The 57,671-nt window shown below is 39.2% G+C and carries 51 protein-coding genes (1 of these 51 running past the window's edge); 30 read left to right on the plus strand and 21 right to left on the minus strand.

All coding sequences use genetic code 11. The features are described 5' to 3' along the window. From pgi to ACXAG7_RS10775, 6 genes are all read left to right on the plus strand, one after another. Positions 1–803, plus strand: the 3' portion of a protein-coding gene (gene pgi / locus ACXAG7_RS10750) for a glucose-6-phosphate isomerase (RefSeq protein ID WP_408045538.1). The gene continues 781 nt to the left of window position 1, outside the view; 803 of the gene's 1,584 nt are visible here — the last part of the coding sequence; the start codon falls outside the window, past its left edge; its stop codon occupies positions 801–803. A gap of 102 nt (positions 804–905) precedes the next feature. After that, on the plus strand, positions 906–3,560 hold the full coding sequence (locus ACXAG7_RS10755) for a TonB-dependent receptor (protein ID WP_476666803.1): 2,655 nt from the start codon (positions 906–908) through the stop codon (positions 3,558–3,560). Between the two features lie 171 nt (positions 3,561–3,731). Continuing rightward, entirely contained in the window at positions 3,732–4,184 is a 453-nt protein-coding gene (locus ACXAG7_RS10760) for a hypothetical protein (RefSeq protein WP_476666804.1), read from the plus strand. A gap of 104 nt (positions 4,185–4,288) precedes the next feature. Then, positions 4,289–4,711 carry a hypothetical protein gene (locus ACXAG7_RS10765; RefSeq protein WP_408045697.1) on the plus strand — a complete coding sequence of 141 codons (423 nt, stop codon included), beginning with the start codon at positions 4,289–4,291 and terminating at the stop codon, positions 4,709–4,711. Between the two features lie 105 nt (positions 4,712–4,816). Further along, positions 4,817–5,548: a lysophospholipid acyltransferase family protein gene (locus ACXAG7_RS10770; protein WP_408045536.1), complete on the plus strand. Its 732-nt coding sequence runs from the start codon at positions 4,817–4,819 to the stop codon at positions 5,546–5,548. A 41-nt stretch (positions 5,549–5,589) separates the two neighbouring features. Next, positions 5,590–6,570, plus strand: a complete 981-nt coding sequence (locus tag ACXAG7_RS10775) for an acyl-ACP desaturase (protein WP_408045535.1) — start codon at positions 5,590–5,592, stop codon at positions 6,568–6,570. Positions 6,571–6,632: 62 nt separating this feature from the next. On the opposite strand, the gene ACXAG7_RS10780 is transcribed toward ACXAG7_RS10775, so the two are convergent. The 3 genes from ACXAG7_RS10780 to ACXAG7_RS10790 form a co-directional block, all read right to left on the minus strand. Further along, entirely contained in the window at positions 6,633–6,929 is a 297-nt protein-coding gene (locus ACXAG7_RS10780) for a hypothetical protein (RefSeq protein WP_476666805.1), read from the minus strand. Positions 6,930–6,935: 6 nt separating this feature from the next. Then, positions 6,936–7,619: a hypothetical protein gene (locus tag ACXAG7_RS10785; protein ID WP_476666806.1), complete on the minus strand. Its 684-nt coding sequence runs from the start codon at positions 7,617–7,619 to the stop codon at positions 6,936–6,938. Positions 7,620–8,423: 804 nt separating this feature from the next. Beyond that, positions 8,424–9,212, minus strand: a complete 789-nt coding sequence (locus ACXAG7_RS10790) for an amidohydrolase (RefSeq protein ID WP_408045532.1) — start codon at positions 9,210–9,212, stop codon at positions 8,424–8,426. 161 nt (positions 9,213–9,373) lie between these two features. Here ACXAG7_RS10790 and ACXAG7_RS10795 point away from each other — a divergent pair, with 161 nt between their 5' ends. Then, complete coding sequence (locus ACXAG7_RS10795; protein ID WP_476666807.1) at positions 9,374–12,127, plus strand: PD-(D/E)XK nuclease family protein; 2,754 nt, start codon at positions 9,374–9,376, stop codon at positions 12,125–12,127. Here ACXAG7_RS10795 and ACXAG7_RS10800 read toward each other — a convergent pair. Together ACXAG7_RS10800 and ACXAG7_RS10805 are read right to left on the minus strand one after the other, a co-directional pair. Beyond that, positions 12,124–12,654 (minus strand): N-acetyltransferase family protein, encoded by a 531-nt coding sequence (locus tag ACXAG7_RS10800; RefSeq protein ID WP_476666808.1) that lies wholly within the window; start codon positions 12,652–12,654, stop codon positions 12,124–12,126. The genes ACXAG7_RS10795 and ACXAG7_RS10800 overlap by 4 nt on opposite strands. Before the next feature lie 13 nt (positions 12,655–12,667). Further along, positions 12,668–13,093 carry a molybdenum cofactor biosynthesis protein MoaE gene (locus ACXAG7_RS10805; RefSeq protein ID WP_408045529.1) on the minus strand — a complete coding sequence of 142 codons (426 nt, stop codon included), beginning with the start codon at positions 13,091–13,093 and terminating at the stop codon, positions 12,668–12,670. 95 nt (positions 13,094–13,188) lie between these two features. On the opposite strand from ACXAG7_RS10805, the gene ACXAG7_RS10810 reads away from it, so the two are divergent. The 3 genes from ACXAG7_RS10810 to ACXAG7_RS10820 all read left to right on the plus strand — a co-directional run bounded on the left by ACXAG7_RS10810 (position 13,189) and on the right by ACXAG7_RS10820 (position 15,804). Next, complete coding sequence (locus ACXAG7_RS10810) at positions 13,189–13,491, plus strand: YciI family protein (RefSeq protein ID WP_408045528.1); 303 nt, start codon at positions 13,189–13,191, stop codon at positions 13,489–13,491. Between the two features lie 25 nt (positions 13,492–13,516). Beyond that, positions 13,517–14,704, plus strand: coding sequence for a phosphoglycerate kinase (locus tag ACXAG7_RS10815; protein WP_476666809.1), 1,188 nt, complete (start codon positions 13,517–13,519; stop codon positions 14,702–14,704). 62 nt (positions 14,705–14,766) lie between these two features. Further along, positions 14,767–15,804: an NADP(H)-dependent aldo-keto reductase gene (locus ACXAG7_RS10820; protein WP_476666810.1), complete on the plus strand. Its 1,038-nt coding sequence runs from the start codon at positions 14,767–14,769 to the stop codon at positions 15,802–15,804. Positions 15,805–15,845: 41 nt separating this feature from the next. On the opposite strand, the gene ACXAG7_RS10825 is transcribed toward ACXAG7_RS10820, so the two are convergent. Next, positions 15,846–16,151, minus strand: a complete 306-nt coding sequence (locus ACXAG7_RS10825; RefSeq protein ID WP_408045525.1) for a DUF6370 family protein — start codon at positions 16,149–16,151, stop codon at positions 15,846–15,848. Between the two features lie 2 nt (positions 16,152–16,153). After that, positions 16,154–17,122 carry a tryptophan--tRNA ligase gene (gene trpS / locus ACXAG7_RS10830; RefSeq protein ID WP_476666811.1) on the minus strand — a complete coding sequence of 323 codons (969 nt, stop codon included), beginning with the start codon at positions 17,120–17,122 and terminating at the stop codon, positions 16,154–16,156. 112 nt (positions 17,123–17,234) lie between these two features. Here trpS and ACXAG7_RS10835 point away from each other — a divergent pair, with 112 nt between their 5' ends. From ACXAG7_RS10835 to ACXAG7_RS10850, 4 genes are all read left to right on the plus strand, one after another. Next, the gene (locus tag ACXAG7_RS10835; RefSeq protein WP_408045523.1) at positions 17,235–18,026 is read left to right on the plus strand and encodes a lysophospholipid acyltransferase family protein; all 792 of its coding nucleotides are present in this window, start codon (positions 17,235–17,237) and stop codon (positions 18,024–18,026) included. A gap of 241 nt (positions 18,027–18,267) precedes the next feature. Continuing rightward, positions 18,268–18,984 carry a LytR/AlgR family response regulator transcription factor gene (locus tag ACXAG7_RS10840; protein WP_408045522.1) on the plus strand — a complete coding sequence of 239 codons (717 nt, stop codon included), beginning with the start codon at positions 18,268–18,270 and terminating at the stop codon, positions 18,982–18,984. Continuing rightward, positions 18,984–20,321 carry a sensor histidine kinase gene (locus ACXAG7_RS10845; protein ID WP_476666812.1) on the plus strand — a complete coding sequence of 446 codons (1,338 nt, stop codon included), beginning with the start codon at positions 18,984–18,986 and terminating at the stop codon, positions 20,319–20,321. The genes ACXAG7_RS10840 and ACXAG7_RS10845 overlap by 1 nt, the downstream gene beginning before the upstream one ends. A gap of 325 nt (positions 20,322–20,646) precedes the next feature. Then, positions 20,647–23,790, plus strand: coding sequence for a M43 family zinc metalloprotease (locus ACXAG7_RS10850; protein WP_476666813.1), 3,144 nt, complete (start codon positions 20,647–20,649; stop codon positions 23,788–23,790). Positions 23,791–23,844: 54 nt separating this feature from the next. Here the strand turns inward: ACXAG7_RS10850 and ACXAG7_RS10855 are convergent, their stop codons facing one another. Then, complete coding sequence (locus ACXAG7_RS10855) at positions 23,845–24,318, minus strand: CYTH domain-containing protein (protein ID WP_476666814.1); 474 nt, start codon at positions 24,316–24,318, stop codon at positions 23,845–23,847. A gap of 70 nt (positions 24,319–24,388) precedes the next feature. Between ACXAG7_RS10855 and porZ the strand changes: the two genes are divergently transcribed. From porZ to ACXAG7_RS10875, 4 genes are read left to right on the plus strand one after another with little or no spacing between them, the layout of a single operon-like run. Continuing rightward, entirely contained in the window at positions 24,389–26,722 is a 2,334-nt protein-coding gene (porZ, locus tag ACXAG7_RS10860; RefSeq protein WP_476666815.1) for a type IX secretion system anionic LPS delivery protein PorZ, read from the plus strand. Further along, positions 26,722–27,444: a DNA repair protein RecO gene (gene recO, locus ACXAG7_RS10865; protein ID WP_408045517.1), complete on the plus strand. Its 723-nt coding sequence runs from the start codon at positions 26,722–26,724 to the stop codon at positions 27,442–27,444. Before porZ ends, recO begins: the two co-directional genes overlap by 1 nt. A 2-nt stretch (positions 27,445–27,446) precedes the next feature. Then, positions 27,447–29,909 carry a TonB-dependent receptor gene (locus tag ACXAG7_RS10870; RefSeq protein ID WP_408045516.1) on the plus strand — a complete coding sequence of 821 codons (2,463 nt, stop codon included), beginning with the start codon at positions 27,447–27,449 and terminating at the stop codon, positions 29,907–29,909. A 5-nt stretch (positions 29,910–29,914) separates the two neighbouring features. Next, positions 29,915–30,184 (plus strand): DUF3817 domain-containing protein, encoded by a 270-nt coding sequence (locus ACXAG7_RS10875; protein ID WP_159628392.1) that lies wholly within the window; start codon positions 29,915–29,917, stop codon positions 30,182–30,184. 2 nt (positions 30,185–30,186) lie between these two features. Here the strand turns inward: ACXAG7_RS10875 and ACXAG7_RS10880 are convergent, their stop codons facing one another. From ACXAG7_RS10880 to ACXAG7_RS10895, 4 genes are all read right to left on the minus strand, one after another. Beyond that, positions 30,187–30,429 (minus strand): MoaD/ThiS family protein, encoded by a 243-nt coding sequence (locus ACXAG7_RS10880; protein WP_408045515.1) that lies wholly within the window; start codon positions 30,427–30,429, stop codon positions 30,187–30,189. Positions 30,430–30,450: 21 nt separating this feature from the next. Further along, on the minus strand, positions 30,451–31,503 hold the full coding sequence (glpQ, locus tag ACXAG7_RS10885; RefSeq protein ID WP_476666816.1) for a glycerophosphodiester phosphodiesterase: 1,053 nt from the start codon (positions 31,501–31,503) through the stop codon (positions 30,451–30,453). Continuing rightward, positions 31,475–33,373, minus strand: a complete 1,899-nt coding sequence (locus ACXAG7_RS10890; protein WP_408045513.1) for an amidophosphoribosyltransferase — start codon at positions 33,371–33,373, stop codon at positions 31,475–31,477. Before ACXAG7_RS10890 ends, glpQ begins: the two co-directional genes overlap by 29 nt. Positions 33,374–33,456: 83 nt before the next feature. Further along, positions 33,457–34,383 carry a PfkB family carbohydrate kinase gene (locus tag ACXAG7_RS10895; RefSeq protein ID WP_408045512.1) on the minus strand — a complete coding sequence of 309 codons (927 nt, stop codon included), beginning with the start codon at positions 34,381–34,383 and terminating at the stop codon, positions 33,457–33,459. A 176-nt stretch (positions 34,384–34,559) separates the two neighbouring features. On the opposite strand from ACXAG7_RS10895, the gene ACXAG7_RS10900 reads away from it, so the two are divergent. The 9 genes from ACXAG7_RS10900 to ACXAG7_RS10940 all read left to right on the plus strand — a co-directional run bounded on the left by ACXAG7_RS10900 (position 34,560) and on the right by ACXAG7_RS10940 (position 41,651). Further along, positions 34,560–34,979, plus strand: coding sequence for a SufE family protein (locus ACXAG7_RS10900; RefSeq protein WP_408045511.1), 420 nt, complete (start codon positions 34,560–34,562; stop codon positions 34,977–34,979). A gap of 40 nt (positions 34,980–35,019) precedes the next feature. Beyond that, the gene (locus ACXAG7_RS10905) at positions 35,020–35,340 is read left to right on the plus strand and encodes a DUF59 domain-containing protein (RefSeq protein ID WP_408045510.1); all 321 of its coding nucleotides are present in this window, start codon (positions 35,020–35,022) and stop codon (positions 35,338–35,340) included. A 9-nt stretch (positions 35,341–35,349) separates the two neighbouring features. Continuing rightward, entirely contained in the window at positions 35,350–35,859 is a 510-nt protein-coding gene (locus tag ACXAG7_RS10910) for a DUF2480 family protein (protein ID WP_408045509.1), read from the plus strand. A 15-nt stretch (positions 35,860–35,874) separates the two neighbouring features. Next, positions 35,875–36,768: a DUF3078 domain-containing protein gene (locus ACXAG7_RS10915; RefSeq protein ID WP_476666817.1), complete on the plus strand. Its 894-nt coding sequence runs from the start codon at positions 35,875–35,877 to the stop codon at positions 36,766–36,768. 77 nt (positions 36,769–36,845) lie between these two features. Beyond that, positions 36,846–37,673, plus strand: coding sequence for a DUF3078 domain-containing protein (locus tag ACXAG7_RS10920; RefSeq protein ID WP_408045507.1), 828 nt, complete (start codon positions 36,846–36,848; stop codon positions 37,671–37,673). A gap of 159 nt (positions 37,674–37,832) precedes the next feature. Continuing rightward, positions 37,833–38,759, plus strand: a complete 927-nt coding sequence (locus ACXAG7_RS10925) for a hypothetical protein (protein ID WP_408045506.1) — start codon at positions 37,833–37,835, stop codon at positions 38,757–38,759. Between the two features lie 134 nt (positions 38,760–38,893). Continuing rightward, positions 38,894–39,649, plus strand: coding sequence for an SDR family NAD(P)-dependent oxidoreductase (locus tag ACXAG7_RS10930; protein ID WP_408045505.1), 756 nt, complete (start codon positions 38,894–38,896; stop codon positions 39,647–39,649). Then, on the plus strand, positions 39,642–40,508 hold the full coding sequence (locus tag ACXAG7_RS10935; RefSeq protein ID WP_476666818.1) for an aldo/keto reductase: 867 nt from the start codon (positions 39,642–39,644) through the stop codon (positions 40,506–40,508). Before ACXAG7_RS10930 ends, ACXAG7_RS10935 begins: the two co-directional genes overlap by 8 nt. Positions 40,509–40,511: 3 nt before the next feature. After that, positions 40,512–41,651, plus strand: coding sequence for a DUF5929 domain-containing protein (locus ACXAG7_RS10940; RefSeq protein ID WP_476666819.1), 1,140 nt, complete (start codon positions 40,512–40,514; stop codon positions 41,649–41,651). 34 nt (positions 41,652–41,685) lie between these two features. Here ACXAG7_RS10940 and ACXAG7_RS10945 read toward each other — a convergent pair whose 3' ends face one another. The 6 genes from ACXAG7_RS10945 to ACXAG7_RS10970 form a co-directional block, all read right to left on the minus strand. Continuing rightward, on the minus strand, positions 41,686–42,237 hold the full coding sequence (locus ACXAG7_RS10945) for a YbhB/YbcL family Raf kinase inhibitor-like protein (RefSeq protein ID WP_476666820.1): 552 nt from the start codon (positions 42,235–42,237) through the stop codon (positions 41,686–41,688). A gap of 84 nt (positions 42,238–42,321) precedes the next feature. Continuing rightward, entirely contained in the window at positions 42,322–43,149 is an 828-nt protein-coding gene (locus tag ACXAG7_RS10950) for a helix-turn-helix transcriptional regulator (RefSeq protein WP_476666821.1), read from the minus strand. Positions 43,150–43,360: 211 nt separating this feature from the next. Continuing rightward, complete coding sequence (locus ACXAG7_RS10955; protein ID WP_476666822.1) at positions 43,361–44,122, minus strand: cyclase family protein; 762 nt, start codon at positions 44,120–44,122, stop codon at positions 43,361–43,363. A gap of 77 nt (positions 44,123–44,199) precedes the next feature. Next, on the minus strand, positions 44,200–46,518 hold the full coding sequence (locus ACXAG7_RS10960; RefSeq protein ID WP_476666823.1) for a GH92 family glycosyl hydrolase: 2,319 nt from the start codon (positions 46,516–46,518) through the stop codon (positions 44,200–44,202). Positions 46,519–46,672: 154 nt separating this feature from the next. Further along, complete coding sequence (locus tag ACXAG7_RS10965) at positions 46,673–47,368, minus strand: hypothetical protein (RefSeq protein ID WP_476666824.1); 696 nt, start codon at positions 47,366–47,368, stop codon at positions 46,673–46,675. An 11-nt stretch (positions 47,369–47,379) separates the two neighbouring features. Continuing rightward, entirely contained in the window at positions 47,380–48,321 is a 942-nt protein-coding gene (locus tag ACXAG7_RS10970) for an OmpA family protein (RefSeq protein WP_476666825.1), read from the minus strand. Between the two features lie 179 nt (positions 48,322–48,500). Here ACXAG7_RS10970 and ACXAG7_RS10975 point away from each other — a divergent pair, with 179 nt between their 5' ends. Further along, on the plus strand, positions 48,501–48,893 hold the full coding sequence (locus tag ACXAG7_RS10975) for an ankyrin repeat domain-containing protein (RefSeq protein ID WP_408045496.1): 393 nt from the start codon (positions 48,501–48,503) through the stop codon (positions 48,891–48,893). A gap of 80 nt (positions 48,894–48,973) precedes the next feature. Then, positions 48,974–50,059, plus strand: a complete 1,086-nt coding sequence (locus ACXAG7_RS10980; RefSeq protein WP_408045495.1) for a CNNM domain-containing protein — start codon at positions 48,974–48,976, stop codon at positions 50,057–50,059. Between the two features lie 55 nt (positions 50,060–50,114). Here ACXAG7_RS10980 and ACXAG7_RS10985 read toward each other — a convergent pair whose 3' ends face one another. The 3 genes from ACXAG7_RS10985 to ACXAG7_RS10995 all read right to left on the minus strand — a co-directional run bounded on the left by ACXAG7_RS10985 (position 50,115) and on the right by ACXAG7_RS10995 (position 56,580). Beyond that, positions 50,115–50,768, minus strand: coding sequence for an ATP-binding cassette domain-containing protein (locus ACXAG7_RS10985; protein ID WP_408045494.1), 654 nt, complete (start codon positions 50,766–50,768; stop codon positions 50,115–50,117). A gap of 606 nt (positions 50,769–51,374) precedes the next feature. Continuing rightward, positions 51,375–53,837 (minus strand): DUF5686 and carboxypeptidase regulatory-like domain-containing protein, encoded by a 2,463-nt coding sequence (locus ACXAG7_RS10990; RefSeq protein WP_408045493.1) that lies wholly within the window; start codon positions 53,835–53,837, stop codon positions 51,375–51,377. 133 nt (positions 53,838–53,970) lie between these two features. Then, positions 53,971–56,580: an AsmA-like C-terminal region-containing protein gene (locus tag ACXAG7_RS10995; protein WP_408045492.1), complete on the minus strand. Its 2,610-nt coding sequence runs from the start codon at positions 56,578–56,580 to the stop codon at positions 53,971–53,973. Between the two features lie 123 nt (positions 56,581–56,703). On the opposite strand from ACXAG7_RS10995, the gene queG reads away from it, so the two are divergent. Beyond that, entirely contained in the window at positions 56,704–57,639 is a 936-nt protein-coding gene (gene queG, locus ACXAG7_RS11000) for a tRNA epoxyqueuosine(34) reductase QueG (RefSeq protein WP_408045491.1), read from the plus strand. Positions 57,640–57,671 lie beyond the last annotated feature (32 nt).

Below are 57,671 nucleotides of genomic sequence, written 5' to 3' on the forward strand. Positions count from 1 at the left end.
TCCCGATGTGGGATTGGGTTGGTGGTCGCTTTTCACTTTGGTCAGGAGTTGGTTTATCCATCGCATTAGCTTTGGGCTTTGATCAATTCAGGGCCTTGTTAGACGGTGCTGAAAAAATGGATCAGCACTTTAGAAATACCGAGTTCTCAAACAATATTCCTGTCTTGATGGGACTTATTGGTTTGTGGTACACTAATTTTTACGATTGTGAATCGGAGGCTATTTTGAGCTATTCTCATTACTTATCAAAGTTCCCTGAATACTTACAGCAGGCTTCTATGGAGAGTAATGGTAAAGGTGTTGATCGCAATGGGAACCCCGTAACCTATCAAACAGGGAGTATTGTTTGGGGAGGTGTCGGAACCAACATGCAACATTCATTCATGCAATTGTTACACCAGGGAACTAAGATGATTCCTGCTGATTTTATTGGATATAAAGAATCTTTATATAAAGAAGAGGAGCATCACAGCAAGCTAATGGCTAACTTTTATGCTCAACCTCAGGCGCTTGCCTTTGGAAAAACCCGTGAAGATGTTCATTTGGAACTCAAAGTAAAAGGTGAGTTGGATCAATTAAGTACGCTTTTACCCTTCAAAACCTTCACAGGAAACCGTCCGTCGAACATAATTCTCTTCGAAAAATTGACGCCCGAAACACTCGGAATGTTAATTTCTATGTATGAACAAAAAGTGTTTGTCCAAGGAATTTTATGGAATATTTATTCTTTTGACCAATTTGGAGTGGAATTAGGTAAAGAATTGGCTAAAAAAATACTGGAATCGCAAAAAATTACAAATTAGCAAACTTAAAGGAATGTTAAAAAACTTAACATTAAGTTAATATTGGGAATCTCTAAAAATTGGAATTTTGCTCCAGCTATTTAATAACAATTAGATTAGACAATGAGAAATTTTAAAAATGTATTACTGTTAGCCTTGTTCTTTGTGACAGCAACAGTTTTAGGACAAACTAAAATCACGGGTACTGTGGTTGACGAAATGGGAGAACCATTACCGGGAGCCAACGTAGTATCTAAAGGTACTTCTAATGGTACTTCTACTGATTTTGAGGGAAAGTTTATGTTAAACGTAAAATCAAACTCAGGAGTAGTTGTGATTTCATTTGTTGGTTACGAATCAAAAGAAGTAGCTTTTACTTCAGCTGATTTAGGAACTATCGAATTAGAGCCTTCTAATATTTTAGGGGAGGTTGTAGTTCAAGGAGTAATTGACGTTGTAAAAGACAGACAAACTCCTGTTGCTGCTTCTACGATTAAGGCAGCTATTATTGAAGAGAAATTAGGATCTCAGGAATTCCCAGAAGTTTTAAGATCTACTCCTTCAGTATATGCTACTAAATCAGGAGGAGGTTTCGGTGATGCTCGTATCAACATCCGTGGTTTCGATCAAAGAAACACTGCGGTTATGATCAACGGTATGCCGGTTAACGATATGGAGAACGGATGGGTATACTGGTCTAACTGGGCTGGTTTATCTGATGTAACTTCTGCTATGCAAGTGCAGAGAGGTTTAGGTTCTTCTAAGTTAGCGATCTCTTCAGTTGGAGGTACTATTAACGTAATTACTAAAACTTCTGAGCAAAGAGAAGGTGGTAGTGTATCTGCTGGATTTGGTAATGACGGTTACATGAAGTTCAAAGCTTCTTACGCTACTGGAAAAATGGATAACGGATTATCTACTTCTGTATTATTCAGTAGAACACAAGGAGATGGATATGTTGACGGAACTAAATTTTTAGGACACAACTACTTCATCGCTTTCGGATACGAAATCAATGATGATCACTCTTTAGAGTTTACTTTTACAGGTGCTCCACAATGGCACCACCAAAGAACTTGGGGAGAGTCTATTTCGACTTACCAAAAGTTCGGATCTAACGATGAGCCAAACATCAAGTACAACAGTGCTTGGGGATATTTAAACGGAGAAGAGTTCTCTTTCAGAAGAAACTTCTACCACAAGCCAGTAATGTCGTTAAACTACGATTGGCAAATCAACGAGTCATCTAAGTTATCGTCTATCATTTACGCGTCTTGGGGACGTGGAGGTGGAACAGGTCCTATTGGAAATGTTAACGGAACTAGAGATTTTAGCTCTACTTTAAGAGACCAAAACGGAATCGTTCGTTTCGACGATATCGTAAAGTGGAACTCTGGAGGAAGTGTACCTGATTTCGGAGCTGACAGAACAAGCACTATCAACGACAGAAGTAACGGTTTAACAAGAAGAGCTTCTATGAACTCTCACAACTGGTACGGAATGATCGCTAACTTCCACAACGATGCTAACGAAAACTTAAGCTGGGATTTAGGAGTTGATTTAAGAACTTACAAAGGAATTCACTACAGAGTAGTTAATGATTTATTAGGAGCTACTGGATATGTAGATAACAGAGATAAGAACAATCCTAACAGAAACATCACGCAATTTGTTGAGGCTTCACCTAGCTTTAACCCATGGCAAAACATTTCTGAGCAAGAAAAAATCGAGTACTACAATGACGGTGACGTAAACTGGATCGGTGTATTCGGTCAAGTTGAGTACAAGAACGACGATATTTCTGCTTTCCTTCAAGGGGGTGCTTCTCGTCAGGCTTTCCAAAGAGTTGACTACTTTAACTTAGCTCCTGCTGATCAAAAGTCAGGATTCAAGAGCTTGTTAGGTGGAAACATCAAGGGAGGTATCAACTGGAACATCAATGAGCAACACAATGTATTTGCAAATACAGGTTACTACTCTAAGCAACCATTATTTGACGCTGTGTACACGAGCTTCGTTAACAACAACGTAAACCCATTCTTAACAAACGAGAAGATTTTCGGAGTTGAAGCAGGATACGGTTTCAAACATGAAAACTACAACGTAAAAGTTAACTTATATAGAACTTCTTGGAAAGACAGATTCTTAAGAGCTAACGGAAGTGCTAGAAATAACTTCGTACAAGTAAACGGAGTAGAGCAAGTACACATGGGAGTTGAAGTTGAGGCTTTAGCTAACTTTGGTCCATTAACTGTTGAAGGTATGTTCTCTTACGGTGACTTCCAATACAAAGGAAACGCTATCGGAACTGAGTACGATCAAGATAACACCTTAGTAAAAGCTGATATTCCTTTCTATTTAGACGGTGTTAAAGTAGGTGATGCTGCTCAAACTACTGCAAGATTAGGATTCACTTATAAAGTAACTGAAGGATTGAAATTTGACTTAAGTCAGTTCTATGCTTCTAGATTATATTCTAGAATCAACCCAACTGATTTTACTACAATCGCTGCTAACCAAAGAGGTTCATTAGAATTACCAGGACACGCATTAATCGATGCTGGTGTTTCTTACAAGTGGAACTTAGGAGGTAGAAAATCAATCAACTTCAGATTCAACGTTAACAACTTAGCGAACGAAACATATATTTCTGACGGATTTACCAACCAACACGTAGATGCTAGTACTACTTCTACTTGGAGAGGTATAGATACTCGTAACAGAGTGTACTTCGGATTCGGAAGAACTTGGAATGGTTCTGTGAAGTTTAACTTCTAAGAATACTACCAATTACCATCTAAAAACCACCCAATCGGGTGGTTTTTTTTATACTTGTAGCGAATACTTGACGGAGCTTGTAACTGTTAGAGAAACCTTAAACAGTTGTTAATAAAATTAACATATCGTAAATTTTCAGTAGATTTGTGCGCATAAAATTTTAGCAGAATTATGATAAAGAACATTCGATCATTGAGTTTGTTTTTGGTGTGTTTGTGCACCATTACCCCCCTAGCCAATGTTTCTGCTGCCAATACTTCTGCGGAAGTAGCTTTAAAGGCGGTGGTATCTTATTCATTGAATGCACCTAATTTTTCTTTTCCCCTAAGTAATTCAATACATACGATTCGTCAAGAAGAGGAAGCTAGTTATACGCTGACTGATGAAGATTACGCAATGGTTGGAAATGGAGGATTTAGTAATTTCGATATTCGTGAAGGATATGATGAGGAGACCATTACAGCACGATTGGCAAAAATCAGTACGATTTTATTAAAGAGGTTCCCGCAGTACAAATCGGGACAAAAAGTCGCTGTCACCTACAATGTGTGGATGCCAGGTGATGATGTTATGGTTATGAACGTAGTTCATGACGGAGAAAAGTACGTATTGCAAAAGCAATAATAACGGACATAAAAACGATTACAAGAGCCATCTAATGTATTTAGGTGGTTTTTTTGTGGTTAAAATTCAGTAAATTTGCGATAACAAAAACGACAGACATGATTATGAAAACTATCCACTCGTATTGGGCTTATATAGTGCTAGCACTTTTAACTTTTACCGTAATTAACGCCGTTATTGGTATGGTTAAAAAGAAGGAGTTCACACATAAAGAATTCCGATTGGGATTACTCACCTTGATCACAAGTCATATTCAACTTTTGATAGGTTTAGGTTGGTATTTTATGTCTCCTTGGTACAAGGCTTTAAAGTCAAATGGAGGAGAAGTAATGAAGGATGCTGGTGCGCGTTTATTGGCACTCGAACATCCTATAGCGATGATTGCAGCGATTGTTTTTATTACTATCGGGTGGTCTAAGCACAAAAAGCAGGTAAAAAGTGAATCAAAGTTTAAAACCTTTAGCATTTTCTACGGAATAGCTTTGTTATTAGTTTTAACAAGAATTCCTTGGAGTAATTGGTTTTAACGTAATTATATAGTCCCGCATCCGCGGGATTTTTTATTTTTGTGTTTTTAGTTTTTAAAAGTCTCCAATAGACTTTTTGATATTCATTTTAAATTAAAAGTATTCGTGAAAATTATCAGTCATATTCTGTCTCCTATATTCGCTTTAGTATTTTTTATACTCTTGTTGATTTTTCATCCATTGCAGTGGATAGGGTTAAAAGTTTTTGGAGGAAAGGGACATCAGCGCGTCGTTAACATAATGAATTGGTTTCTGAATAAGTCTCTATTAATTTTGGGGATTCGCGTGAAGGTGAATAATGAGCACACATTGCCAAAAGATGCGACTTTGATTTTCGTTTCTAACCATCAATCGATGTTTGATATTCCGCCGATTATTTGGTATTTCCGCAAGCATTGGCCAAAATTCGTTTCTAAAAAGGAGTTAGGGAAAGGAATCCCTAGTATTTCATTTAATTTAAAACACGGGGGTGCTGCCCTTATTGATAGAAAAGATGGTAAGCAGGCTTTGGCTGAGCTTGGAAAGTTTGCCAAAAGGATTAATAAAAATACCTGGTCTGCAGTGATCTTCCCGGAAGGAACGCGAAGTAGAAAAGGAGCTCCAAAGCCTTTTGCGGCTAATGGGTTAAAGATGATTGTAAAATACAATCCTGAAGCGTACATTGTACCCTTGTCTATTAATAACTCATGGAAGGTTTTCCGATACGGAAAATATCCTTTAGGGGTAGGGAGTCCTATTACCATTGATACACATGCGCCTATTAAGGTTTCGAGCAAGCCGTTTAACGAATTGTTAGCAACGGTAGAAGAAACTGTGAAATCAGGGGTGCATGCTTAATGAGAACAAACAACAATAAATTATAAAACCCCTTAAATACTATGTCTATACAGAACATTAGAAAGGAAGTAATGCAAACGCTGGAAAAAAATATTGACAGTTTTGTAGACAAATTTTTGATTCCTATTGAGAAGATTTGGCAGCCAACAGATTTTTTGCCAAACTCACAGCAGGACAATTTCATTGAAGAGGTTCAGGAAATTAGAGAGATCTCAAAAGAGTTGGACGACGACTTTTGGGTGGTACTCGTCGGAGATACGATTACGGAAGAGGCGTTGCCTACCTATGAGTCTTGGTTATTAGACTTGGACGGTGTCACGCAGCAACCAGATAACGGTTGGGCGAAATGGGTTCGCGCTTGGACAGCAGAAGAAAATCGTCACGGTGACGTACTTAACAAATACTTGTATTTGTCGGGAAGAGTGAATATGCGCGAGGTAGAAATTACTACGCAACACTTAATTTCTGACGGTTTTGATATCGGTACTGCTACGGATCCTTATAAAAACTTTGTGTATACTTCTTTTCAGGAATTAGCTACGTACATATCACATTTAAACGTGGCGAAGATTGCAAAGAAAAAAGGACACAAGGCATTGGCTAAGATGTCGAGAATTATTGCTGGAGATGAGATGCGTCATCACTTAGCATATTCGGAGTTTGTAAAAGAGATTTTTGCAATTGACCCCAGTGAAATGATGTTGGCTTTCCAGCATATGATGAAACATAAAATTGTGATGCCTGCGATGCATTTACGCGAATCTTTCGGTGAGAAGGGGAGTTTGTTTGACGATTTTTCTACCGTAGCACAGCGCATAGGTGTATATACAGGTTTTGACTATGTTGATATACTCAAAAAGTTAAATGAAACTTGGGAAATTGATAAAATAGGAAATTTATCGCCAGAGGCTGAGAAGGCACGAGATTATTTGATGAAGCTACCAGAGCGCATGTATCGAATTACAGAGCGTATTGTGGTTCCTAATACCAAATTTAATTTTAAGTGGATGATTCCTGCTTAAAATTCAAAATATCGACACTATAAAAATGCCCTTTGTTAAATTCAAAGGGCATTTTTTTGGAATTAGCCTTTCCTATAGAAATCAAGGAGCATAGTTGAAGAAAAGCAAAGAATAAACAGGTTGTTATTATTGCGTTCAATTAAATAGATAAGTAAACAGCTATCATTGATGTGTTCTTTGTATGTCTCCAGTTCATCGAAAAGACTATTGGATATTGCCCGTTGTTCTTGAATTTCAGTAAGTACATCATTTGTGGTGTCCACAAATATTTTCAATTCATAAGGCGCCCATTTTTCTGCAAGCTGATGAACAATTTCAAAATAGCTGGCTTTTGCCAATTGGGTCCAAACAATTTCCATGATTCGTTAACTTATGCGGTGTAATACTTCATCCCAGACTTCATCGTGATTGAAAGTCTTGTGCTGGGCAATTTGTACAAAAGCGATGTCTATAAGTATTTTCTCGCGTTCATTTTGATTGGTAGTTTTTGATAATTTCATGGTGATGGAATTTAGGTACTGATTCGTTACTGCTTTCTTTACGATAGGATGATGGCAAAGAAGATTTTTAAGTTTTGTAGGAGGGCCTTGTGGATGTTGAATGGGCAATGGCGGGGCTAGGGTAGCGAATGGCGATACCAATTGTTTTCCGTTGCCTTGCATTTCCTTTCTCAAACGAGACACTTGTCGTTTCTGCGGGTTAGTGATTACGTATATTAAATGAGTAAAACTCCCCGATTGCTGTTTGGTATGGAGTGAATCTTTATTGAAAAGTAGGCGCATATTCCGAGTGCTACGAATAATCTTATGTAAGGTTTTTATTGTAAGCACTCCAGTATCTCCGGGGGAAGGATTATAGATAAAAGCTTCTTTTGTATTAACTAAGCTATTCAAATACTGGACTACCGGTTGGCAATACTCCAGTTTGCGGTTTGTTATGAGCTCGTTTAGCAGGTGTTTTTTAGCATCTAGCTCTTTAGTAGTAGCTAATTTCTTGTTACTGCTTTTACTACGCAGTATGTTTCGTGTTTTTTTTAGCATTTTTTTCATAGCACTTTTTTTAATTAATTGTTCAGGGTTAGTTTACCCATCACCTAGGTGTATTCTTTGCGCTGATGTACATTAGATACCACAGCTCAAATCACTCGTAATAGTCTCTTTCCCCGTAATTGTTTTTTTTGTAAGAGATTCATTTGTCACTTTTCCCAGCTACTGTTTTTTGCAATGGATTTATTAGTTTCTTTCCCCGTAATTGTTTTTTCTGTAGGAGATTCATTTGTCACTTTTCCCAGCTACTGTTTTTTGTAGCGGATTTATTTGTCTCCTTTCCCGTAATTGTTTTTTGTAGGAGATTCATTTGTCACTTTTCCCAGCTACTGTTTTTTGTAGCGGATTTATTTGTCTCCTTTCCCGTAATTGATTTTTTGTAGGAGATTCATTTGTCACTTCTCCCAGCTACTGTTTTTTGTAACGTATTCATTGGTCACTTTTCCCTGCAACTGTTTTTGCAACGGATTTATTTGTCACTTTTCCCTGCAACTGTTTTTGCAACGGATTTATTTGTCACTTTTCTCAGCAACTGTTTTTTGCAGCGGTAGGGTGAAGATAGAAGAAGATAGGGTAAAGTCAAATAGGGGTGTTTAGAATGGGGTTTTTGGTGTAACTGGTGGGTAGTTAGTGGTTTAGTGAAGGATAGCTAGAGGTGGTTTTGAAGGGGTTAAAGAACAGTAAGGATATAAAAAAATGAACTTCTTTCTGAAACAGAAGCTCATTCCATGATAAAGATAGAAGTCCAGGAAGTAAAAAATCGAAGCTCCTATTAAGGCTGGTTTTAACAACGTAAAATGAAGGTGCTTACGTCAAAGTGAAGGCATCTCTATCTGCTAAGAAATTCAACTTTTTTCTCAGTTCATCTTGGCTGTTTTTATCCAAGGCAACCAATAGGGTGGTTGCGGTTCCTGAATTATCGTAAGCGAGCTGATCGCCTAGGGCATTGTAGCAGGCAGAATTTCCTGAATAATCAAAATTATTACCATCGAGGCCTATGCGATTGACACCTATGGTATAACTGAGGTTTTCTATTGCTCTGGCTTTTAATAGGCTATCCCATGCTTGCACACGAACGGTAGGCCAACTCGCTACATAGAGCAAAAGATCGTAATGTTCGGTATTTCTTGACCAAACGGGAAACCTTAGATCATAGCAAATAAGCGGACAAATGCGCCAGCCTTTGTACTTTATAACTTTACGTTCATTCCCTGCGGTATACACTTTTTCTTCGCCTGCAAGTGTAAAGGAATGCTTCTTATCGTAATACGCAACCTCTCCATTGGGGTATACAAACAACAGGCGATTGTGATAGCTAGGCTCTGTACTACCTTCTTTAATCACGATGCTGCCGGTGATGGCTGCATTTTTTTCTTTCGCTTGGGTTTTCATCCATGCTAAGGTAGTTCCGTCCATGGTTTCGGCAACGCTGGCTGGCTGCATGCTAAAACCGGTACTGAACATTTCGGGGAGCACAATTAAATCGGTATTCGAAGGGAGTGCTGCAATTTTCTCGGCTAAGAGCAACCGATTTTTCTCGGGATTTTCCCAGGCAATATCCGTTTGGATAAGAGCAGCTTGCAAAGTCGTATTCATCTTTATTCTTTTTGGTAACTCCCTCAAAATTACACAACTTTTTTCAGTCTGTCCCACTGAAGGTAACGATAATTTGGAGCTAAAAATCAAGGTGTTTTTCAGGGACTTAGAAAACATGGGTATTAAATAAAAATTGTACTTTGCTTTATTAAATAGGAATCATGCAGTCGTTTATTTCAGAAACTTTGGAAATCATTGTTCAAAAAGAGCAATCTTTTGAAAATGTAGAACTTATATTGCCTTCACAGCGTGCGGGAGTATTTGTAAAAGAGCTACTAAAACATAAAATTTCAGCAGGATTTCTACCTAAAATTCGAAATATAGGTGACTTTATTGAAGAAGTTTCTGAAATGCAGAAAGTCGATTCTATTCAACTGCTTTTTCATCTGTACGGACTGTACAAGGAAGTCGAAGAACAGCCCGATAACTTCGCGGCCTTTTCAACCTGGGCATTTACCGTTGTTCAGGACTTTAATGAAATTGATCAGCACCTAATTGACCCGAAAAAAATATTCGAATACCTCTACGATGTGCACCGCATTCAGCAGTGGAACTTATCAGAAGAAACTCAAGAAACAGAATTGTTGAAAAATCACCTAGCTTTTATGGAAAAGCTATATCAGATTTACCAAAAATTTTACTCATTTTTGTTGGAGCGAGGTATAGGTTATCAGGGAGTTATTTACAGAGAGTCAGTCAAGAAAATTGCAGATTTTATACAAAAAAAGAAGGACACTCGTTATTATTTTATCGGGTTCAATGCCCTGAATGCTGCTGAGGAAACCTTATTCCAAGCCATGTTAGAAGCGGGAGTTGCAGAAGTGTATTGGGATATAGATGAAAGTTTTTACGAAAGCACTCATCAAGCCGGAAGTTTTTTGAGAAAATACGCAACCCGATGGCCATACTACAAGCAGCATGAGATAGCGAATGTAGTTTCTAACTTTAAAAAAGAGAAACACATAGAAGTCATTGGGGCCTCTAAAAATATTACCCAAATAAAGTATGCAGGAGAATTGTTATCAAAGCTTCCGAACTTTAATAATACGGCGCTGGTATTGGCTGATGAGAGTTTGCTTCCCATCACCTTGAATTCGTTGCCAGAGGCAGTTAAGGCAGTCAATATTACCATGGGATATCCGTTGAAAGACGTTCCTACTACGGCCTTAATTTTTTCCTTGTTTCGTTTGTACTTAAATCAAGATAAACTGCAAAAGGGAAAAAAGGACATGTTTTATTACAAGGATGTAATTTCTGTGCTCAAGCATCCTGCAATTTACAAGTTGTTATACGTTTCTGATACCAATATTTCAGAGCAGTTTACCGAGCAAATTGTGGCGACAAACACTACTTTTGTCAGTTATACCAAAATCGTTTCGTTTTTCGCAGAATTGGAAGGTAACTCTAAAAATACTCTGCTGAGTTTGTTTCGTCCTTTTAGTAATATTCAGGAGTTTCTCAACCGAATCATTCAAATGCTAGAAGTGCTGAAAGACGGTGCCAATGAACTGGAAAAAGAGTACTTATTCCGATTTTACACCGCTTTTGTTCAGCTTCAAAATCTTCACGATTCCTTCCAATATATTCAAGACCTTAAAACCTTACAGCAGTTTTTTCGTCAGCTCATTCAATCGGAAAGTTTGTCGTTTCAGGGAGAGCCATTACAGGGCTTGCAATTAATGGGGGTGTTAGAAACGAGGGTGTTGGATTTTGAAAATGTTATTATCACGTCTGTAAATGAGGGAATATTACCCGGAAATCACCAACAGAATTCCTTTATTCCCTACGATATCAAGGTGTCTTTTGGATTGCCTACCTACAAAGAGAAGGATGCGTTGTTTTCTTATCACTTTTTTAGACTCTTACAGCGAGCCAAAAATATTTACCTTCTTTACAATACGGAACACGATGTATTTGGAAGTGGGGAAAAGAGTCGTTTTATTACGCAACTGCAATTGATGCGAGGCGATATACGTGAAAAAAGCGTCAGTCCTAAAATTCACAATACGACCCCAATTGTAAAGGAAGTTCAGAAGAATGCTGCCGTCTTAGAAAAACTGCAACAGTTGGCGAACAAAGGGATTTCTCCTTCGGCTTTGACAAACTTCCTGTACAATCCGATGGCCTTTTACAAACAAAAGGTTTTAAAAATCAAAGAATTTGACGATGTTGAAGAAACGGTTGCAGCAAATACGATGGGGACTGTGGTTCACGATACTTTAGAAGCTTTGTACAAACCTTTTGAAGGAAAGTTCATCACCGTTGAAAATATCGCAGAAATGCAACAAAAAACCAAGGCTTTGGTCGTTCATTATTTTGGGGAGCACTTTAAAAATGGCGATATCACTACAGGGAAGAATAGGTTGATTTTTGAAGTTGCCAATCGCTTTGTCGTAAATTTCTTGACGCGTGAAAAACAACTGCTGTCTGACCCTGCCAATGCCTTAAAAATAATAGCAACGGAGCAAACACTCAGTACAGAGATTGTGGTGGAAGGGCTCGATTTTCCAGTAAAAATACACGGACAGGTAGATAGGATTGATGAACTAAACGGGGTGCTCAGAATTATCGATTACAAATCGGGAAAGGTAGATGCCTTAAACTTAAAAGTAGTGGACACTGAGGATTATCGTGAATTAAAGCACCACAAAGCCATTCAGGTAATGTTGTATACTTTTTTGTATACACAACACGTACAACACGACTTTAAAAAACCGGTCGAAGCAGGTATTTATTCGTTTAAAAACTTACAAAAGGGATTCTTGAAAATGAACTTTTCATCCAATTACCGCAGTCCTGATCACGCTGTTACTCAAGAGCGTTTGGATGATTTTTTAGTTGAGTTAAAAGGATATATTCGAGAGATTTTTCAGATGGATCTTCCGTTTGTTGAACCGGATGATCTAAAGTACTAAAGTGCCAAACTTACAATTACCCATGTTTGGGTGCCGTGAGGGTAGCGCAATACTTCTTCAAAACCGATGGCTTTGTGCGCATTTAACGACCGTTGGTTGCTGCTGTCAATTTCGGTGATGATAAGGTCGTATTCCTGTTGAAAGTTGGTTTGCATGGTTTGGTAAAGCTTTCTAAAAACACCTTGACCTCGGTACTCTTTATGAATGCAAACCTGCCCCATTACCATATAACGAGCAGTTCTATAAGCACTTTGGTCTATGTGATCAAACATGGGTTTTAATACTGCAATATCATTTCTAAAAGAAGCAGACATAGACAGAGCGTAGCCAATTACTTTTCCTCGATCAACGGCAATGCAGTGAGGGTGTATTTTATGCATGGCTTCTAATTGTTCAAAGCTGTGCTGAACGGTAACGAATCCTTGCTGTAACTTAGTCTCCTCATTTAATTGCTTGGGGAGGTTTTCGGTTTGCAGTGCTTGAATTTCGAGTAATTCCTGTGCGGTTTCGGTTTTTTTGTAAAGCATAGTTTTCAACGTATTAGGGGTGGGCATTTACCCAAATTTCTCCGTCTTCAAAAAATTCTTTTTTCCAAATAGGAACGGTTTCTTTGAGTGTGTCGATAGCGTATTGACAGGCGTCAAAAGCGGCTTTTCTATGCGGAGAGGAAACGGTGATAACAACCGGAATAGCTCCTACCTGTAACAGTCCTTCTGCGTGATGTATGGCGATTTTTTTAATGGGAAACTGCGACAAGGCCTGCTGGGCTATTTTTTCCATCTCTTTTAAAGCCATAGGCTTGTAAGTGCTGAACTCTAGTTGAGTAACCGATTTGTTTTGCGTGGCATTTCGCACGGTTCCAACGAATACGGCGATGCCCCCGCAGGTAGGATCGTCAACAAAGTCGTAGCAGGGCTGAAGTGCTAATGGATCAGCCGAAATGAGTATTGAATACTGTTCCGTCATAGTTTAACAAATATATAAGTTTTGTTGCGATGTCGGTACTGTGGAAAGTGGTTTTAAATAAGTACATTTGTTGGAGTGACGCATAACAGAAAACTATGTTTATAATCAATCTCACGTATAAGGTTGCTTTAGGTCAGGTAGAGCAGCATTTAGAAGCTCATATAGACTTTTTAAACAGCCAGTATCAAAGAGGTACTTTTTTAGCCTCTGGACGGAAAGTACCGAGAGATGGCGGCATTATCTTAGCCCGAGCCGAGAGCAAAGAAGCAATAGAAGCCGTGGTGCAACAAGATCCGTTTGTTAGCCTTGGTATTGCGGCTTATACCATCGTGGAGTTCGAGCCTTCGAAAACTTCAAAGGAACTGGAGGTCCTTTTAGAGCAAAAAATTAATAAATAATCAGACGAAAACAATAACACAACATATGAAAACACTAAACGACTATAATTTCAACAATCAAAAAGCATTGATAAGGGTAGATTTTAACGTGCCGTTAAATACTGATTTCGAAGTTACAGATGCAACGAGGATTCAAGCAGCAAAGCCTACTATCATCAAAATATTGGAAGACGGTGGTAGTTGTATTTTAATGTCTCATTTGGGGCGTCCTAAAGGAGTGGAAGATCAATACTCACTGCGTCATATTGTTGATAAAGTAACGGAAGTTTTAGGAGTGAAGGTTACCTTCGTAGCAGATTGTATCGGTGATGAAGTGGCTACAGCTGTAGCGAAGTTACAACCGGGTGAGATTTTACTGTTGGAAAACTTGCGTTTTTACGGAGAGGAAAAGTCAGGAGATGTCGGTTTTGCTGAAAAGTTAGCCGCTTGGGGTGATGTATATGTAAACGATGCTTTTGGTACAGCACACAGGGCACATGCTTCTACTGCAGTGATTGCTCAGTTTTTTCCAGAACACAAATGCTTTGGTAGCTTATTAGCTCAAGAAATCGACAGTATTGATAAAGTATTAAATAATTCAGAAAAACCGGTAACAGCGATTTTGGGAGGGGCTAAAGTTTCTTCGAAAATTGGTATTGTCGAAAATATTTTAGAAAAAGTAGATCACATCATTATTGGAGGTGGAATGACGTTCACCTTTATTAAGGCCTTAGGAGGTGCTATAGGAAACTCTTTGGTAGAAGATGATAAGCTAGATCTAGCACTGGAAATTTTAGAGAAGGCAAAGGCCAATAATACCGAAATTCACTTGCCAGTAGATGCACTTATTGCAGATGCTTTTGCAAATGATGCCAATACGCAACTCGTTGCGACGAATGAAATTCCCGAAGGATGGATGGGCTTAGATGTAGGACCAGAAACTACCAAGAAGTTCGCCGAAGTCATTGCGAATTCGAAAACTATTTTGTGGAATGGACCGCTTGGTGTATTTGAAATGGAAAACTTTTCAAAAGGAACAATCTCCTTAGGAGAAGCGATTGCTACGGCTACGGCTAACGGAGCGTTCTCGTTAGTTGGAGGAGGTGATTCTGTGGCAGCTGTAAAGCAATTTGGTTTTGCGGATAAGGTGAGTTATGTATCTACTGGAGGTGGTGCAATGTTGGAGAGCTTGGAAGGAAAAACCTTACCGGGAATTGAAGCCATTATCGGTTAAGAGCATCACTTTGAGTTACGTGATCTTTGATAGGAATTAAATACAAATCTGATAATAAACTTATGAAATATACAACACTTCCCAATACCGATGTCAAAGTATCTAAAATATGTTTAGGTACCATGACTTGGGGAAATCAAAATACGGAAGCAGAAGGACATGAACAAATGGATTATGCCTTAGCGCAGGGGGTTAACTTTTTTGATACAGCAGAACTCTATGCGGTACCGGCTACTCCAGAAACCTATGGAGCCACTGAAAAAATTATCGGAACCTGGTTTAAAAAAACAGGGAATCGCGACAAAGTAGTACTGGCTTCAAAAATTGCTGGGGCAGGAGCGTATACGGCGCATATTCGAAAGGATGGGTTTAGTAAACGAGCCATTACAGAAGCTATTGAAGGAAGTTTACAACGCTTGCAAACAGATTATATAGACCTATACCAATTGCACTGGCCAGAACGCGGTGTAAATTGTTTTGGTGTACGTGATTATCCCTATGCCTCTGCTAGTGCAGAAGCGGAAAATCACTTGGAGATTTTGGAAACCTTGAACGATTTTGTAAAACAGGGAAAAATTAAGCACATTGGCTTGTCAAATGAAACCCCTTGGGGAACGATGAAGTACTTGCAAACGTCTGAGCAACATCAGTTACCAAGACCTGTTACTATTCAAAATTCGTACTCTCTAATTCATCGATCGTATGAATACGGTATGTCTGAAGTGTCTTTGCGTGAAAATGTAGGATTGTTGGCGTATTCACCATTGGCTTTTGGAGTACTCTCAGGAAAGTATGTAGGAGGGAAAACTCCTGAAGGGGCCCGTGTTACCTTATTTCCTAGATTTAATCGTTACTCATCGGCACAATCAGAAAAAGCGGTAATTGCTTATCAAGAAATTGCTGAAAAGCACGGATTGACACTAGCACAGTTAGCCTTGGCCTATGTAAACCAGTTGCCGTTTGTTACCAGTAATATCATTGGGGCAACCAAAATGGACCAACTCAAAGAAAATATTAACTCGATCCATATAGAGTTATCAGATGAGGTATTGTCAGAAATTGAACAAGTGCATCAGATGATGCCCAATCCGGCACCTTAAAAATTTAAAAAACCGATGAAATCTTCATCGGTTTTTTGTTTTTATTCTTTTAATTCAAAGTCGGTTACTTCAAAAATTCTATCCTTGAGATTGCCTCGAACAGTTGCAGTTCTGATGCTGTTGCAAAAGCCTTTGTCAGGGTCGTGAGCATCTCCGAAATCATCGATATGAACTCCTTTTACAAAATAGGCTTTTCCCTCAAAGCGAATGGCTAAATCACATCCTTTTTGGGTTTTTAAACCAAATTGACATTGACCACATGAGGCCTCTACAGTTTGCCTAGTATTGGGGGTACTGCACTGGTAACTCAGTAGTCCGAGCAAAACAGCTAGGATTCCATTTTTCATGGTTAGTATCCTATTTTCGAACGCAATCGCTGCAATACCTCTTTGGCAACTGTACGCGCTTTTTCTGCACCTACTGCCAGCGCTTTATCCAATTCTTCACGGTTTTCCATGTAGTAATTGTACTGAGCACGCTCTTTTGCAAACTTCTCGATCACTAATTCGTACAATGCCTTTTTAGCATGTCCATATCCGTAGTTTCCTCCTTCGTAATTTGCTCTCATTTCCGCAATCTGCTCTTCATTCGCAAGCAGTTTGTACAAAGCAAAAACATTGTCAGTATCCGGATCTTTCGGCTCTTCTAACGGAGTACTGTCCGTTTGAATTCCATTAATCTGTTTTTTTAATTTCTTGTCTGGCAAGAAAATATTGATGTAGTTATTTCTCGATTTACTCATCTTTTCACCATCTGTTCCAGGAATTAACTGGGTGTCTTCATTAATTTTAGCCTGTGGTGGAACGAGCGTATCACCTATGATATTATTGATTCTATTAGCGACATCTCTGGTGATTTCCAAGTGCTGTAACTGGTCTTTCCCTACCGGAACTACCTCTGCATCGTATAATAAAATATCGGCAGCCATTAGCATTGGATAGGTAAACAATCCTGCATTTACATCAGCAAGGCGATCTGCTTTGTCTTTAAAGCTATGTGCTAAAGTCAAGCGTTGAAATGGAAAATAACAGCTCAAATACCACGATAGCTCTGTAACTTCTGGAATATCACTTTGTCTGTAAAAAATGGTCTTTTCGATATCAATCCCGCAAGCAAGCCAGGCTGCAGCAACACTGTACGTGTTTTCACGTAGCTCTGCTCCATCTTTAATCTGCGTTAAAGAATGCATGTCCGCAATAAAGATAAAAGATTCATTACTAGAGTCATTTGCCATTTGAATAGCGGGTAAAATAGCTCCCAATAAATTCCCTAAATGCGGCGTTCCTGTACTTTGTACTCCTGTTAAAATTCTTGCCATTGGATATTTTTCTAAATAAAATTATGGATTAAACGTTCTTGTAAAAGTTTACAAGACGAGCAAAAATAAGGTTTAAATTTTTCAAACAAAAGAAATTACTACATTCGCAGGTATGAAGTTTTTAAAAATTCCGTTTTTACTTATTTGGCGCATTTGGTTTTATGTACTCATGTTTAGTACCATTTTACTGATGTTGCCTTTTTTACTGATTTTAACTTCTCACGAGAAGTATTATCCCGTGTTTTGGAAAATGATCAGAGCTTGGGCCTACGTGCTGGTATACGGAATGGGATTTCGATTGAAAATATCAAAAGAACAAGAAATACTGAGAAATCAGAGTTATATGTTTATCGCGAATCACGCTTCTCTGCTAGACCCGTGGGTAATGATCATTTTAAGTAAAAATCCCATTGTTTTTGTGGGAAAAAAAGAACTGGTAAAGATTCCGATTTTCGGGTTTTTCTACAAAAAAGTAGTCATTATGGTCGACCGTGATTCTGGTAAGAGTAGAAAGCGCGTATACGAAATGGCTAAAAAGAAACTGCGAGGTGGAACGAGTATTGGAATCTTTCCGGAAGGATTGGTGCCTACTGAAAATATTGCCCTTGCCCCCTTTAAAAACGGAGCTTTTAGTTTGGCTATTGAGCATCAAATACCTATCGTACCTCAGGTGTATTATGATTGTAAACGCTATTTTTCATGGGATTTTTTTAAAGGAGGTCCTGGAACCTTTCGCGTAAAGCAATTTCAGTTTATTCCTACAAAAGGACTGAGCATGGACGATAAGAAACAATTGAAAGAACAGTGTTACTCCTTGGTTAGTAGTGAGTTGTTGTCGGATAAAAAATACATGGAAGACACCAATCGAGAAGGAAATGATAAGGAATTTGCGTCACCGCTATAACCTTGGAAACTCGTGAATCTGTTTCACTTGGAATTATCGCAAAAAGGAATGACTACCGAATCGAGGCGGTTATAAAAAAATTAGTATATTTAAAACATAACTAACTACTTCAACATAATGGGTTTGCCTGTATTCAAACCCCGTACGGTCAGGTAAAATATACGTGACCGGCATCGTATTATAATAGTGTTAAAACCCCTATCTCAATCCCTACACATTGTAATATTGATAACACACGCGTATGATTAAAATTATCTTAATAGATGATGAAAAAGATGCTCTTGAAGCATTGGAGTGGAAAATTAAGAAATGTAAACACGTCGATGAATTAGCGATAGTCAAATGCAGTTCGCCAGTTGTAGCGATAGATCTGATTAACGAATACCATCCAGATATTGTTTTTTTGGATATTCACATGGTTGAAATGGACGGATTTACGTTTTTAGAGAGGTTTCCTAAGAGGTCGTTTGAAGTAGTGTTTACTACTGCTCACGACGAGTACGGTATTGCCGCTGTAAAGGCAGAGGCCCTTGATTATTTGTTAAAACCTATCGATTTAGATGAGTTACAACTGACCTTTTTAAAAATAGACCGCTATTTGACTCAAAAGTACCAAGGAGAAAAACTCGTTGTCGATCGTATTAATATTGCCGCTGATGGAAAGGTGTATTTGGTGGCAAAAGAATCTGTGATGTACCTGCAGGCGGATAAGAGTTATACGACGATTTTTTTGAAATCAGGGAAAAAGATTATTGCCACGAAAACACTGAAGGAGATTCAAAAACGCTTTGATTATCCAGAATTTTTTAGAGTGCATAATTCCTATGTGATCAACCTGAATTACGTTACGGAATACAACAAAGGACATAGTGAACTTACCTTAAGTGATGGTACTATTGTAAGCGTAAGTAGGAGAAAGAAGAATGAACTCATAGAGAAACTCCACCTAGACAAATAATGCTTTTAGATATAAATTCAGCTTTCTATTCTTGGATACGAGGCGGTATGTTGGTACTGTTTATCTACCATTTTATGTTTTATTTACAAAACAAAGGAAGGTTACATAAGTATTATAGTGGATACCTGTTTTGTTTGGTAGTGTATCTCGTCCGAGACGCTTTCCCTCAGGAATCTGTGCAGTTGAGCTATCAGTATATCAGTTTTTCTATTCAGTATGTGGGGTATGTGTTTTTTATTCATTTTTGCCGCGAGCTGACAAAGAGCTATGAGTATTTCCCAACCTTAGATTACGGAGTGACACTCTTGTCAAAGCTGTTGTTAGCGATTGCAATGGCCCTGGTAGGGGTACAGTATTTCTACGGATATGAGGTGCAGAAACAAGTTGTTGCCTATACTGTGCCTTTTGCAACAGCCTGTGCTTTTTATGTTTTTTATCTACTTTCAAAGGTGAGTCGTGACCAAGTGTATTACCTGCTATTTGGTTCCATGTTCTTTTTAATTTTTGCGAATATCAGCTCAGTGAAAATGATTTATGGAGAGTATTTTCTCCTCGGATTTAAGGTGCATCGCATGTTTTACTATTTTTTAGGAGCTATGGTTCAAAGCTTGATCTTTGCCTTGCTAATCGGAAATAATTTTCGTGAAATTTTAAAGAAAAAGCAGGAGGCCGAATTGCAGTTGCTACGTCAAGAAAATCAGATTTCTAAGCTGAAAATCATCGCCTTAAAAAGCCAGATGAATCCTCATTTTTTGTTTAACTCTCTCAATTCTATCAATAATTTTGTAATTCAAAATAAGGTGGAAGAGGCGTCCAATTTTATTACTAAATTTTCTGCTTTGGTACGCAAGGTATTGCAATCCACTAATGAAGATGCAATTAGTTTGGCCGATGAGTTGACGGTAGTAGCCATGTATGTAAAGCTCGAACAAATGCGGTTGAAAAATAGTTTTACGTATGAAACCGTTGTAGATACCACAGTAGAGCTAGAGTCCTTGCAAGTGGTTCCGTTATTTTTACAACCTTTTATTGAAAATGCAATTTGGCACGGGCTCAGTTTACAGGCTGGTAAGAAAAGTGTGGTGATTAAAATTCAACAACGTGGTGTTTGGGTGAGCATACAGATTCTCGATAATGGAATTGGCCTGAATAAAGGTAGGCAGAATACTACGAAAACCAAAAAATCATACGGTATCGCCATCGTACGAGAGCGCATGGAACTTATGTATAATAAGGACATTGTGATTCAGTTAAGAGATCGTATGGAAGACGGGGAACAAGGTACCGAGGTATTGCTCGTATTCCCCGTGAAACTGCGGGAACTCGAAATACTGTAGCTTTTATCCACCAGTTATTGTTGCTTCATTGTCTTTGGTTGACGTTTTACTTCCACTTATTTATTCCTAAAAATTACAGCTCTTTTGTTTTGTACCTTAGTTAAACGAAAAGAAAGGGATTGTGATTTTAGGGGGATTCACAATTTTGATAGAGAAGAACTGTGGTTAGGCAGTTCTTCTTTTTAGTTAAATAATTAAATTAAATTTAAAGAAAAAGTTAATAAAATATAAATTGATAATTTATTGATTGTATTGGTTAGGATTATATTAATAATAAGGGGCTTTAGTTTTTAGTTTTGAATAACCAATTATAAATCAACAAATTATGAGACTAAACACTATTTTTTTACCCTTCTTATGCTTACTAGTCTTTGCAAACCTGTCCGCAGTGGCCCAAGATTGCCACGTAACGCGGGAGAATGAAAAAGTATTTTCAAAGCACCCAGAATCGAAACGCGCTTTTGAGGAATTTAATGCCTTTACCGAACGATTTATTGAAAAACATCGGAATAGCTTACGGCAAAAGGCAGCAGCTAGTTATACCATCCCAGTCGTATTTCACGTTTATGGTAGCACACAGCACGGTCAAACCGTGACCTACGATAAAATTAAGGTAGCACTCGAAAAATTAAATGACGATTTCAATGGTAGAAACGACGATTTTAATACCATTGACCCCGTGTTTGACGGTCGAAAATCGACCTTGAGCATAAATTTTGCGTTGGCTAAAATTGATCCTAATGGTGGTAGTACCAATGGAGTAGTTTTCTATCCAGAAAAAGCTGGATATGGAAACGGAGGTGGTTACGACGACCAGATTGCTGCGGATGCTTGGGACAATTACAAATATATGAATGTGTATATCATGGGCGATTTGTACGCCGACGGAAAGGCGACGAATTCAGGAGTCGCTTGGTATCCGAATACCTCAATGTCGAATAACAATACCGCGAGAGTTGTGTATAACGGTCGCTATTTACACGGCAATACGAATAAGGAATTTGCATCGGTATTAACCCATGAATTTGGACATTGGTTGAATTTGATTCATACCTTTGAAGGCGGATGTAACGATCCTAATGGAGATTATGTATCCGACACTCCCAAGGAAGATTCAAATTCTGGTGATGACGGATGTACCGTGGGAGCCAGTGATTGTGGTAATTTAATCAATTACGAGAATTATATGGGCTATGATTCTGCGGCAGGCTGCGCAAAAATGTATACCCAAGGACAGGTAAATAGAATGCTGGCAGCTCTAGAGCATCCGGCGAGAAAACCACTTTGGCAAGCGGCAAACTTAGTAGCTACGGGGGTGAATTTAAACAAAGGAAGCTTGGTGGTTTCGGATAAGTTATTGGAAGAAGCTCTTGCCAATGACGGATCATTAGAAGCCAAAACCCCTTCCGTTTCTCTGACGGGAGCTACCTTTGCCCAAAGTTCAGGAAACATGACTTTAGGGACGCATTTTGAGGCTAATTTACCCCAAGGAGTGACAGCGCAAATCTCAGTACTCAGTGCTACAGAAGTTAAAGTGAGCTTCGCTGGAAAGGCGGTAAATCACGCGAAAAGCGATAACATGGCCGCTTCTATAAAATTTAAAGATGCCGCGATTAGTGGGGGAATTGCTAGTCTAAATACCGATAAGATAAGTTTTTCATTTTCATTTTATGACCCGTATAAAGTAGTGTATTTTGACAATCCAGATTATACTGCCAATGCAGGGAAAACCTGGACTTTTTTCCGCTTGCACGAATCAAGTGTCAACAGTTACGGAACGTTTTTCGAGAACAATGCCTTAAAATTAGAAACCTATAAAAAAGCACTGGTCTGCCAAACCGGAACGCGAAATCCTACACCAATTGCAGCCAATACAGTTATCGACAGTCAGAGTTCGTGGGTAGCAGGAGGTGCTTATCCAGATTTACACGTAATCAGAGATGCATCGTATACAGCTTGGGATGGTAAAACTGCCTATATAGGATTTCAATTACAACTCTATCCAGGAAAAGTAAATTACGGATGGTTTCGAGTACAAGTGAATGCTGATGGTTCTTCGTATACCTTATTGGATTACGCTTATAGCACAGAACCTTTTGGAGCTATTAAAGCAGGGAGTAAAACCTGGGATGGGACTCCGGTGCCAACCTGTGATGACGGTATTCAAAATGGCGATGAAACCGGAGTTGATTGCGGTGGTTCGTGTGCACCATGTACGCCAACACTTACCTATTGTTCTTCGAAAGGAAATAGCACTAATGACGAGTTCATCAGTAAAGTTCAGGTAAATTCGTATAGCAATACGTCTACAGGGAGCAGTGGTGGCTATGGTGATTATACAGCGACTAGTATGGTGAATTTACCACAAGGGCAAGAAGCTAGTATTACCGTTACTCCTAGTTGGAGATCAACTGTGTATTCGGAAGGCTATAGTGTTTGGATAGATTACAATCAGGATGGAGATTTTGAAGATGCGGGAGAGCAAGTATGGTCTAAAGCAGCAACGAAGGATACATCGGTTACTGGGAGTTTCACCGTCCCAACTACAGCTACTTTAGGAGCGACGAGACTTCGTGTCAGTATGAAGTATAACGGAGTACCTACAGCCTGTGAGAATTTCAACTACGGAGAAGTAGAGGATTACAAAATAACCATTACGGAAGCTGCAGCTCCTAGCTGTAATGACGGCATTCAAAATGGAGATGAAACCGGAATCGATTGTGGAGGATCATGTGCTCCGTGTACGGGTAATTCAGGAGTAGTATATGTAGACGTGGCTGATTTTACAGTAAGTGCCAGCGATACCTGGAAGTTTTTTAGAATTGAAGCTGGAGACAACAAAGATTACGGTGCTTGGTACTCTAGTAACTCAGTACGATTGGTAACCTATAACAAGCAAGTAGTTTGTGAAGGGAGTTCTAACCAGGCAAGCTACCTCGCTGAAGGCAGTACTGTAGGAGCTGCAAGTAATTTTGTAGCGGAATCACACAGTTATATCGTTAGCAATAGTAGTTATACAAATTGGAATGGTAAAACCGGATTTATTGGATTCCAATTCACTGTAAATAACGCAACCCATTACGGGTGGTTTCACGTACAAGTAGCATCGAATGGCTTGTCGTATACTGTTTTAGATTACGCGTATCAGACGCTTGCAAATACACCTATTGTCACGGTTAACAAAGGAGTGACAGGACCTGTTAATCGCCAGGATGCTTTGGGAGAAGTACGCATTTTTCCAAATCCATTTTCGTCATCAACAACACTGGACTTATCCAGTATTCAAGGTGAAGCAGCTGTGCAAATTCAGGTATTTGATATGCTCGGAAAACAGCTTTATACCAAAACGGTACCCGCAAAAACTCAAGCAGTACAACTAACAGAAACTGCCTTGCCTAAGAGTGGGATATACTTGCTTAAAATTAAGTCTAGGGATTTCTTGAAAACAATTAGCGTACTAAAAAAATAACGCAGAAGTTTACAAGGGTTTTTGATCTGCTTGAAGCTCTTCAAGCAGATTTTTTTAGTCCCATTTTTGAAAGGGATGACCGCTGAGGTTTGAATTGTAGTACTTTTCAATACCTGTGACTTCTAAACCTAGCCATTCAGGCTTTTCAAAGTGCTCTGTTTCTGTTTGGAGTTCTACCTCTGCCACCACCAAACCTTCATTCATACCCAAAAAAACATCCACTTCATAGGTGTGTTTGCCTACGGGGATTAAATAGCGGTATTTTTCAATGATAAAATCTTCGCAGAGTAGTAATAAGGCCTCTGCTTCTTGCAAGGGAATAGGACGTTCCCATTCAAAACGGGTAGTTCCTTCAGCGTTTGAGGTCCCTTTTACGGTCAAAAAACCTTCGGTATTTTTGATGCGTACTCTGACAACGCGTTCTTTATCGGAATTTAAAAAGCCTTGTTTGATGTAGTTTTTTTTCGATGCTATGTCTCGAAAAACCATCGAGTTGACTAAAAATTTGCGTTCAATCTCAACTGCCATAAAAAATCAAAATCAATTTTGTACGAATGTACTACAATTTATCGTTATTAGTAATATCTTTGATTTTGATATGAAGAAAGTATTGTTGTTTTTCTCCGTTTTGTTCAGTGTTTTTGCCACGGCTCAAACGGATTATAGTGATCGTTGGGAAGATTTGTTTTCCTATACCAATGTAAAGGATTTTATCAAATCGGGAGAGGTGTTTTACGCAGTGACGGACAATGCCGTATTTTCTTATAATACACGGACGAAAGCGATAGCTAAAATATCGTCAGTACAAGGGCTCTCAGGAGGTACGACCTCCGCAATTTACTACAGTGAGTCCACTAAAAAATTGGTGATAGGTTACGAAGATGGATTATTAGAAGTGATTGATGAACGCGGTCGTATCACTACCTCACCTGAAATAACGAACTTCAACCAAACAGGAGAAAAGAGTATCAACCACATTTATGAATACAATAATAGGTTGTATTTGTCAACTTCCTTTGCTATCGTAGTGTACGATTTAAACAAGTTGGAATTCGGTGATACCTATTTTATCGGAGCGGGTTCTACAGTTGAAAAGGTAAATGAAATAGCCGTCTTTGATAATCGTTTTTACGCGGCAACAGCTCGTGGAGTCTATTTGGCCAATGTAAACAACCCTAACTTGATTGATGCCACTAGTTGGAGTTTGCGGTTTTTAGGTGATTATACAGGGATTCACGTATTTGGGAGTCAGTTGTTTGCCAGTACGGGAAATCAGTTGATGGCTGTGCAAGGACCGGCGGTAACACCCGTTCGAACTTTTACCGAACCCATACAAGGATTGAAAGCCTCGGCCTCTAGTTTAGGAGTTGCACTAAGGTCACATGCCGTTTTTTTTAATGCCGGATTAGGGCAGATTCAGCGCGTAGATCGCGTAGGTGCCTTCAATTTTAGTTTGCATCAAGCGTATGAAGAAAACAATGAAATTTATTTGGCAACAACGACCTATGGAATCCTAAGAACCCGAGTTGGGACCGTTGGTACCTTGGAAGAAGTACATCCTGAAGGTCCTTTGTTTAATGATATTTTTAGTATTGACGCTCATAATAATAATGTTTGGGTAGTTTACGGAGGTTACGATGCCACCTATACTCCTTTGCAAAATAGGAGAGGATACTCCCATTACAATGGTAAGAATTGGTTGAATTCTCCGTTTAATCCCAGTCAACCTATTGGTGATTTAGTAGCGGTTACCATCGATAAAACTAAAGAAAACTCGGTGTTTTTAAGTGCCTTTGGAGATGTGAAGGGAGCCGGTATTAGTACGGCTTTGACAGGAGGTTTGTTAAAAATAGACAACGATGCAATTACCGCTTTCTACAATCAAACCAATAGTCCTTTGCAAGATATTGAGCCGGCCGATCCTAATCGGGTAACCGTTAGGGTTAGTGGTACAGCCTTAGATAATCGAGGAAATTTATGGGTGACCAATCTGGCTGTTTCCAACAAGCTTAAAAAGCTCAATCCCAGTGGTAATTGGCAAAGTTTTGATTTGGAGTCTATCGTGACTTCTAGGAGTAAACCTGGAATGAACGAAGTGGTTGTTGACCGTTCCAATACAGTTTGGATAGGTACCCGACGTAATGGAGTTTACGCCTTTAATGAGGCTGGTGATAAAAAGAAAGCATTGACTACTGAAGCGACCAAAGGGAGCTTGCCAAATTTGAATGTTCGAACACTCGGAGTGGATAGAAATAACAGGATATGGTTAGGAACTTTAACAGGGTTGGTCGTTTTTAATAATGCCTCAGGTATTTTTGACAATGCAGTCAATGACGCACAACCCGTAGTGATCGTAGATGAAGGAATTCCCAAAAAATTATTGGGAGACCAAACAATTAACAGCATAGAAATTGACGGTGCTGATAACAAGTGGTTCGGAACTGAAAATGGAGGTGTACTGTACACCAATCCTACTGGACAGCAAACAATTGCCAGTTTTAACAAAGACAATTCACCCTTACCATCGAACAAAATTGTAAAAATTAGGGTAGATGATATCACCGGAAAAGTGTATTTCGCTACCAATAGAGGAATGGTAGCCTACAATAGTAAGGTGGCGCCTTTTGGTGAACAGCTGGGCGAGGTATATGCCTACCCAAATCCAGCACTCAAGAATCATTCAACAGTTACTATTGACGGTCGTAATGGTACGCATCTTCCTAAGGGAACCAATGTAAAAATATTGGACATGTCAGGAAACTTGGTTTATGAAACAAATGTAGTGGAAGGACAGCAATTGTCAGGAGGAAGAGTTACTTGGAACAAGCGAAACTTAGCGGGAACTAAGGTGGCCTCTGGCGTTTATATTGTGTTGCTAACAACGGAGGATAACTCAGAATCCGCGACTACGAAAATAGCAATTGTGAACTAATGGGGATCGTCAGTACCAAGGCTGTAGTGTTCAGTGCTTTAAAGTACGGTGATACGAGCTTAATAGTAAAGTGCTTTACCTTCGAAGATGGTTTGCGCTCTTATATGATTAGAGGAGTACTCAAATCGAAAAAAGGGAAACTTAAAAAGGCCTATTTCCAACCACTTACCTTACTGCAAATAGAAGCGAACCACAATGATAAAAAATCATTAAACAGTTTGCGAGATGCGCAAATAGCAACGCCTTATTACAGCATACACACGAGTATTAGTAAACAAACGATTGTGATGTTTCTGGCTGAGGTACTCGCCGGAATTATTCGGGAAGAAGAACGAAATCCATCGCTGTATACCTATCTAGAAACGGCATTTGTTTGGTTGGATACCCACGATGATATTGCCAATTTTCACCTCTTGTTTTTAGTGAATTTATCGAGGTTTTTAGGGTTCTATCCAGATGTTAGCGATATGCATTACGATGCGTTTAGCTTGGTCGAAGGACGCTTTATTCCCAGTCCCTATGAAAAATTAACACTTACCGGAAGTCAATTAGTACTCTTTAAAAGGCTTTTAGGCATAAATTTTGATGCAATTCATACAATTTCTTTAAATAAGAAAGAGCGACAATCCATCTTACGCAGTATAATTCAATATTTTGAGCTACATTTGGACGGATTTAAAGCTCCTAAATCATTAGATATATTAGAAACAGTGTTTAGCTAGTCATGAAAAACCTTATAGTAGTACTATTTTTTTTAGTAAGTATACCCCTATTTGCTCAAACTGTAACGATTATTGATGCCGAGACAGGGAAACCTATTGAAACGGTTGCTGTTTTCAATCGAGATAAGTCGAAATCAGCGGTAAGTGATGAAAACGGTCAGGTAGATGTCGATGCCTTTACACGAAATGAGGTGTTGATATTTTCTCATGTGGCCTATGCAGAACACCGATTAAAAAAGCGCTTGTTGGAGCTCAATGATTATCAGGTATACCTGTCTAAACAATCAGAACAGCTCGATGAAGTGGTGCTGTCACTGTTTAAAAACAAAGAAAAAACGAATAGAATTGCAGAGCAAATAGCCGTACTTTCTGCTAAGGATATAGAAAAAGTTTCACCGCAGACTTCAGCTGATTTATTGGCAAGTGTACCGGGAATTAAGGTGCAAAAATCTCAATTTGGAGGAGGAAGTCCGGTGTTGAGAGGAATGGAAAGTAATAGGGTTTTACTCGTTGTCGACGGGGTGCGCATGAACAATGCCATTTACCGAAAAGGACACTTACAAAACTCGATTACCGTAGCGCCCAATATGTTAGACCGTACGGAAATCGTGTTTGGACCTTCATCTGTAATTTATGGATCTGACGCGCTAGGAGGGGTGATTCACTATTATACGAGAACGCCGAAATTGTCTGATAAAGGAGAGGTGAAAGGGGAGCTGTTTTCTCGATATAGCAGTGCTAATAACGAGACGACTAACGTAGTTTCTACCGAGCTTCGCTTTAAAAAATGGGCTTCTTTTACGAGTATTTCTCATAGTAATTTTGGAGATCTCCGCATGGGGAAAAATAGAAGACACGGTTTTGAAGACTGGGGAAAGGTGTTTCATTATTCAGAGAATTTTGACGGTAACTACCAGGCCAACCCTACAGTAAATAACGATGTCAACCTACAGCGAAATACCGGTTTTCATCAAACGGATGTATTGCAAAAGTTTTTTGTACCGATATCAAAACGCACAGATTTAAAGGTAAATATCCAATACTCGACCTCTTCTGATATTCCGCGCTTCGATCGTTTAACAGAATTGAAAAGCGGCCAATTAAAGTTTGCAGAATGGTATTACGGGCCTCAAAAGAGATTACTCGTATCACCGCAATTAGATTTTACCCTCGGTAAAAAGTGGTTGGATAAAGGAATTATTACTTTGGCGTACCAAAATGTTCAAGAAAGCCGAATGAATCGAAAGTTCGGAAGTTTGAATAGAACGTACCGCTTTGAGGATGTCGATATTTTTAGTATCAATGGAGATTTTACAGTGCCCTTGGCAAAGAAGCGTAATTTTGGGTACGGATTTGAAGTGGCGTACAACGATGCATCTTCAAATTCTTACGGAAAGACCTTAGCCGTTCAAAACAATAAGGTGGTGGGCTATGCAGGCGATTTTGCGGTACAGTCGAGGTATGCAGATGGCGGAAGTACGTATTTGAGTTCCGCATTGTACATCGACTATCGTCAGGATATCAATAGCAAGTCGACCTTAAATACTGGTTTGCGATTGACCAATACCAATTTAACTGCAAAGTGGTTGGACGAGCAATTTATAAAGCTTCCTAACAATGATATTAGCTTAAACAATACCGCTCTAACTGCTACTGTGGGGTATGTGTACAAACCCAATAGAACATGGCAGTTGAATGCCGTACTTTCTTCTGGATTTCGCTCACCCAATATCGATGATGTAGGAAAGGTTCGCGAGAAAGCAGGAAGAGTTACTGTTCCTAATATCGATTTAAAGCCAGAACACGCGTACAATGGTGAAATAGGAATTCAAAAGTATTTTAACGATCGTAAATTTCGTATTGGTGCCAATGTTTATTATACCTTGTTAAATAATTATATCTACAGAGAGGCCTTTAGCTTAAATGGAAGCTCAACTATTTTATTTGATGGAGAGGCAGGAGATATTGTTGCCAACGTAAACAAAGGAACGGCTTATGTTACTGGGTTTACCTTGAGTTACCAAGGAAAGTTGTTTTCCAATTGGAGTACTACTGGTTTTATTACGTATACCAAGGGAGAAAGCTACGATTTAAAAGAGCCCATGTCATCAATACCACCGTTGTTTGGAAGGTTTGAAGTAAACTACGTAGGAGGACGCTTTGAAGGAGGAGCAAACCTGGTATTTAACGCCAAAAAGGATATCAAAGACTATAACTTAACAGAAGGAATCGATAATCAAAACCAAACACCGGTAGTAGACCCGAATGCGACAGAAGATGTAGATAAGTATTACGGAACACCGAGTTGGATGACTGTCGGACTTTTTGGAAAGTATTCTGTAATGCCTGGAATTTCTGTTCAGGGAAGTGTGCAAAATATTTTTGATGTACACTACAAAGAGTTTGCTTCAGGAGTTTCTGCCCCAGGAAGAAACTTTTCATTGGCCGTGCATGTAAATATGTAATTATTATGATAAATATATTTAAAATAGTGAGTTGGTTAGAAGGATTGTCATACATCCTTTTACTCTTCGTTGCCGTACCTATTAAATACCTACAAAACGATCCTAGTTATGTGAAAATGTTAGGAATGCCTCACGGATTACTATTCGTAGGATACATCGTTTTAGCAATTATGCTCAAGTATGAACTCAATTGGAGTGGGAAAACTTTTGGAATTGTCAGTGTTTTATCAATACTTCCCTTTGGAACCTTTTTCGTAGGAAAGTACTTGAAATAATGTTACCCACCTGAAACAGGAGGAATCAGCGCAATAGTATCGTTTTCCGCTAGCGTGGATTGCTCCTGTGCATAGACTTCATTAATTGCAAAGGCCAATGACTTTAGGGCCTCCATAGCAGGATACTTTTTGTACAGTTCCGATTTAAATACCGATAGCGAACAGTTGTCAGGGACTTCCATGGTTAGCGTATTGCTCCCGACGATGTCACGGGTGATGCCAAAGGTGAGTACAGCTACTTTCATAGGTCAAAAATAGCGATTTTTTTACAGAGATGCTCCCTCTTTTCTGGATTGGAGTGAGCGAACTACAAGGTCAGGGAAATCTGTAAACCCACCGTCTACTCCTGCTTCAAAATACAATACTTGTATCATTTCGTCAAAGCTTTCAAATTCATCGAGCTGATCAGCTCTAAGGGTATAGGTGTGAACCGCTAAGCCTAATTTGTGTGCCTGTGCAACCAGAGGGCTAAAGGTCCAGCCCGTTGCCTCTTTTGAATGAAGAAGTTGCTTGTACCAGGGGCCTATGCCATCGGCGTAGCTCGCGAAGTGCTTTAATTGTTGTGTTTCTTCAGGGTGTTCTATGAGTTGTACTAAAAATAGGTCTGATTGTAATTCCTTGCGGACGCGTTCGAGTTCCTTGGCGTCAAAACACTGAAATATACAAGGATCGTCTTTCGTGCGATAGCCGTGAGCATCGAGTATAGAAAGAGTGATTTTCGCAATATCTTGCCCTTCGTTGTGATGAAAAGCGGGATTCTTAATTTCAGGATATATTCCGATAGTATTGCCAGTACTCTCATTCAGGCCTTGTATCAGCGCTATTTCTTGTGCAAAAGAATGGAGGCGAAAAGTACCTACCCCTTTTGGAAAGCGCTTAGGGTATACCTGTTGACCCGTTTTTGGATTAAAACGTTCCATCACTCGTAAACTTTGTAGTTCTTCGAAAGTGAAATCAATAACGTAATACCTTCCATCGGCTCTGTGTCTGTCTGGATATCGGGTGGCCACATCCGTGACATCGTCTAAATAGATATCGTGAATTACGACGGGAATACCATCTTTACTCAATACCAAATCTTGTTCGATATAATCGGGTTGCATGGCATAGGCCATGGCTTTGGCTTCCATACTGTGTTCTGGGAGGTACCCGGAAGCTCCGCGATGTGCGATGACCAGTTTTGTTGACATAGGCGTTGGTTTGGGTGTTTGACAGCTTGCCAAACCGATTAGCAAGACGATTGTCCAAACATAAAAAAATCCCGACGAATACACGTCGGGATTGTTGCGTTTAATAAGCTCTTTTATCATTTCCTTCATAAAAATTAATAAAGGCCTGGTTTACAACTCGGTGACCACCATCTGTAGGGTAGTCTCCGGTGAAATACCAGTCTCCTAGATTTTCAGGACAGGCTTTGTGCAGTCCACTAACAGGCTGATAAATAACTTCTACCTGGGCTTTAATCTCAGGCGTTTTTAGCATTTCTGCGATTTTTGCTGAAATTTGCTCATTGGTAAAAGGAGCGTATATTTCTTTTACGTAATTGACTATTCTGTGGTCTTCAAAACTCTGTTGAGCAATACACTTTTGATAAACGTCGTAAACAACGTGGTACTGATTGGTTTCTTTCAAGAGCTCTAACGCTGCTTTGAAAGCGATAAAATCACCAATTTTTGCCATGTCTATACCGTAACAATCCGGATAGCGAATTTGAGGAGCAGAAGAGACAATTACAATTTTCTTAGGCTGTAAGCGGTCTAAGATTTTGATAATACTTTTCTTTAAAGTAGTTCCTCTAACAATACTGTCATCGATGATAACTAGGTTGTCTGTCGGTTTTACCACGCCGTAAGTAACGTCGTAAACATGGGCTACTAAGTCATCCCTACTACTGTCGTCAGTAATAAAAGTTCTGAGCTTAGCATCTTTAATGGCTATTTTTTCGAATCGTGGTCTCGTAGAGAGTATCTCAATAACGCGTTCTTTTGACAACTTTCCATTACCGGCCAAAATCGCGTCGGTTTTTTGTTGGTTGAGTACGTCTTCTGCGGCTTCCATCATTCCGAAGAACGAGGTCTCAGCGGTATTTGGAATATAGGAGAATACGGTGTTTTCTATGTCGTGGTCTATAGACTTAAGCACCTCTGGGAAAACGTATTTTCCGAGGTTTTTACGCTCTTCATAGATAGAAGCATCACTTCCTCGCGAAAAGTAAATACGCTCGAAAGAACAGGCCTTCTTTTCGCGTTGGTCCATTACTGGAGCCATGCTGGTAGTTCCGTTTTTCTTGATAATTAGAGCGTGTCCACGTTCTATTTCTTTAATGGTATCGATATCAACATTAAAAACAGTTTGTATCACGGGGCGTTCAGAAGCCACGACAACCACTTCGTCGTCTTGGTAATAAAATGCCGGACGAATGGCTGATGGATCGCGTAAGACAAAAGCATCTCCGTGTCCCAATAGTCCTGCCATAGCATAACCACCATCCCAATTGCGTGAAGATCGTTGTAAAATGCGTTGGATATCGAGGTGTTCCTCTATAAATGGAGAGGCATCTTTTTTATTTAACCCTTCTTTTTTGGCCTCTAAATAAGTCTCTGCTACCTGATCTTCCAAGAAATGACCAATTTTTTCCATTACAGTTACGGTGTCTGTTGATTCTTTAGGGTGCTGCCCTAATTCTATCAACTCTTTCATCAACTGATTAGAATTGGTCATATTGAAGTTACCTGCGACGATTAAGCTTTGGTGACGCCAGTTACTTTGACGTAAAAAGGGATGCACATTTTCTATGCTGTTCCCTCCAAAGGTACCGTAGCGTACGTGTCCTAAAAAGAGGTTTCCGATGTAGGGCATATTTTCTTCTTGCCATTGTACATCGTCAATTTTTCCGGGATTTTTTTCAAAAACACCATTGATGCGTTGGTTGATTTGACCAAAGATGTCTTGAATAGGTTGGGTTTTGTTCGAACGGATTCTACTGATATAACGAGTTCCAGGTTCTACGTTAAACTTTATACTTGCAAGTCCAGCACCATCTTGACCTCTGTTGTGCTGTTTTTCCATAAGCAAGTACATTTTGTTAACTCCATAAAATGCGGTTCCGTATTTTTCCTTGTAGTACTCGAGAGGTTTGAGTAATCTAACCATGGCAATACCACATTCATGTTTTAAAGCGTCGCTCATTGTTACTGTTATTTAAGTGTTTAGTTGTGTTTTTTGTTGTGTTGTTGTATAAAAAAATCCGCAGGATTTCCTGCGGATTTTCATTATGATAATTCTATGTCGAATTGCGTTAACTCTTTAAATGCTTGTAAGCGCTCTTGCACTTCTTCAGCACTTAGTTCTTCCATGCGTTGCGTTCCGAATTTTTCTACACAGAACGACGCTAAGTTAGATCCGTAAATGATGGCGTTTTTCATATTTGCAAAAGAGATATCACCTGTTTTTGCAAGGTAGCCACAGAATCCACCGGCAAAGGTGTCTCCTGCTCCAGTAGGATCAAACACTTCTGCTAACGGAAGTGCAGGAGCAAAGAACATTTTACCTTCGTTAAACAACAAAGCTCCGTGTTCTCCTTTTTTAATGACTACGTATTTAGGTCCCATCTCGTGAATTTTCTTCGCGGCATTTACCAACGAATACTCACCACTTAACTGACGTGCTTCTTCGTCGTTAATAGTAATTACATCAATGCGTTTTAAAACCTCGTGTAAATCGTTTAACGCGATGTCCATCCAGAAATTCATCGTATCTAAAACTACTAATTTCGGACGAGCACTCATCTGATCTAAAACAGAAGCTTGCGTTAAAGGGTGTAAGTTACCTAACATTACAATCTCAGCATCTTTAAATTGCTCAGGTACTACTGGGCTAAAGTGCTCCAATACGTTTAATTCAGTGACTAAGGTATCACGTGAGTTCATATCGTTGTGATAACGACCACTCCAGAAAAAGGTCTTTCCGTCTTTTACAACTTCGATTCCTTCTGTATTGATTCCTTTTCCTTCCATCATCGATAAATACGAATCTGGAAAATCTCCTCCTACTACTGATACAACTCCTGTTTGAACACCAAACTGAGAAGCTGCTAATCCTACAAACGTTCCTGAACCTCCTAAAATCTTATCGGTCTTACCAAAAGGTGTCTCGATAGCATCGAATGCTACGGTACCTACTGCTAATAATTTACTCATACTTTTTAAAGAACAAATATTGATATCAATTTTGTCTGTTTTTGCTTTAAAAACTAACAAAGTCGTATCATTTAGTTTACTAATGTTATTATTAGGCACAAAAGTGCCAATTTTATCGTAATTTTGCACCTTTAATACAAAACCAGTCTACGACTGTGCAAAAATAGTTTTAAAAAATGACTATCAAAGAAATACAAGAAGAAATTATTGATGAGTTCTCGATGTTTGACGATTGGATGGAGCGTTACGAATACATCATCGAGTTGGGAAAATCACTACCAATAATTGATGAAGCGTATAAATTGGATGAAAACCTCATTAAAGGCTGCCAGTCTAAGGTTTGGTTGCATTCTGAACTTCAAGGTGATGTGCTGAAATTTACGGCAGATAGCGATGCTATTTTGACCAAGGGAATTGTGGCATTATTATTGCGCGTATTCACGAATCAAAGTCCAAAAGATATCATGGCAGCGGATACCGCTTTTATCGATGAGATCGGATTGAAAGAACACTTGAGCCCTACGAGAGCGAACGGTTTGGTGTCGATGGTGAAACAGATTAAAATGTACGCTATTGCCCAACAGGCAAATTTATAAGTATTGACCAAAAAAGAATAACGTAACAAGAGTATAAGGTATGACCGAAGAAAATTTAGAAGAGTTAGGAGATAAAATTGTACGTGTTTTAAAAACAATATTTGATCCTGAAATTCCCGTAGATATCTATGAATTAGGATTGATCTACGACGTGTTTATCTCCGAAGAAAACGATGCTAAAATTTTAATGACTTTGACATCGCCCAATTGTCCCGTAGCCGAAACCTTACCGGTAGAAGTAGAGGAAAAGGTGAAAACACTTAAGGAAATTAATAATTGTGAGGTAGAAATCACCTTTGATCCAACATGGACGCAAGACATGATGAGTGAGGAAGCAAAGTTGGAATTAGGACTCCTTTAATAGAGTGAAATGGCTGAGGAAATTGTAAATAGAGTCGCGAAGAGCAATTTGATGACCATTGACCTGGAAGATTTTTATCCGTCAGGTGCAAGGGTCGTTTTCGATATAAAAGACTGGCTGTACGAAGGCTTGATTTTAAGAGAAAAAGAATTTAGAGCCCACGTAAGTGAACACGACTGGACGCAGTATACCAATACCTACGTAGCGCTTACTTGCGGTACCGATGCAATTATCCCTTCGTGGGCGTATTTGTTACTGACAACGGCCTTGGCAACATCAGCCAAGAAAGTGGTGATTGGTGATTTGGTACTTTTGGAAACTGTTATTTTTCAGGAGTTGTTGGCCGAATTACCCTTGGAAGAATTCCGAGATAAACCCGTAATCATAAAAGGATGTGCTAATAAACCTATCCCTTCTTCTGCATATGCCTTTTTAATACAGCGATTACAGCCTGTAGTAAAGAGCTTACTCTTTGGAGAAGCTTGCTCTACAGTACCATTGTACAAGAGAAAAAAGTAAAATAGAAGGATAATCATGAAAAGAATTGAGTGGATTCTTTTTGCAGTATTAGTAGGAAACACCTTAGGGGGATATTCGCAAGAAAAGACTAAGCAAGAAAAAACGAAGCAAGAAAAGACAAAACAAGACAGTGTACCCAAAGTTTGGGATGTTACCGGAAAAATGACCTTCCTGTTAAACCAATCTTCTTTTTCGAATTGGGTAGCTGGGGGTAGTAATACCGTGGCTGGAAATATTGCGTTAAATTACGATTTCAACTACCGTAAAAACCGTTGGCGTTGGGACAATAAGTTTACCATGACCTATGGTTTGAGTTATGTAGATGGCCAGGGTATGCGTAAAACGGACGATCGTTTTGAGTACAATTCTCTGCTCGGTTTAAAAGCTGGAAAGCATTGGTTTTTTTCGTTTTTGAGTAACTTTAAGTCTCAGTTTACCCGCGGGTACGATTACAAAAAGAATCCCGCATTGCCAATTTCTGATTTCTTATCACCTGCGTACTGGAGTTTTGGACCCGGGATGCTCTGGAAAAAGTCGGACGATGCAAAACTCAATATCGTGCCGGCCTCTACACGATTTACGTTCGTTTCAGACGAGTTTTCTGGTAAATACGGGGTGCCAGAAGGTGATAATTCTATTTTTGGACTCGGGTTTAACCTGTCGGCCTACTTTAAGTTTTTTGTGATGAAAGACGTCTTGATGGAAAATATATTTGCCATGTATTCGGACTACCTCGATCATCCACAAAATGTTGATATTGATTATCAAATGAGATTTTTTGTTAAAATAAATAAGTATCTTTCTACTAACGTAGCCTTCCATACTATTGTGGATGACAATGCGTCGAGTAAAGTACAATTTAAACAAATCTTCGGTTTAGGGCTAAATTATGTGTTTCATAAAAGGTGACTTTTTGAAAAACTTGTTGTCTTAAACTGTGGTAAAAGACTACTTTCGTAGTTTCAAAAAATCAAAATTTATAGACAATGAAAAAATTAGTAGCTATTGCGTTATTTTTTGCAGTATGCACCGTAAAGGCACAAGATCAGAAAGAGGAAACGCAAGGAGGATGGAAAAAAGGAGGAACGGTTTCGTTCTTGTTTAACCAATCGGCATTTAACAATTGGTTAGCCGGAGGAACCAACAACATTTCAGGAACCTTAGGGTTGAATTACGATATTAATTACGCCAAAGGTGATTGGACTTGGGATAATAAAATTATCGCATCGTACGGTTTGACCAAATTGCGCGGAGAATCTGCTAAAAAAACAGACGATCGTTTGGAGTTAAACTCACTAGCGGGTAAAAAAGCTTCAGGACATTGGTATTATTCAGCATTTTTGAATTTCAAAACGCAGATGTCTTCAACGGATGTGAACGGCGTTCAGCAATCACACTTCTTTTCACCTGCCTACTTCCAGTTTGGTCCAGGTATGTTGTGGAAAAAATCAGATAATTTAAAGGTGAATATTGCTCCTGCAACGTCTAAGTTAGTTGTGTTGAGCTCTGATTTAGCACCGGCATTCGGAGTGGCTATGGGAGAGTCAACGAGATACGAATTGGGAGCTTCTATTAGCGGATACTACAAGTTTACAATTATGGAGAATGTCTCGATCGAGAATATTCTTAATTTGTACAGCAACTATTTGGAAGAGGCTAAAAATGTAGACATCGATTATACTGTAAACGTCGTAATGAAAATCAACAAGTATTTATCGGCGAACTTAGCGCTCCAAGCTATTTATGACGATAATGCTTTTGAAGGATTCCAAACAAGAGAGGTATTCGGTTTAGGAGTTAATTATAATTTCTAAAAAAGTTAATACAATACAGGATAAGGAGTTACAGAAATGTAACTCTTTTTTTGTTTTATGGTGTTGGTTTTTAGGGTTTTATGTTTTTTTAGTGGGCGGACCGTAGTTTTTGGCACGCAATTTGGAATCTCATAAGCATAACCATAAAAACTATAGCTTATGAAACGTCTACAATTACTATTTCTGATATTAGTTTCAGCAACCTTTTTCTCATCGTGTACTGTTGTAAATGACGATCCTATTGATACGGCCATTTCATTGCGCGAGTTGTTAGAAGGACAAGATCTTTGGTATATAGATTATCACAGAACGGCAGGGACAGGAAATGTTCCATTTGTTTCAAAGGCTTTTACGTTATCATTTTTAAATGGTAGGTTGTATGCCAATAATAATATGGTGGACGTTGGGAAAACTGGAAATGGATTTGGAGTAGCAGTAGGATCCTATGCAACGTCAAACAGGTTTGTAAATTTGAATCACGGACTGGACGGGAGCTTCGAGTTTGAAGTAGTACAGTTATCCAATACCGAAATAAGAATTGATTGTACTTCACGAAATGTAAGTTACTACTTGATTGGATACCAACGTGGAAATTTCGATTACGATAAGTTGTTTTACGATAATATTGAGTATTTTCTTCAAGAATACATGGCTTGGGAACGTGTAAAAACAGCAGGAGGAAGTCCGAATGTCTTTGATAAAGAACATTATTTACAATTTACCCCTAAAAATAATGTTACATTTTACTCTTCTCATGATCCTTTTGGCATGAATGTTGATAATATAAAATGGGATTATGTGGGTGGTTATGAGGTAGCTAATATCAATGGATATCCTAAGTTGAAAATTTTAACACTTAATTATGATGGCGGAGATACGGAAAAATTTGAGTTGAGCGTTATTAATGATGAAAGGATAGCATTGTACCACCTCCGATCACAAACGACCTATACCTTTGCAGGAAGAGGATTTGTGCAGTATTTGAGAAGTAAAGGTACATCGAGTGCGAAAGCAGTGACGAAATACGAAGGAAGAAAGCGCTCGATCATAAAAAGAAAAACAGTTGAAAGAAGAGTTTTAAAATAAAGTTTGGTTAGTTGATTTTTGGTTGGTTATTTTTCGATAGCCAATTGAAATAAACCGCCCCCACAGGGGCGGTTTTTCTTTTTTAACTTCATTATTCACACGAAATAAAGTACCTTTATAGGAAAATAGTAACGATGAGTAAGACTGCTTTAATTACTGGAGCTAGTTCGGGAATTGGGAAAGCTACCGCCCAAATATTTGCAAAAAATGCTATCAACCTTATCATTTGTGGCCGACGCCTTGAAAAATTACAGGCGCTAAAAGAAGAGTTAGCACCACTCGTAAAGGTGTGTATTTTGACCTTCGATGTTCGAGATCGCAATGCGGTAAAAACAGCGATTGAAGGAATTCCAGAGGAGTTTCAGCACATAGATATCTTGATAAACAATGCGGGAAATGCCCATGGCCTACACTCCATTCAAGAAGGGAGCTTAGACGATTGGGATGCAATGATCGATGGAAATGTCAAAGGACTTTTATACGTGTCCAAGGCCGTGCTTCCGCAGATGATTGCCCGTAATGCAGGGTTTATAGTGAATATAGGGTCTATTGCAGGTAAAGAAGTGTATCCGAATGGGAATGTTTATTGTGCTTCAAAATTTGCCGTCAATGCTTTGAATAAAGGAATGCGTTTGGATTTAAATGCACATAATATTCGCGTAGCGGCCATCCATCCAGGATTGGTAGAAACCGAGTTCTCGGAAGTGCGATTTAAAGGAGATACTGAACGAGCTTCTGGAGTTTATCAGGGGTATAAAGCACTGCAACCCGAAGATATTGCCGATATTATTCACTTTGTGGTAACGAGACCTTATCACGTCAATATCGAAGATTTAATAGTTTATCCAACGGCACAAGCAAGTGCAACCATAGTTAAAAAAGATGCCTGAGTTTTCAAAAGTAATCGCAGGTTGCATGTCCTGGGGAACTTGGGGGAAAAACCTGTCAACCAGTGAAATGCAACGTCAATTAGCACAGTGTGTTGATATCGGAATTCACAGTTTCGATCATGCCGATATTTACGGTGATTACAGTACAGAGGCCGCTTTTGGAAAGGCCTTTCAAAACAGCGGTATTTCGCGTTCGGAGTTACAACTGATATCAAAATGCGGTATTCAGTACACAGGCGAGGCGCGTTCGAACAGAGTGAAGCATTATGAGTATACTAGTGAGTATATTGTGTGGAGTGTAGAACAGTCACTCCAACATTTGCACACCGAGTATCTCGATTTATTATTACTCCACCGACCGAGCCCACTTATGAGACCTGAAGAAATTGCTGAGGCTGTTGAAATATTGAGGAAAGATGGAAAGATTCTCGACTTCGGTGTGTCAAATTTTAATCCTGCACAGACCGCCTTGCTGGAAAAGTACACTGCTGTGAGTACCAATCAAATTGAAGTGTCTCTAACGAATTACGAGGCTATATGGGATGGAAGTTTGACCCATATGCAATCTTCGGCAATACGTCCTATGGCCTGGAGTCCTTTAGGATCGTACTTTAAAGAGACGAGCGCACAACAAAAACGACTTCAAAAAGAGGTGCTGTTTTTGGCGGAGAAATACAGTATTACAGAAAGTCAAGTACTGTTAGCCTGGTTGTACAAACACCCAGCAGGAATTCTACCCGTGGTAGGAACTACAACCATCAGTAGATTAAGAGAAGCTCTAGAGGCAGCGGAAATTGTATTAAGTACTGAAGATTGGTTTGCCTTATTGGTGGCCAGTCAAGGATATAAAGTACCCTAAACGATGATTAACAAACGGCTTTTGATCAAAAATTTACTCTCGCGAAATGACGAGAATAGCTTTTATGATAAAAAGCAGAAGATTTCTTTTACTTCTAAAGAAGGAAAAGCCAAGTTTGTAAAGCATGTTTGCGCGTTGTCAAATTCCAACCCAGATAACAATTCGTATATCGTAATAGGGGTAGAAGATGAGTCAAATGCTATAGTTGGCGTCGATTTTTTCGACGATAGTAAAATTCAAAATTTAGTGAATGCCTACCTCGTGAACCCTCCAAAAATAGAGTACGAAAACGTTCCGTTTCCGAGGTTGCCCAGGTATAAAGTGGTAGGTTTGGTTACTATTTATCCCAAAAAGCCTATTTCATCCTTGGCAAAGACGGCTTGGAAGTATTATAAAGGGACTGTATTTTACCGGAGAGGAAGTAATTCGGTGCCTGTTGAAGGTGCCTTTCAGTTAAAGAATACCAATAGGCCCATCGTAGAAGCGCTCGAACGAAATGCCAGAAATAATATAGAACTAACGCTGGATGGAGTTTTTGATTTTGTCAATCGTCACAAAGCGGCCTACAACCCAAAATACAAAGTGTTTAAGGAACAATTTGTGGTTTGTTGGGCAGGGAAAAAGACGAGGGTCGGTGATGAAACATTTTATTCTCGCGTCGATATTGAGCTGATCAATGAACAAGTGCGATTGTTTTATTCCAATTTAGACGATGTACAAATTTATTTTAACGAGCACTCGTTTATTATCACAGAATTCTTGATGCTCGGTATTGATAAAACAGAAAAACGCTACCCTTTAGAGAAGACGATTATCAATTTTAAAGACAACGGGCTACACGATATCGTTACTGAGTTCTTATTTGAACCTCCGAAATTCGATAAGAAAATACTGTACCATATTTACAATGCTAACAATGCGATTGTCGCTAAAATAGCCAAAGGGGTTGCTTTGAGTGTATTGGAGTTCGATGACGTACAACGAATGCCTACTAGCTATTTGATTTGTTATTTGAATGGATTTTTAGAAGCTCCGAAATACCTGAGAAAGGTCAAGACGTATATTCGCGATTTGGACGATAAAACTACTTATGTAAAGTACAAAGATGCTATGCGTGTACTGCGCAAGGTAAAGTACAGCTAAAAGCCCGAAGAGATATTCGGGCCCTAATTGAATGCTAGTCTCTTTTGTAATAGGCTATGATGCTGGCCTTAGCCAAAGCGTTGTTGTTGAGGTAATACCCCACAATAGCTGGTGTGGTCTTTGCATCTAGTCCGAGCTTTTTAACTTTTAATGCATATACCGTAATAATATACCTGTGATCACCATGCCCTTTTGGAGGACAAGGCCCTCCGTAACCTGGCTTGCCGTAATCAGTAACGCTTTGTACACTTCCTGTAGGACTTAATTTTAGTGCGATATTCCCTGCATTGGCGGGTAATTCGCGAGTGTTTGCTGGCAGGTCAAATACTAACCAATGCCACCAACCACTGCCCGTTGGAGCGTCAGGGTCGTACATTGTAACGGCAAAACTTTGGGTGCCTTTTGGAGCGTTGCTCCAGCTGAGTTGTGGAGATTCGTTTTTTCCAACGCAACCAAATCCATTAAATTCTTGTGTTATCGTTGCTTGTCCACTGAGCGTTTTACTGCGTAAAGTAAAAGTTTCCTGAGCGAAAATCGATAGGTTACTCAATAGGAACAGGGCGAACAGTAAATTAAATTGTTTCATGATATGATTTTTTATGCAAAGTTAAGTTCAATGTCGGTGTTCAGGGAGTTTCCAAAGGCCCAAAAACTAGCGCTAAAAGCCCAGTTATTGAAACTTTTTTGGAGTACAACCAAATTTGTTTTTAAAGGCATTGATAAAGGAAGATAAACTTTCGTATCCCGCGGCTTCATAAACGTCGGAAACCCGTTGTCCTCGATCTCTCAATTGATAGGCAGCAAGAGTCAACCGCTGTTCTTGAAACCATTTTATGGGAGATTGCCCATAGGTTTTGACAAATTCACGTTTAAAGTTTGAAACACTCATATGTGTTAAAAATGCGAGCTCTTCCAACCGTAGTTTCTTGTATTTATAAGCATCAACTACCTGTATCAGTTGTTGTTTAGCAGGCGAGTTTAGGTGATTAAATCCATAGAGGAAGGCCGCTCCGTGGTAGTGGTATAGGTAAACGATAAGCTCTTCTAATTTCAGTAATAGTAACTCGGGTTGCAGGTCTTCAGGGAGTTTTAAAACATCTTTTATCCCCGTGACAAGACCTCGAATATAAGCGGTTTGTTTAAAGGAATAAACTCCTTGTGGTTTCGAAGGTTTTCTCGGGCTGATCTGATGTTTTAATAGGATGTCATACAAACTCGACGCGTCAAAAAAGAGCAGGGTACTTTGATAGGTTTCGTTTTTGGCGAGTTTTTCGGTCATCAAGCAATGACCAGCTCTCATCAGTAAAAATGAATTCGAAGCAATCGATAATTTATTTGTTGGGGTGAGTACTTCTTTGGTACCCACTTCCAAAAAGCTAAACGCATGTTTGCTGAGTTGGATTTGTTGTTGATGTAGTTCTTGGAAAGATTGATAGTGGTAAGCGCTTATCTTACTAGGCTCATGTATCAAATTTTCTGGGATGCCAACTGCACTCATGTTTGAAATCTTTGGTAGATTAAAGATACAGAACTCTGCTGATATATCCTTATCTTAAAATAGGTAGTGATTAGATTTTTTAATCCAAAATGTTGTCGGACGAATTTCCAAACAAAGGAGTTGTAAGGTGTTTTTTTTACAAAGGAAGCCGTACCTAACGTAGAACTCCCATATTCGTTGAAGACTACGGGAGTTATGTATTTTAAAAAGGTTAATCCATCATGGCAACAACTCTGGCAGGTGCTGCTGAGGCTCCTACGATTTTTAGTGGAAAAACAGCTACTTTAAACCCTGAATAAGGAAGAGCGTCTAGGTTTACCAATTGTTCCATATGGCAGTATTCTTTATCTTTTCCTACGAGATGTGCTTCCCAGAATAACTCGGGATTGTTTGTTTTTTTAGCTTGTTCTATCATGTAGGGTAATGGTAAATCCCATCCCCACGAATCAATTCCCATAACTTTAATACCTTGGTCGATAAGCCAGTTGGTGGCTTCGGCACTAACGCCTGTACCTCTTTTGTGAAAATCTTTGGTTCCGTTAAATTGATCTCTCCCAGTTTTAATAAGTACTATCATATCGGGGTGAAGCTCTAGTTTTTGAGCCTGTAAAAATTCTTGAATGTCCGATACTGTTATCGGGTCGAAATCGACCTTGTGTTTCATGTCGATAACAAGCCCTTCACCATAGCACCAATCTAATGGGATTTCATCAATAGTTTTTGATTTTTTTCCTCCGGTGGTAGGAGAGTAATGCCAAGGAGCATCGATATGTGTCGTAGCATGCACTCCCATTTTTTCAATGGTATCGTCTGCCCATCCAACAAAGTCTTTGGGAAATAACTTAAAGGGAAGGCCCAAAATACGAATCAACCATTTTGCCTTGCGATGAGGTTTGTGTTTTATTTTAACCTTCATAAACCAAGGGTCCTGTTTGTTGTATTGTATAGGTTTTGATAAATCGATAATTTTCATGCTTGTGAATTTTGGTACTTATTAACAAATGTAAACTAAAAATCCCCACTAAAAAGTGAGGATTTCTTTGAATTTATCTATTCTGGACTCATTTCAAAAATTAGCTGTCCTCCTTTGATGAGGTCGTGATGTGATACCTGCTGATTTTTGAGTTCTTTACCATTGAGAAGTACGCGTTGTACATAGGGGTGCTTCTCGTCTTGATTTTTTGCGATAATTTCCAGTGTTTTCCCACCGGGTAATTGTAATCGAGCTGTTTTGACATTAGGGCTTCCCAGTGCGTAATACGGAGATCCTGGTGTTACTGGATAAAATCCGAGAGCACTAAATACGTACCATGCGCTCATTTGACCTGCATCGTCATTTCCACAGAGTCCAGCCACTGTAGGTGCGTACATGCTGTCCATAATCATGCGAACGCGCTGTTGTGTTTTTTTAGGATGCCCCGTCCAGTTGTACAAATAAGGAATGTGATGTCCTGGCTCATTTCCGTGTACGTAATTTCCTATGATTCCATCACGTGTAATATCTTCGTGTTTGTCGATGTATTTATCAGCAATGGGTTCGGTAAACAAGCGATCGAGTTGCTGGCTAAAGCGTTCTTTACCTCCCATAAGTTCAATCATATGATCGATGTTTTGAGGGACGTATAAACCGTAATTCCAGGCGTTTCCTTCAATAAACCCTTGTCCGTGAGTATCCATCGGATCAAATTCCTTTTTGAATTCGCCGTTGGATAGTTTAGGACGCATAAATCCGGACTTACTATCGTAAACATTGACGTAATAGTGAGCTCTTTTTTGGTAATTTGCTGCGATGCTATCGTTGCCCAAGTGCTGGGCAATTTGTGAAATACACCAGTCATTATAAGCGTATTCCAGTGTTTTGGAAACAGAAGAGTGGCTTTTATCTTCGGGTACATAGTGGTGTTTGATATAATCTCCAAGGCCGTCAAAATAACTAGTCGTAGCGGTATTGGTAGCTGCTACTAAGGCGTGATGAGTATCAAAATCCCCTACGTTTTTTATCAGAGCATCGGCGATAACTGAGGTTGCGTGATATCCGATCATACACCAATTTTCGTTGGCGTAATGACTCCAAATAGGAAGCATTTTGTGAACGCTCTGGTCGTGGTGCGCCAACATAGATTTTATCATGTCGTTATTGCGCTCTGGTTGGATGAGGTTGTAGAGAGGGTGTAGGGCTCTGTAGGTATCCCAAAGAGAAAATATACTGTAGTTGGTAAAGTTTTTTGATTCGTGAATATTTTGGTCGAGGCCTCTGTAGTTACCATCGACATCTTCATAGATAATGGGGGATAAAGAGGTGTGGTATAGGGCGGTGTAGAAGGTAGTTTTGTCTGACTCTTGGAGGGTGGTCACTTGAATTTTCGATAATTCTCGCTCCCATTTTGCGTTTGTCTGCTTCTTCAGTTGTTCAAAGTCCCAATGGGGTACTTCGGTATTTAGGTTCAACAATGCTCCTCGAGTACTTAAGGGTGACAAGGCAAATTTAACATTGATTTTTTCGTCCTTTTCCGTGTCGAAGTTAAAGTAGACTCGCAGGTTTTTTCCAGCCATTTCAGGGAAATTGTGCTCTTGATCAAAGCGCCTGTAAAATCCGTCATAGGTTTCCTTGTCGTATTTTTTATGTCCATAGCTCTTGAAGGGCTTGGAAAATTGCATGGCGAAATACACTTTTTTGGTTCTGGCCCAACCCTTGGTTTGTCGATATCCTGTGACCAAGCTATCATTTTCTACGCGTATAAAGGTCCATACGTTTTTGTTGTCGTGATGGTATACATTATACACGAGGTCGAGGAGTATGTGGGCATCCTTTGTTTTTGGAAATTTGTATTGATGAAAACCGACGCGCTCACTTGCCGTAAGCGACGCTTCAATTTGGTATTTGTCGAGTAGCACGCGGTAGTATCCTGGGCTTGCGGTTTCATTTTTGTGAGAAAAAGTAGAATAGTAGCCCTCTGGTTGCTCTTGGGTAGGGAAGGGGTTTAATTGGAGTTTCCCAGTGGTGGGCATGACTAAAAAATCGCCCAGATCTGCATGGCCGGTTCCGCTGAAGTTTGTGTGGGCAAAACCGATGATGGTAGTGTCTTTATATTGGTAACCTGCGCAGTATTCGTAGGTTTTTGAATTGTATTTCCCTGCCTCTGAAAACATCGGTTCAAAATTGGTTTGCGGACTGAGTTGTACCATGCCAAAAGGAGCGGTAGCACCCGGGAAAACATGCCCCATTTTACTAGTACCGATAAAAGGATTTACATAAGAGGTAAACGAACTTGTTGTGGTGGTTTTAGGTAGCTTTTGAGACTCCGTACTGCACTGTATACTGCACAAGGTAGCTAGTAGGAGCCACAGGTATTGCGTTTTTGTTTTCATTAGAATGTTAGTTGTGTTGATAAAGAGGTAAAAATAACAGAGAAGTAAGGTAAAATCGTATTAAAAAGCACTGCTGTTTTAAGTTATACAACTTGGAGCAGAATGTTGGATATTAAACAAAAAAGCTCTGATATTCAGAGCTTTTTTTAACGGTTTAGGCTTTGCCGCCATCGAGTTTGTCTTGCCATTCTTTAAGGGCTTTCCATTTTCCTTGATAGGCCATTTTAGCTTGTTTTGGCCAGGTGTCAGGTTTGTGCATTCGAAAGCGATCACCTCCGTTGAGCAGTACTTCTTTACAGGTTGCTACTGAGGCCTCAGATAACAATTTCCAGGTTCCTATATTAGCTTCGGAAAACAGGGCGGCAATTTTAGGACCGATCCCTTCAATAATTTTCAGATCGTTTTCTTTTACTTTTTTACCAAAAGCGAGTTTGGCAGCATCGGCATCAAACACGATTTGCTTCGGAGTCTTTGTGGTGGTTTTGGCTGGAGCTGTTTTGTCTTTTTGAGTTGTTTTTGATTTCTTAGCAGGGCTCTTTTTTTTCTGAGTTTCCTGAATACCTTGTTTAGGTGCTGTTGTAGTGGGTTCGGCTGCCGTATTCTTGAGAAGTGTGGTTTTGAGCTCTTCTTGTTGACGCTTGCACAACTCCAGTTGATCTAAGAGGTCGCGTTTGTCTTGTTTACATTTTTTTAGAGCGCTGTTAAGATCCTCCACGTCGCTTTCTAGCGTTTTTACTTTAACAGCATCCCCAGAAAACAATTGTCCGAGTAAGTATCCTAAAATGGCTGTGATGAGTCCTACGAGTATAGGAATTAGCCAGCAAGGAAGGTGAATAAATAATGTGTGCATTGATTTGATATTTAGTTAATGGTTACTTCAATTCGTCGATTTTGAGCTCTTCCTTCAGGGGTTTTATTAGAAGCTTTAGGCTGGGTTTGTCCTTTGCTTAAGGCTTGAATATGTTGGCTTAAAATGCCGTTGTCGATAAGGTAGTCGCGCACAAAATTTGCGCGTTGTAATCCCAAAGAAGTATTGCCTGTCGAGGTACCGGTATTGTCTGTATGTCCGGTAACGGTAATGTTGCGTTGTTCCTTGTCGATGCAGTTGCTAAGGAGGGCAAATGTTTTTTTCTGAGTGCTGTCGAGTACTATGTTGGCGCGTCCTGTATCAAATTGTAACACGATGGGAGTCTTGGCAAGACTGTCGCAGAGCGATTGCCAATAGTCATGTCGGTCTTCTCCAGGAAGTGAGGCATGAGATGCGATGATAATGGGACCGTGAAAGATTCCTGATGTATCCGGAACCATGTTTTCGTGCAGTTTTCCTTCGGTAAGGATACGGGCGGCAGGAATTCCTAATTGAATGAGCACGTTTTTTACAGTGGTGGCTCTGGCGAGCCCTAAGTTAGGAAAGGCAGAATTATTGGTTTCTTTATGGGTGTAGTATCCGGCAATAGTTACCTGTTGCGGGATGCTGTCGTTAAACTCTTTGAGTAAGTTCAAACCGTGAATCACCGCTGGGAATACCGAATCACTAAGGTGGAAATCGGAGGTTTTAAACGTGAAATTGTCAGGGCTTTGATAGTGAAAAATTGCTGAAGGAGCATTGATAGAAAAAGGAATATAAGTGGTAGCTGTCTTAGCGAGTGTCGGTGGTTTTTGTCCTGTTTTGGGAGGTGATTTTTGAGTTGTTAAGGTGTCTTTATCACTGTGCCATGAACAACAACAAAAAAACCAATGAGCGAGGCTTCCGAGAAAGATTGTGAGGAAAATACCCAAAAAATAGCGTGTTTCTTTACTCATGTGTTAAGGGTTTAAAATATTGATTGTTAATTTATTAAAAAAATATCAAAAATTAAAATCGGCATTTTAACAGTATTTTTTAAGTAAATGCTAAATAAATGTTAACAGTGTGAAAAAGGTGAAACATTCTTTTTTTTCGGCAGTCTTATAGACAAACGAAACCTTAAAATTCAACCTTTATGAAAAAATTAATTTTTAGTGCTTTATTGATCTTAATTTCAGTGAGTACAATCAATGCGACGAACAACTTAGAAACCAAAGCAACGACCAATTCAGAAGCGGTAATTAGCTACTCGGAATTAAGTACTTTATGTAAGCTAATCAGAGAAGGAAACTACGAAAGTGTAAAGGCTTTATTAAACAACGGAACCAACATCAACAGAAAATCTATGGGGATGACTCCAGTGATGTTTGCAGCGCGTTATAACAAAGTGAAAATTCTTAAGTTATTAATCGAAAAAGGAGCGAACCTAACGAAGAAATCTGACAGAGGACATACGGCAATGGACTATGCAAAAATGTCTAAAGCAACAGAAGCTCTTGAAATTTTAAAAGCAGCTATCGAGAAATAAACGTACTAAAAAAATGTATATATAGAAGACCGTCTTTTTCAGACGGTCTTTTTTAGTTAATTTTACAGAAAATTTGAAATATGACCTTACTAATAATTTTTGCAACGATTTCTATTTTGTTTTCGTTTTTATGTTCCATTCTAGAAGCGGTATTGTTAAGTGTAACCCCGACTTTTATTAATTTGAAAAAGAAGGAAGGAAAAGCTTTTGCCACGCAGTTAGAAGCTCTGAAGAAAGATGTTGACAAACCGTTGATTTCGATTTTAACAGTGAATACCATAGCACATACGGTAGGAGCTATTTTGGTTGGAGCCCAAGCGAAAAAGGTATTTGGAGATGACGGAAATGGAGTAGTAGTAGTGTCGATTATTATGACGTTCTTGATTTTGGTAGCCTCTGAAATTATCCCAAAAACAATTGGTGCTACTTATTGGAAATCCCTAGCGGGAGTTTCGACCAAGGCGTTGACGATTTTAATAGTAATTTGTAAGGTTACCTTACTGCTTTGGTTTTTGCAATTGTTTACTAAAATGTTTGGTAAGGGAGGACACGGAGAAAGTGTGTTGAGCAGGGAAGATTTCTCCGCGATGACAGAAATTGCGGAACAAGAAGGTGTTTTTCAGGAGAATGAAAGTACAGTGATCAAGAATATGTTGAGTTTTAAGGAGGTGCAAGCCAAGCATATTATGACACCTAGAACGGTATTGAAATTAGCAGATGAAAATCAAACCATACAGTCGTTTTTTGAGCAAAATCAACCTTTGCGATTTTCAAGGGTACCGGTTTACGCAAATACTCCTGATGCCATATCGGGCTATTTTTTGAAAGACGAGTTGTTTTTAGCCTTGATTAATGGTAATGGGGAAGCCCCTTTAAAGTCGATTAAGAGAGATATTATTGTCGCAAAACGAGATTTGTCCATCCCGAATTTATTTGAGCAGCTTATCGAGCAACGTGAGCACTTGGCTTTAGTTGTTGATGAGTTTGGTGCAGTAAGTGGATTGGTAACCCAAGAAGACGTTATTGAAACATTGCTAGGTTTTGAAATTATGGACGAAAGTGATAATGTCGCCGATTTGCAAAGTTACGCTCGTAAGAATTGGGAACAACGAGCCAAAAGACTCGGAATTATAGAAGAAGATGCTTCAAGTGAAGAACAATCATAAAACGAAAAAGCGAGTACTAAGAGTATTCGCTTTTTTGTTGAACATCAGGATCGTATTAATAAATATATCCGTATTCACGGAGTTGGTTTTGATCTTTTAATTTAAGTAGACTGCCATTTTTTAGTACCCGAATACTATCTGCTAACTCCAGTACAAGCTCGTAGTTGTGATCGGTAATGACAATTCCTTTGAGGGCTGATTTTTCTCTGATAGCATCGGAAATTGTTTTCACGTTTATTGGAGAAATACCATTGAAGGGTTCGTCGAGTAGTATAAAAGCTGCTTCGGTGTTCAGTATCATCAATACCTCAATAATCCTGAGTTCACCCCCTGATAATTCCTTAACTTGGCTAGACAGATACGGCGCAATATGTGGATTGGTATACAGTTTTTTGACCTCACTTTTAGCACACATGACCGTTAGTAGCTTTTTGATGGTCGCATTTTTGGGTAAAAAGTTAGATTGAGGTAGGTATTGAATACGTCGGTGTTGTAAGGTTCCGTTTTTAACAATTTTAGTATTGATTTTTTGGAATTTGAAGTCTGCTTTTACAGACCCGAAAATTATTTTTAGCAAGGTTGATTTCCCTGTGCCATTTCTGCCTAATAAGGCGATAATATCTCCAGTTTTACAGGAAATAAATAGATTGTTGAGCAAAGGCACGCCATTTTGCGTTTTTGTTAAGCTGTCTACGTGAAGATAATGCATGTTACGGTTGTTATTGAAGAAATGCTAAGACTGAGAAAGATCGTGGTTAACCACAACTTGATTTTACTGAGACCTAAATTATAGTAAAAATAATACTCGTCCTTTAATGAGAGTTCGTATATGAAAAGATGAAAGGCGAGGTGCATGAGTATAAATATAAAATTGAAATTCATTACCATTTGTTGCGTGGTGAATTGCAATTTAAAAGCCGTTTTAAAAAATACAGCTACCGTGAAAGTAATGAGCATGGAGGAAGGGAGGCTTCCCAACATAATTTTACGTTGAAAAACGGAAATAATTCTTAAAAGTCGCATTTTTTTAAACAAAAAAACGAAAAATTTGTAATAAACCGTCAAAGTTAGTGCCCCGAAAATATAAAGGAATGTTAAAGTTGTCGAGAAGGGAAATGGGGAAGAGCTTGTGATAGCATTGTAAAAAACTATTTTAAGCTACGTTGTTTTTGATTTTTAGGGAAGAGGGGGCGGTGGTTCTCGAATTATAAAAAAGCAGCTAGTTCGTAAAACTTCTCGAACTAGCTGCTTTTTGGTACAGAGCGCCTGTCTTTGTCAAGCCCTGCTCATTTACCTGTTTTGTGAACTTATAAGGTTAAAACTTTATACCGATTAAAAACCTGTTCTCAGCCTGACCGTTGAAGTTGGAACGCACGTAATCAAAGCGTAACAAACGCCATTTTCCAAACCCAATATTGTCTAATCCGACATTGAACTCAGTATAGGGCTTGTTACCTGCGGTATAAAGTCCTTTAAAGCCACCTACTAAATGAAAGTTCAGCTGGTTAATTAATGGGATTTTACTCAATATGGCTCCTTTAAAATTTTGTTCTACATGTACCTCTCCAAATTTGTCGTTAGTACTGAGTTGGTAATAAGGCAATGCTAAAAATCCGTTGAGATAATTGTCGTTGGGAGCGATTAGCAAGCGATTGCCATTAAAGTGTGCATAATCCATAAATGGAAGGTCTTTTTGTTCTAAGAAAATCCCTCCACGGAGTTTGTATTTAAACTGTCCCCAAGTTCCTAGGTTAAAACGCTGGTCCAATCTAGTTTCAAAGTAGTCAGAGTTCCACTCGTCATTGCTAGCTCCAAAGTTTTTGCGATACCCCAAGTACAATCGCGGGTATTTGTTGGAGTTTAGGTTTACCTTAGATTTTGGATATGACATGTATTTTTGGTCAAATCGAATGGTGAGGCCTAAGCGCAAGCTCCAAATAGAATGAGCTTCAAAACTACTGCTAAAGTTATTCGGTTGCTGAGGGTTATTGCTCGTGTAATCCACATCTTTTTGAGGGAACATCACGTAATTAGTGGTGTTGAACAAGGGGTTTCGCTTTGCGTATTCCAAGCTCGAAGAAAGTTTAAAACCGTTAAACAACTCTTCGCTATAGCCGATCTTAGCAAAGCGTTTTTCATAAATTTTTAGGTAGTTGCGTTCAAAGAGCACCGAACTTACGGTATTCCAGAATTTGCTGATAGGAGCGTTGCTATTAAATTGGCGGGTTGTAATTCCTCCTGAAACGTAGTAAAAAGGTCGGGTAATTCTGTTTCCGCTGTAAGAGAAGTATCCTACAGGGCGAAACTTTTTATCAGAAAAGCCATAGTTTCCAGCAATGCCAAAACCATAGGACTTTTTATCTTTCAATTCTTTCGTAAAATCGATATTGATTCCCGTGTTCCAACCTTGTACTGTGTTGAAGTTTATTCCAAAAACAGGTGATGATACATTTACCGACCATTTTTTGTAACTGTTGTCATAGGTGTATCCCATAGCTAAATTCATCAGGTTGAATTTATTGCTCTTCGCATCGATGGAGTCGAGGTATTTTTTCGATTTTCGCACGACTTTGATACTGTCTTTAAGCTGGTAGTCTGCAACTTCTTCTTTGGTTAGTGGAACTGTTCTGATTTGATTCCAATAGCTAGTGTCTTTTTCCGTGGCGTTTTTAGAAAAGGCCAACACCTCATTACTAAACGATTTTTTTGTAAAATCAGGCTCGAAATTGTAGTTCGAATACGCGGCAGAAAAACGCCCGTCAAAATTGATACCCAGCATCCCCGCTTTAAAATCGATGGTTTGCGTGGCAATAGCCCAGGTATTGTTCTGTTTGTTAAAACGGTAGTTTTGTTTGATAAATAGATTTTTAATCATGGGAATCCCCGCCTGTGCTCCCGTTAAATTTACATCTGCTCCGTAAATAGACCAGTCGTCTTCCACGATGTAAAGATGTCCGTTAAAAACAGGATCATTCTGGCGCTTGGGAAGTAGCTTAATCTTATTGATTAACTGACCGTTTTTATCGTAGAAGGTTCCCGCTAGCTTGTAGTTGTAATAACCAAAGGCACTGTTAGCAATCGGTGAAATCATTTGACTTTGACCGAGGTCGAAAGTATTGTTGTAAAAATCGAAATTTACATCCTCTGCTTGGTTAAAGCTGATACCGTTGTCTTGTCCAGAAACTTTAGAGGCCACGATGTATTCGTTGAATTTTTTAGGATTGTCTTGCGATTTGATCTTCGAAATGGTTTCAGAAAGGTATACAATACCGCTTCTAGTAGAATCGAGCCCTCCGCCAAAGTCTCCTACTTCTTGACCCAAAAAACGCTTTGGTGCATTCTTTATTTTAAATAAACCTCGTGAATAAAAGTCGGCTGTAAAAGATCCGGTTTTCGCTCGGTTTTTTTTCTTGTTGGCAATGGCCTGACGGATAATGTTATCCGCAGGGTTTTCATTGGCATCAATCTGCACTTCTTCCAGAGATACTTGCTCTTCTTGAAGTTGTACATTCAGCGTAGTGGGGGCCGTACCAACCGTTACTTTTTTCTTTACAGTTTTGTATCCGAGGAATTGAAAGGTGATTTCGTACGTGCCGGGTTTGGCTAGGTTTAAGCGATATTCCCCGTTGTTGTTGGTTGTGGTTCCCAGACCACTGTTTTCAATATAGACACTTACAAAAGGGAGTTCTGTATTTTTTGTGTCGGTAACTTTTCCTTTAACTTGAGCAATAATACTGCTCGTAAGCAGAAAAAAAATAAGCGTAATGGTTCTATTCATATTCTAGTTAGTAAAATTAGTTTGTAAGCAAACTTACTTGTTAAAAACCAGCTTGCTAGCTAATTTTTTGTTAAAGAACTTACAAATATTTCTTATCGTATAGACGCTTATTTTTTTTCTTTGGTTGCCTACATTAATTCTTTTTTTTGGTTTTCTTTTTTCCGAAGAGTCCTCCGAGAACATCTTTTACCTTGTCAACGGTTTTGTCCGTTCCTTTGGTATCTCCTTTGGTTTTGTCTTTTTTGGTACCTCCCAACAAGCTATTGAGCGTATTGTTGACGAGCTTGTTTTTTTTCTTTTCAATCAGCTGTTGGCTCAACTTAGTGATCGATGATGCGAGGTCAGTTTGTACGCTAGGATTGGTCATAGAACCTTTAATAGCAGCTGTAATCGGCACTTTGATATTCTGATCTTCCGGACTGAGCTTACTCAATATTCCTGAGGCTTCCTTTCCGAGGTACTTTGCAGGAACTTCAAGATTAACAGTATAATCCATACTCTGGTCAAAACCATGTGTACCTCCGATACTGATACCGATATCCTCATAGTTTAATTTAAAGGGGGCCACCTTCACTTTTCCTTCCGAGAAAGAAAGCTGGGTTTTTACCTTGCTGAGATCGAGTTTACTGAGGTCAATAAACGATAGCTTGTCGTTTAATAAGCTGAGTGCTTTGGTTTTTTCTGGGTTAATTTTGCTGGCTAATAATTCGGCCAGGGCATTTCCTGAAATACTGTTTAGGTCCGGTGTAAACTCTTTGGTAAGCTTACCTTTCAAGGCGATTTCAGAGTTCAGTTTACCGTCAACGGCTCCAGCAATAGGACTAATAGATTGCAAGAGGTCCATACTGGTAAACGATTGCGCGATGTCAAAGGTATTGATACCTAATTTCATGTCGAAAGTAGGTGTTTTTTGTTGCGTACTGATTTCTCCGTTAAAGGCAACGCGACCCTTAAACATATTTGCAGAAACGTTTTGCAATACTGCTTTTTGATCTTTTATCAAGAGTGTTCCTCGTACATTTTTAAGTTCGAGGTTATCGTATACTACTTTTTGAGCGTTTGCAATTAGTTTACAGTCTAAAAATGCAGGGATTTTTAAACTTTCACCAGGAGCCGGAGTCTCTGGTTCTTCAGGACTGTCTTCTTTGCTTGGAGGGGCCTGCTCTGAATTAGCCTGCATAAAGTCACTTACGTGAAACTCCTTGGCATCTAAAGCGAAGGTTCCTTGTAAGGTTCCTTTGGCTAATAAAAAGCCTAAGAAGTTTTGTAATTTACCCTTGGCACTGAAATCACTTTTTCCTGAGGTTGCTTTAAACTCAGTTAACGAAATTGTTTTTGGGCTAAATTGAACTGTAGATCGTTGTATTTTTATAGGATTTACCACGTCTTTAGAAGAAAACTCAAAATCGTTCAACCCGATGGTTCCCGTGTTTTTTATGCGTTCAACGTTGTTCTTTTTGATGGCTTCTACATCGAAGCGCGTTTGTAAATCAGCATTGACAATACCTTGCAATTTAGTGTTTTCAGGAAGTGGATATGCTTTGTGGATATTTCCTAGATTAACGCTCCCCTTTAACGAGGCGTTTACATAAGGATTGCTCAGTAAGTTGCTAGCCTTTCCAGAGCCAGAAAATTTATCTTGGTCTATTTGAAAGGCCAGGTTATTCACTGTCACAGCAGTGTTTTTTAAATTTCCTGTTTTGTTGTCTATGTGGACATCGATAAAAATATTTTCGATGCTTTTAGGTAATTCAGGGTATTTGAACGAAGCGTTAGTAGCATTCATAGCAATATCGAATTTTGGAATGCGTTTTTCGTCTATAATACCGTTAATAGCTCCTTTAACACTAAAGTTTCCAGTGGTCTTTACTTGGTTGATGTTTTTGGCATATACCTCTGGTAAGAGCGCTAAAAAGTTTTTAAAATCCGAAGAGGGGGTACTGAAATTCAAAGCAACTTCTTGATTGTGGTCATTGAGTTTTACAAAACCGTCAAAAACAAGAGGTAGCTGATTGAGGTGTGCCTCGTTTTTCAAAAATGAAAACTTCATGTTCACCAAATCCATGGCGAGTACGGCAGTCAGGTCAATATGTTGTTGTTTGGCGTATGAAACACCATCCATAGCCAGTGAAATAGCAGCGTTGGTACGCGTAGAAAGTTCGGAGTTTTTTTGTGAGAAATCTCCGCTCCCTCTGTGCTGTAGGTCCTCGACGAGCACACTAATTTTGGAAACGAGATCTTCGTATAAAACACGGGTATCTGTTATGCTGTACTCTTTGATAGACAGACCAAAATTACTCGGTTCGGTATCGGTGGTAGCGGTGGTTTCTTCGACGGTTGTTTTTTTGGCGATATCGTAGTTCGCTTTTCCTTGTGCATTGGTATGGATATTCACTTGAGCACCATCAATGCCAAAGGACTGTATGGACAATTGCTCAGAGCTCGCCTTAAAGAGTTCCGTTAATCGTAGTTTTAAGTTGATACTTTTTGCGTATACTAAGGTGTCGCCTTCAAAAGGAGCGTGGTTAATCACAGATACTCCGCTTAATTGTACAGAAGCGTTGGGGAAATTTCTTAATAAACTCAGATCTCCGTCTTTGAAATCAACGGTTGCGTTGAGGTTGTTGTTAACGGTTTCTTTTACGAGCCCGATAATTTTATCTTGAAACAACAACGGAATGCTCACCAACAGGATGAAGAGCACTAAGAGGAGTCCACTAATAATTTTGATCGCTTTTTTCATGGAGGAAAAGGGTTTATAATTAAGATACTAACGGACAAAGTTCAGTATTTATTTGTTAAGATAGCGCTAAGAAAACTATAAAAATAAAAGATTTGATAATTTTGCATTTTAAAATCTTGTAAGGTGACACAAAAGCAACGGTATTCTCAGTTTATTAAAGAACAAGCAACTCGGCTTGGTTTTTTGGGCTGTGGTATAGCCGAAGCTACCTTCTTGGAAGCTGAAGCACCGCGGTTGGAAGCGTGGTTAAAGGAGGGATACCAAGGTGAAATGCACTATATGGCCAATCACTTCGACAAGCGTTTAGATCCGAGGTTGTTAGTTGACGGTGCAAAATCTGTCATTTCATTATCGTATAATTACTTTCCAGAGCAACAACAGGTTTCGGAGAGTTATAAGTTGTCAAAATACGCTTATGGGCAGGATTATCATTTTGTAATCAAAGAAAAGCTGCGCGAGTTGTTGCAGCTCATCAACGATGAAATAGGTGAAGTTTCCGGTAGGTGTTTTGTCGATTCTGCTCCCGTTTTGGAGCGAGCTTGGGCGGAACGTGCTGGGTTGGGGTGGAATGGAAAACACTCACTGCTCATTCAAAAGCAGCAAGGGTCATTTTTCTTTTTAGCTGAGCTCATTATCGATTTGGAATTGGAGTACGATGCTCCCTTTCAAACCGACCACTGTGGAAAATGCACGCGTTGTATTGATGCCTGTCCTACTCAGGCTATTTTGCCCAACAATACTATTGATGGAAGTAAGTGTATTTCCTATCTAACCATAGAACTGCGCGATGCAATTCCTACTGGGTTTCAAGATAAGCTAGACGATTGGATGTTTGGCTGTGATGTGTGTCAAGATGTATGCCCGTGGAACCGCTTTTCAAAACCGCATCAGGAACCTTTATTTCAACCTCAAGAAGGCTTGTTGGAAATGGATAAACGAGACTGGCAGGAACTCACGCAAGAGACCTTTAGTAAAGTATTTAAAAAATCGGCCGTTAAACGAACAAAATTCGCTGGGTTGTCGAGAAACATCCAATTTATACAAAAAAAAACCACCTAATTGTACATCAGATGGTTTGCTATTTAATAAGT

The sequence above is a fragment of the Tenacibaculum sp. AWR4_210 genome (genome assembly GCF_056160945.1).

Excerpts from the sequence above, each read along its gene's own strand:
- ACXAG7_RS10755 (WP_476666803.1), top strand. The coding sequence starts at position 906 with ATGAGAAATTTTAAAAATGTATTACTGTTAGCCTTGTTCTTTGTGACA.
- ACXAG7_RS10760 (WP_476666804.1), top strand. The coding sequence starts at position 3,732 with ATGATAAAGAACATTCGATCATTGAGTTTGTTTTTGGTGTGTTTGTGC.
- ACXAG7_RS10765 (WP_408045697.1), top strand. The coding sequence starts at position 4,289 with ATGAAAACTATCCACTCGTATTGGGCTTATATAGTGCTAGCACTTTTA.
- ACXAG7_RS10775 (WP_408045535.1), top strand. The coding sequence starts at position 5,590 with ATGTCTATACAGAACATTAGAAAGGAAGTAATGCAAACGCTGGAAAAA.
- ACXAG7_RS10780 (WP_476666805.1), bottom strand. The coding sequence starts at position 6,929 with ATGGAAATTGTTTGGACCCAATTGGCAAAAGCCAGCTATTTTGAAATT.
- ACXAG7_RS10785 (WP_476666806.1), bottom strand. The coding sequence starts at position 7,619 with ATGAAAAAAATGCTAAAAAAAACACGAAACATACTGCGTAGTAAAAGC.
- ACXAG7_RS10790 (WP_408045532.1), bottom strand. The coding sequence starts at position 9,212 with ATGAATACGACTTTGCAAGCTGCTCTTATCCAAACGGATATTGCCTGG.
- ACXAG7_RS10795 (WP_476666807.1), top strand. The coding sequence starts at position 9,374 with ATGCAGTCGTTTATTTCAGAAACTTTGGAAATCATTGTTCAAAAAGAG.
- ACXAG7_RS10800 (WP_476666808.1), bottom strand. The coding sequence starts at position 12,654 with ATGCTTTACAAAAAAACCGAAACCGCACAGGAATTACTCGAAATTCAA.
- ACXAG7_RS10805 (WP_408045529.1), bottom strand. The coding sequence starts at position 13,093 with ATGACGGAACAGTATTCAATACTCATTTCGGCTGATCCATTAGCACTT.
- ACXAG7_RS10810 (WP_408045528.1), top strand. The coding sequence starts at position 13,189 with ATGTTTATAATCAATCTCACGTATAAGGTTGCTTTAGGTCAGGTAGAG.
- ACXAG7_RS10815 (WP_476666809.1), top strand. The coding sequence starts at position 13,517 with ATGAAAACACTAAACGACTATAATTTCAACAATCAAAAAGCATTGATA.
- ACXAG7_RS10820 (WP_476666810.1), top strand. The coding sequence starts at position 14,767 with ATGAAATATACAACACTTCCCAATACCGATGTCAAAGTATCTAAAATA.
- ACXAG7_RS10825 (WP_408045525.1), bottom strand. The coding sequence starts at position 16,151 with ATGAAAAATGGAATCCTAGCTGTTTTGCTCGGACTACTGAGTTACCAG.
- trpS (WP_476666811.1), bottom strand. The coding sequence starts at position 17,122 with ATGGCAAGAATTTTAACAGGAGTACAAAGTACAGGAACGCCGCATTTA.
- ACXAG7_RS10835 (WP_408045523.1), top strand. The coding sequence starts at position 17,235 with ATGAAGTTTTTAAAAATTCCGTTTTTACTTATTTGGCGCATTTGGTTT.
- ACXAG7_RS10840 (WP_408045522.1), top strand. The coding sequence starts at position 18,268 with ATGATTAAAATTATCTTAATAGATGATGAAAAAGATGCTCTTGAAGCA.
- ACXAG7_RS10845 (WP_476666812.1), top strand. The coding sequence starts at position 18,984 with ATGCTTTTAGATATAAATTCAGCTTTCTATTCTTGGATACGAGGCGGT.
- ACXAG7_RS10850 (WP_476666813.1), top strand. The coding sequence starts at position 20,647 with ATGAGACTAAACACTATTTTTTTACCCTTCTTATGCTTACTAGTCTTT.
- ACXAG7_RS10855 (WP_476666814.1), bottom strand. The coding sequence starts at position 24,318 with ATGGCAGTTGAGATTGAACGCAAATTTTTAGTCAACTCGATGGTTTTT.
- porZ (WP_476666815.1), top strand. The coding sequence starts at position 24,389 with ATGAAGAAAGTATTGTTGTTTTTCTCCGTTTTGTTCAGTGTTTTTGCC.
- recO (WP_408045517.1), top strand. The coding sequence starts at position 26,722 with ATGGGGATCGTCAGTACCAAGGCTGTAGTGTTCAGTGCTTTAAAGTAC.
- ACXAG7_RS10870 (WP_408045516.1), top strand. The coding sequence starts at position 27,447 with ATGAAAAACCTTATAGTAGTACTATTTTTTTTAGTAAGTATACCCCTA.
- ACXAG7_RS10875 (WP_159628392.1), top strand. The coding sequence starts at position 29,915 with ATGATAAATATATTTAAAATAGTGAGTTGGTTAGAAGGATTGTCATAC.
- ACXAG7_RS10880 (WP_408045515.1), bottom strand. The coding sequence starts at position 30,429 with ATGAAAGTAGCTGTACTCACCTTTGGCATCACCCGTGACATCGTCGGG.
- glpQ (WP_476666816.1), bottom strand. The coding sequence starts at position 31,503 with ATGAAGGAAATGATAAAAGAGCTTATTAAACGCAACAATCCCGACGTG.
- ACXAG7_RS10890 (WP_408045513.1), bottom strand. The coding sequence starts at position 33,373 with ATGAGCGACGCTTTAAAACATGAATGTGGTATTGCCATGGTTAGATTA.
- ACXAG7_RS10895 (WP_408045512.1), bottom strand. The coding sequence starts at position 34,383 with ATGAGTAAATTATTAGCAGTAGGTACCGTAGCATTCGATGCTATCGAG.
- ACXAG7_RS10900 (WP_408045511.1), top strand. The coding sequence starts at position 34,560 with ATGACTATCAAAGAAATACAAGAAGAAATTATTGATGAGTTCTCGATG.
- ACXAG7_RS10905 (WP_408045510.1), top strand. The coding sequence starts at position 35,020 with ATGACCGAAGAAAATTTAGAAGAGTTAGGAGATAAAATTGTACGTGTT.
- ACXAG7_RS10910 (WP_408045509.1), top strand. The coding sequence starts at position 35,350 with ATGGCTGAGGAAATTGTAAATAGAGTCGCGAAGAGCAATTTGATGACC.
- ACXAG7_RS10915 (WP_476666817.1), top strand. The coding sequence starts at position 35,875 with ATGAAAAGAATTGAGTGGATTCTTTTTGCAGTATTAGTAGGAAACACC.
- ACXAG7_RS10920 (WP_408045507.1), top strand. The coding sequence starts at position 36,846 with ATGAAAAAATTAGTAGCTATTGCGTTATTTTTTGCAGTATGCACCGTA.
- ACXAG7_RS10925 (WP_408045506.1), top strand. The coding sequence starts at position 37,833 with ATGAAACGTCTACAATTACTATTTCTGATATTAGTTTCAGCAACCTTT.
- ACXAG7_RS10930 (WP_408045505.1), top strand. The coding sequence starts at position 38,894 with ATGAGTAAGACTGCTTTAATTACTGGAGCTAGTTCGGGAATTGGGAAA.
- ACXAG7_RS10935 (WP_476666818.1), top strand. The coding sequence starts at position 39,642 with ATGCCTGAGTTTTCAAAAGTAATCGCAGGTTGCATGTCCTGGGGAACT.
- ACXAG7_RS10940 (WP_476666819.1), top strand. The coding sequence starts at position 40,512 with ATGATTAACAAACGGCTTTTGATCAAAAATTTACTCTCGCGAAATGAC.
- ACXAG7_RS10945 (WP_476666820.1), bottom strand. The coding sequence starts at position 42,237 with ATGAAACAATTTAATTTACTGTTCGCCCTGTTCCTATTGAGTAACCTA.
- ACXAG7_RS10950 (WP_476666821.1), bottom strand. The coding sequence starts at position 43,149 with ATGAGTGCAGTTGGCATCCCAGAAAATTTGATACATGAGCCTAGTAAG.
- ACXAG7_RS10955 (WP_476666822.1), bottom strand. The coding sequence starts at position 44,122 with ATGAAAATTATCGATTTATCAAAACCTATACAATACAACAAACAGGAC.
- ACXAG7_RS10960 (WP_476666823.1), bottom strand. The coding sequence starts at position 46,518 with ATGAAAACAAAAACGCAATACCTGTGGCTCCTACTAGCTACCTTGTGC.
- ACXAG7_RS10965 (WP_476666824.1), bottom strand. The coding sequence starts at position 47,368 with ATGCACACATTATTTATTCACCTTCCTTGCTGGCTAATTCCTATACTC.
- ACXAG7_RS10970 (WP_476666825.1), bottom strand. The coding sequence starts at position 48,321 with ATGAGTAAAGAAACACGCTATTTTTTGGGTATTTTCCTCACAATCTTT.
- ACXAG7_RS10975 (WP_408045496.1), top strand. The coding sequence starts at position 48,501 with ATGAAAAAATTAATTTTTAGTGCTTTATTGATCTTAATTTCAGTGAGT.
- ACXAG7_RS10980 (WP_408045495.1), top strand. The coding sequence starts at position 48,974 with ATGACCTTACTAATAATTTTTGCAACGATTTCTATTTTGTTTTCGTTT.
- ACXAG7_RS10985 (WP_408045494.1), bottom strand. The coding sequence starts at position 50,768 with ATGCATTATCTTCACGTAGACAGCTTAACAAAAACGCAAAATGGCGTG.
- ACXAG7_RS10990 (WP_408045493.1), bottom strand. The coding sequence starts at position 53,837 with ATGAATAGAACCATTACGCTTATTTTTTTTCTGCTTACGAGCAGTATT.
- ACXAG7_RS10995 (WP_408045492.1), bottom strand. The coding sequence starts at position 56,580 with ATGAAAAAAGCGATCAAAATTATTAGTGGACTCCTCTTAGTGCTCTTC.